Raw genomic sequence first — 57,671 nt, 5'->3', positions numbered from 1 at the left:
GAGCCCTTATTTAACAAAGCCCGCCACTTTTATGGATGGCGGGCTGTTTAGTGCTTCAGCCTTATTGAGCTGATTAATGAGGGGAGGAGAATCGGGCGTTATGTCCGAAACTTGCGTACAACCTCCTGCAGTTGTGTTGCCAACAGGTTGAGGTCGTTGCAAGCCTGAGCCATTTGTTTGGCTCCGGTCGCCACTTCTTCCGAGGCATTGCTGATGTTGACTACATTGCGATTGAGCTCCTCGCTTACCGCGCCTTGCTCTTCGGTTGCGGTGGCAATCTGAATATTCATGTGGGAGATACTGTTAACCGAGCTGCTTATTTCGGCAATAGAGGCTCCCGCTTCACGAGCTGTGTGGACCGTCTCGGACATCATATCCTGACTCTGTTGCATGGTGACGCCCGCTTCGTTAGCACGCAGCTGCAGTTCGGAGATGATGTGGTTGATCTGGGAAGTGGAGTCTTGGGTTCGTTTGGCCAGAGTGCGGACTTCATCTGCTACCACGGCGAAACCACGACCTTGTTCACCGGCTCGGGCTGCCTCGATTGCCGCATTCAGTGCCAGCAGGTTGGTTTGCTCGGCAATTCCCTGAATGACTTCAAGCACCATGCCGATATTTCGGCTGTCATCACCCAGCTGGCGGATCACCAGAGCAGTCTCTTCGATGGCGGTAGCCACCTTTTCAATCCTGCCGATTGAGTCATTGACGGTCTCGCTGCCTTGTGCGGCTGTGTCGCTGGCCGACGTTGCTGCGCTGGCGGCGTCGTTGGTGTTGCGGGCCACCTCCTGTACCGTGGCTTGCATCTCGTTCATGGCTGTGGCCAGCTGATTGAGCTCATGTTGCTGGGCGCCCATGTTGTTGGCCGATTGCTGTGCCACCGCGCTGATCTCTTCGGCGGCCGCACCCAACTGCACCACCGAGCCGGAGACCTCGTTTACCAGCATGCGCAGATTGGATTGCATCTCGTTGAACCCTTGAGCCAGCTTACCCAGTTCGTCATGGGAGAATTGCTTCATGTCGAGTTGGCTGGTGAGGTTGCCTGCCGCCACCTGGCGGGTCTGCTCCAGCAGGGTCATCACAGGATTGCGGATCTGCCGGATCAGCAGCCAGGCCACAATAACGACGAACAGCAAGGTTAGCGCACCAACTGTAGTGCTCAGCAGTTTTGCCCGTTCATAGGAAGCTTCACTCTGCTTGGTCAGCAGGTTGGCAACCCGATCGTTCTCCTTGCGAAGCTCCAGACCATCCTGTCCGGCCTGCTCAAGGGCTGCGCGAGATTCGTTTTTGATCAGCGACTGCACCTTGGCAATATCTCCCTGCCGTATGGCTGTTTCCAAGTCACCATGGGCTGAAAAATATTTGGCTGCTGCAGTTTTCAGCTCTGCAAACATGTTGCGATCTCGCTCCGACACAAAAGGCATAGAGCCATACCGTTGCTCGGCGGCCATGTACTGACTCTTTGCCGCTTCGAAAGACTGTGTGCTGCTGTTGAGGGAGTCGGGATCCTTGCCCAGTGCATCTATCACCATGTTCAGTTCGGCACGGCGAGCGTCCAGCAAGGACACATGCATCTGGCTGGATGCCCGGATGGAGGGAACGATATTGTCGCTGACCTCACTGGCGTCACGGTAAATATTGGAGAGTTGTAAAGTGGCAAACCAGGCAAAACCCAGCATCAACAAAGCGAGAGTGGTAAACGCCATGGTCAGCTTTTGCCCAATTGTCATTTTTGTCAGCATATATCCTCTTTTATCTATTTTTGTCTGCGGATCTTTGTGTGAAATTTATATCGGCGAATAGATGTGATACCTTAAAAATAAATCAAATAAAAGAGAACTTAATCACAGAGGGTATTTAAGGTCTATTTCTTTACTGCGATGAGGTTTGGCTGGCATATCAAAAAATAAATATCAAATCTCTCATTATCCTGCCTTTAAATTGATTGGATTGTCAGTTAATGCGGCCTGGCTTTTTTACGGATTACGTCAGCTTTAAGGTGTGATGTAAAAGAAAAGCGCTATATATCATAATCTTATGGTTTTTCTTAAGTTGTTTTTTTCGACAAAGTTCGAATGGTTTGCTTGGAATTAAATTATAGAACGACTAAAAAATAGGGCCGCATCTCGAAAATTCAAAAGAGATCCCTTTCGTTTGCATTATTAATGGTTCTGTATGACTACGGCTGCTAAATGTTTACAGACCGAATGATGATGGCCTGGGAAAGGTTTAATGGCGATGCATCTATGTGCTGTTTTAGCTTTCATCAGGGGGTGAAAATAGTAGAGAGTAGAGTTGTTATTTTTATTGCCTCCATTTTTTCGGATACTCAGAGTGTCGCCGTTGCTTGTGCAGGCTGGAATTTTCTTCGTATCAGCAAACCCAGTCATCTGCATCAGGGTAGCGCCAAGCTTGGGCGACAAACCTGTGGAGCTGGTTGTGGGCAGGATGCAGTCAGGGATGGACTTCAGAGCGAGATGCCTGAAGGAAGGTAGGCATAAGAGAGCAGTAGAGATACAGACGGACTTGACTGGTAGGCCATATTGCTCTGTTGGGAGGGGGAGGCATATTCCCCCTCCAACGAGAGTCGGCTCTTATGTTGATTAGCAGCGGTTGCCGGCGCGGGCGACCCGTCCTTCGGCCAGCAGTTGATAATTGCCAGTCGCTGCAGGAATAAAGGCTGATTGCCCCTTTTCCAAACGCAGTGACTGTTCGCCCTGCTTGAGGGTCACTGTGTCATCGATGGCAAAGAGGATCTCGGCGCTGGCAGTGGTGAGCTGATGCTCGCCAGCCGGGTAGACGCTGAAAGTGAAGTCAGGTACCGGCACGTCGAAGTGCTGTACCGCACCATCACAGCGGGGGGCCAGCAGGATCTGGTCGTCCGGCTTGGGCAAGCAGCGCGTGCAGTCCAAGAGCTCTGCCACGTCGATGTATTTGGGGGTGAGGCCGGCGCGCAGTACGTTGTCGGAGTTGGCCATGATCTCGAGACCCGTGCCGCGCACATAGGCGTGCGGGGTACAGGCATCGAGGAACATCGCCTGACCGGGCTCAAGCGTCACCACGTTGAGCAGCAGCGGCGAGAATAGGCCCACATCTCCCGGGTACTGGGCCGCCAGAATGGTGATGAGGGCAAACGTCTCCTCATCCTGATGGGCGGCGGCATAGGTTAGCAGCCCTTCCAGCGCCTCCTCCTTGCACGCCCCTTCCAGTACCAGCAGCTGGTGGAAGAAGTGCTGCAGGCCTGCTTCATTCTGGCTGGCGGCAAGGGCTGCGGTCAGATCGGCGATGGCCGCCAGATTGACCCGCTCGAACAGTGCCAGAATGGCGGGGATAGCGCGAAAACCGTTCATCGCCTGATAGGGGGTGAGGGCAAAAACCAGCTCCGGCTTATGGTTCGGGTCCTTGTAGTTGCGATTGCTCGCCTTGATATCGATGCCTGCGGCCTCCTCTTTGGCAAAGCCCGCTTCAGCCTGAGCCTTGCTCGGGTGCACCTGAATGGAGAGAGCCTTCTCGGCACACAACACCTTGAACAGGAACGGCAGGCTGCCAAAACGGGCGAAGGTGGCCTCACCCAGCGCGGCGGCCGGGGCCCTGTCGATCACCGAAGAGAGCTTTTGCACACTGCCCGCCAGCGTCACCTCGGAACAGCCGTTGGGGTGAGCCCCCATCCAGAGCTCGGCCTGGGGTTTGCCTTGCGGATTGGGAATGCCAAACAGGGTGGTGAGGGAGTCATGACTGCCCCAGTCATAGCCTTGAATCGGGTTTTGCATCAACAGAAAGGAGGGCAGATCGCTACTGCTCATAAGGGACGCCTCGTCTAGTTTGAAGAAAATCGGGTGCAGAAAAGGGTGGCATTACTGCTGTGGACCGGACTATAACATGGGCGGTCGCGCGCGCCGCAACCGCTTGCCTCTCTCTTGATCAGGATCACCATGTCTCTCATCTTCAGCCAACTGCTCGACGGAGCCCTGAGCGAACAGGTTCCATTTGACCAAATCTGGTTTGCCAGTGAACAGGGGGTGCCACCCAGTTTCAGCTATCAGGTCAACTTTCCCCGCCTCGAGCTGGTCTTTAGCGGCGAGTATCTCAACCAAATTTGGGACAGGGAGGAGGGGGTCAGAGAGATCAGTGTATTGCCGGGACAGGCGCTCTATATCCCTCCCAACGGCTGGAACAAGCCGCTCTGGACCACTGACTGCTCGGTACTGAGCCTGCTGTTTGGCAAACGCCAGCTGGGGTTCAGTCTGGTAAGCAAGCGCCGTGAAGATCCGGACTTTTTCGATGTGCAAAAGCACAGCATCATGGCGCGGGCGGGCCATGTGATCGAACACATTTTGGCGGCGCTGAACGTACTGACCGAGGATCCCGGTCGCTCTCCCACCGATGATCACCTGCTGCAGGCCCTGCTGGCGAGTGCCCGTCAGCTGTTGCTGGAGTCCGCCACGGATCGGCCACGGGGGGCAGAGCTCTTTCACGGGATCTGCATCTATATCCAGGAGAACTTTCACCGTCCCATCACCCGTGACTCCATTGCCCATCGTTTCAACGTCTCGGCCAGCCATCTCTCCCACCTGTTCCGCGAGCAGGGTCATATGCGCCTTGCCGATTACATCAGCTGGGTGCGGATCGATCGGGCCAAATTCATGCTGAAAAAGTACCGCTTTCGTCTTGAAGAGGTGGCCAGTCGCTGCGGTTACAGTGACGTGAACTACTTCTGCCGGGTGTTCAAACAGAAGACCGGCTTGACCCCTTCCCAGTACCGTTCCCTGAGTCAGCCGCAGGCTGCGGCCAGCGAGCTGGAGGGATAACGGGGCTGGGTCGGCAAGGCGTGGTGACGGCGCACTGGCGGGTGGCTACCTCTTTGGTCTGACATGCTTTCTTGTCGTTTTATTATGAAAATGAATGGGCTAAGATGGCCGCGCGCAACAAACAAGTTGATAACAAACGGAAGTTAGGAGATGCCGATGGAAAGCAAAGTAGTAATCCCGACCCAAGGTCAGAAAATCACAGTCGATGCCAACGGCAAGCTGCAGGTTCCCAACCATCCGATCATTCCGTTTATTGAAGGGGATGGCATCGGTGTTGACGTAACCCCGGCCATGTTGAATGTGGTGAATGCTGCGGTCGAGAAAGCCTACAAGGGCGAGCGCAAGATCGCCTGGATGGAGATCTATACCGGCGAGAAGTCGACTCATGTCTATGGCGAAGGTGCCTGGCTGCCGGCCGAAACCCTGGATTTCATTCGTGAATATTGCGTGGCCATCAAGGGCCCGCTGACTACTCCGGTCGGTGGCGGTATTCGCTCCCTCAACGTAGCCCTGCGTCAGGAGCTGGATCTCTACATCTGCCTGCGTCCGGTGCGTTACTACGACGGCACCCCGAGCCCGGTGAAACGTCCTGATCTGACCGACATGGTGATCTTCCGCGAAAACGCCGAAGACATCTACGCCGGCATCGAGTGGAAGGCCGACAGTGCCGAAGCGAACAAGGTGATCGCCTTCCTGCAAAACGAGATGGGCGTGAAGAAAATTCGCTTCCCCGAGTCCTGCGGGATCGGCATCAAGCCGATGTCCAAGGCCGGTACCGAGCGTCTGGTGCGTGCCGCCATCGAGTATGCCATCGACAATGATCGCGACTCCGTGACTCTGGTGCACAAGGGCAACATCATGAAGTTCACCGAAGGTGCCTTCAAGGATTGGGGTTATGCTCTGGCTCAGAACGAGTACGGTGCCCAGCTGATTGACGGCGGCCCCTGGTGCTCCTTCAAGAACCCGAAAACCGGCAAGACCATCGTCATCAAGGATGTCATCGCCGACGCCTTCCTGCAGCAGATCCTGCTGCGTCCGGCCGAGTATGACGTCATCGCCTGTATGAACCTCAACGGCGACTACATCTCTGACGCGCTGGCCGCTCAGGTAGGCGGTATCGGCATCGCACCGGGTGCCAACATCGGTGACGGCGTGGCCCTGTTCGAAGCGACCCACGGTACTGCGCCGAAGTATGCCGGTCAGGACAAGGTCAACCCGGGCTCCCTGATCCTCTCCGCCGAGATGATGCTGCGCCACATGGGCTGGGTCGAAGCGGCCGATCTCATCATCAAGGGGATGGAAGCGGCGATCCGCAACAAGACCGTCACCTATGACTTCGAGCGTCTGATGGAAGGGGCCACCCTGCGCTCCTGCTCCCAGTTTGCTCAGGACATGATCGACCAGATGTAATCTGCTGCTTGCCAGAAACGCAAAACCGGCGCCATGTGCGCCGGTTTTTTTATCGCGAAAGAGTGAAGGGGCTTATTGCGCCTGCTCTACGTGTTGCTGATAGCGTTGCTGCCATTTGCTGGTTTCTGCTTCATCACCCTGGGCCTTCCAGAAGGCGCAGATGGTGTTGGCAAGTTCCGAAGCCATCGCGTGATCTCCGTCACGTCGACTCATCAGATAATCTCCCAGCCAGCTTTGATATTGTTTCATTACCCGATCTCCTTATCTCATGTGCCCTTGAGGGTGCCCACCTTGACGGGAGCCTGTCGGCTCATCCTGGGGGGAACATCATCAGGCATGATGGTGCAAAGTCACGACCCGGGCAGAGAGCCCAATGGGCAATCTGGGGGCGAACGTGACGCGAGATGTCAAAAAATGAGCGCCATTTTAGCACAAACTGACCAACTTGGGGAAATTGTCGCCATGGATTGCGACAGAACTGCCCCATCCCCTTGTTCCCAAAACAGAAAACCCGCCGTGATGGCGGGTTGATTTGCAGATAAATGTGGCAAAACAGCCTAGATCTTGGCGCTGGCCAGGTACTTTGCCATCTCTTCGGCAGGCACCATGCCACCGCCGCTGGCCCACACCAGATGGGTGGCCTGTGCCATGGTTGCGGCATCGCAACCGCGCCCGGTGAGCCACTCGGGATTGGCTGCCACCCGCCACGGGCCGGCCATACCAGCCAGAGCGGAGGGCTCGAGTGTGATCTGTTCATCGCGCGCCAGCAGCCCGAGCAGGTCATACATCTCCTGATCGCTCAGGGTGTAGAAGCCATTGAGCAGCCGCTCCATGGCGCGGCCGACGAAGCCGGAGGCGCGACCTACCGCGAGGCCGTCGGCTGCAGTGAGGTTGTCTATGCCCAGATCCTGCACCGCAATGGCATCGTGCAATCCGGTGTGGACTCCCAGCAACATGCAGGGGGAGTGAGTGGGCTCGGCGAAGAAGCAGTGGACGTTGTCTCCGAACGCGAGCTTGAGACCAAAGGCCACGCCGCCCGGGCCGCCACCCACGCCGCAAGGGAGGTAGACAAACAGCGGGTGGTCGGCATCCACCTTGATACCCATCTCGTCGAACTGCTTTTTCACCCGCTCGCCCGCCACCGAGTAGCCGAGGAACAGGGTGCGGGAGTTCTCGTCGTCTATAAAGAAGCAGTTGGGATCGCGCTCGGCCTCTTTGCGCCCTTGTTCCACCGCCACCCCGTAATCTTCGGCATATTCGATCACGATGACGCCGTGTTCGCGCAGCTTGCGCTTCTTCCACTCCCGCGCATCGGCTGACATGTGGACGGTGACGGTAAAGCCGAGCTTGGCGCTCATGATGCCGATGGACATGCCAAGGTTGCCGGTGGAGCCCACTGCGATGCTGTACTGGCTGAAGAACTGGCGAAACTCGTCGCTGAACAGTTTGCGGTAGTCATCCTCTTCCCGCAGCAGACCAGCCTTGATCGCCAACTGTTCGGCGTGAGTCAGCACCTCGTAGATACCGCCTCGCGCCTTGATGGAGCCGGAGATGGGCAGGTGACTGTCTTTTTTCAGCAGCAGTCGACCGGTGACCTCAACCCCGTAGCGCTGGTTGAGCGTAGCCTGCATCGCCGGAATAGCGGCGATCTCGGACTCCAGAATGCCGTTGCTGGTGCGGGTCTCGGGGAAGGCCTCGCACATGTAGGGGGCAAAGCGGGCCAAGCGGGCGGATGCGTCTGCCACATTGCTGCTATCGAGCCCCACATAGGGCAGACCGGCAGCCAGAGTGGTGGTGTTGGGGTTGAACCAGGTGACTGGCTCAAGCGCGATCAGGGATTGCACCAGTGGAAATTGCGCTGTGAGTTGTTGGACGTCGATGTTTTTCATAGTGTTCTCGGTCTTGTTACACGATATAGGAGAGCAGGAAAGTACCGGCCAGCGCCATCAGGGAGGCGACCAAGGTGGCGGTGGTGTAGTACTTGAGCGTTTCGTTCAGGGTGGCGCCGCAATACTGCTTGACCAGCCAGAACAGAGAGTCGGTCACCATGGTGCAGCCAATGGCGCCAGAGCCGATGGCCAGGGTCATGATCTCCGGGCTGATGTTCGGGTAGTGCACCATGATGGGGGAGACGATGGCGGTGGCGCCCATCATGGCGACGGTGGCGGAGCCCACGGCGGCGTGCAGCACGATGGCCACCAGCCAGGCCAGCAGAATCGGGTGCATATCCAGCTGGGAGAGGATAGTGGCCAGACTATCGCCCAGCCCACTCGCCTTGAGCACCCCGTTGAAGGCGCCGCCTGCCCCGATGATGAGCAGGATATTGGCGATGGAGGAGAAGCACTCCTCGGTCTTGTTGAGCAGCCCTTCCATCTTCATCTGCTGGCGGATCCCCAGCACGTAGTAGGCGGTGAAGGCGGCGATAAACATGGCGGTGATGGGGTTGCCGATAAACTCCAGCAGGGTGTAGAGGTGGCTGGCATGCTCCATATTGAGCTCGGCGACCGTCTTGGCCAGCATCAGCAGGATGGGCAGCAGCACGGTAAAGAGCGAGGCGCTCAAGGTCGGGAGAGTGGCCTCATCGCGCGCCTTGATGTCGGCAAAGGCAGCGGGCACCTTCTTGAACGGGAGCCGGTTACCCAGCAGCTTGAGGAACAGCGGGCCGCCCACCAGCGAGGCAAACAGCCCGACCGCGAGGCCATAGACGATGACGGAGCCGACGTCAGCCCCCAGCTGATTGGTGACATAGAGGGCTGCAGGGTGGGGCGGCACTATGCAGTGCACGGCCATCAGGGCGGTGCAGAGCGGAATAGCCAGCTTGAGCAGCGAGGTATTGTTCTTGCGGGCGATGGAGAAGGCGAGCGGGATCAGCAGCACTACCCCCACTTCGACAAATAGGGTGATGCCGCACACCAGACCCACCAGCACCATGATGACATCCGGCGAGAGCCAGCGGCATCTCTGCAGGGCGAGACCGATGCGCTCTGCAGCCCCCGACACCTCCATCATCTTGCCGAGTATGGTGCCAAGACCGATGACGGCGGCGAGAAAGCCTAGCGTGCCGCCAATGCCCTCTTCCATGGCGCTGACCATCTTGAGGGGCTCCATCCCCATCAGGGTGCCCACATAGAAGCTGGCCAACAGCAGGGCAAGAAAGGGGTGGATCTTGCCCTTCACTATGGTGACCACGATAAGAACGATGCTACTTAGCAAGGTAGCGATGACCCATACCTCTGAACTCATACTGCGCCTCGACATCTGTTGTGTGTGATTGTTTATGCGCTTATTGAATGAAAATGAGGCGGGGCTGACAAATGATGAAATCGACCACTTGGATGAACTGAGGTGATGCAAAGGCGCTGCATTGGTCACAATTTATCGAAATCACACTCTTTGAGTCTTTTGAATTCATCCTGAAGGTGGCCTGTGGGTGTATCATCGGCGGCTCTTGCGAAGAGGGGGATGAATGTATAACGGGGATAATTACATATCGCGCAACAAGCTGCTGAGTGGCTACCAGCTGGCCAAGCTGCACACCTTCGAGGCGGCCGCCCGCCACGGATCTTTTGCCATGGCAGCTGATGAATTGTCGCTGAGTCCCAGTGCCGTGAGCCACCGGATCAGCGCGCTGGAAGAGGAGCTGGGGTTCAAGCTCTTTGAGCGTTTTCACCGCAAGGTGGTACTGACGGCGGATGGGCAGCGGGTGTTCTGGGCGCTCAAATCTTCGCTGGAGTTCATCAATCAGGAGATCCTGGAGATCAAGAATCAGGAGCTCTCCGGTACCCTGACCATCTATTCGCGTCCCTCCATCGCCCAGTGCTGGCTGGTGCCCAGGCTGGCGGATTTCTCCCGCCTGCATCCGCAGATCGAGCTCAATATCATCACCGGTAACGAGAACATCAACCTGCATGGTTATGGCATCGATTTGACCCTCTATTTCGATGAGAAGAGCCCGGAGCGGCTTGCCATCCACCCGCTGATGGATGAGTACATGCTGCCGGTCTGCAGCCCGGAATATGCCGAGCAGCACGGGCTTGTCGGCAATCCCGCCAACTTGTCCTTGTGCCGTCTGCTCCATGATCGGCAGGCATGGGGATTTGACTCGGATACCGACGAATGGAGCTGCTGGGCTCGCCATGCCGGGGTCATCCTCGAGGCATGCCAGCTGAGCATGGGTTTTGATCGCTCGGATCTCGCCATCATCGCCGCCATGAATCACGCCGGGATCGCCATGGGGCGCAAGAATCTGGTGAGCAAGCGACTGGCACGCAACGAGCTGGTGGCTCCTTTCCTCGGCTTGGAGGTCAAGTGCGAGCAGCGTTATTACATGGCGACCCTGCCCAATCGGGCGTGTCCCAAGATCCAGGCCTTTATCGACTGGGCGCAGGAAATGGCTGCCGAGATGGAATGAACAGAGGCCGGTGCGCAAGAGCAAAATGAAGATGGTAAAGCGCGAGTGAACGAAGGTAGCGGTTTAACGTAGCGGGAAAATTGGGGGAGAGGGGTTGGCTGATGGTGGTTGGTCGCGAGTGGCCTTGCTGCCAACACCGGGTGGCTGGCAGCAAGGCAACGGTCGGGATCAGGTGGTCTTTTCCAGATGGTTCTGGTAAATCTGCTGCCACTTGTCCAGTTCGTTTTCATCACCCTGCTGCTGCCAGAACTCGCAGATGGAACTCGCCATCTCGCATGCCATGGCGTGGTCACCGTCACGGCGACTCATCAGGTATTGCCCCAGCCAGCTTTGATACTGTTTCATTGCACGATCTCCTTATCTATTTAACCCTTGATACTGCAGCTGTGGGCCACCCGTCCGGCAGTGTTGCGCCACACTCCACTTTCGCCGCGCGCTGCTTGTTATTGCCTCGCTTGTTGTCAATCAGGACAAAGAGCGTATGAGAAAAAGGCGAAAGTGTTAAAAATTGGCCACCACCTTATCACAAAATGGTGTGATATGCAGGCTTTGGGGCCAATTGAGTTATAAGCGCGGGTTGTGAGTCCCGACATAGCGACAGGGATTGACGGAGAGTATCGGCACGCAACTTGTGCCGCAAGCAGGCATTTGAGCGGTTACTGGGTCACCCGACGTGCCTGCCAGTAGCGACTGTTCCAGTAGACGTTGTCGAGGCGTGAGCGGATCACTCCCTTGCTGGTGGAGGCGTGAATAAACTCGCCGGCACCTGTGTAGACCCCCACATGGTACTGTTGCCAGCCGGTTTTGAAGAAGACCAGATCCCCGTGTTGCAGCCGGTAGCGATCCACCGGTTTGCCAATGCTGGCCTGAGATTCGGTGGTTCTTGGCAGGTTGAAGCCCAGCACCTGACTGTAGGCGAGCTGGGTAAAGGCGGAGCAGTCTAGCCCGGCGCGGCTGGCGCCGCCCATGCGGTAGGGAACACCGCGCCACTGTTGGTAGAAGCCATCAAAGGCACTGCTCTGCCGGGGGGCCGGAGGCGGCTCCGGCGTGCTGGAACAGGCGGCCAGCAGCAGAGTCAGCAGGGATAGCAGCAGCTTGCGATACATCGGGCTCTCTCCACGGACGGGTCTACCAAACGAGACATTTATCGAGCGCCATATCCTGCCAAATCGTTCTGGCAGTAGGGGGCGCGACAACTTTTCCATCATAAACAGGGATCTGGCTCCAGACCTAGTCTCCGAGAGGAAAAATGTGGCGGGGAACTGAAAAACGCCAACCCGAGGGCTGGCGTTTGTTGTCACTCGTTGTGGCTGATCAGCGGTTTAAGCAGCTCGGCCAGTTTGTAGAAGGTCTGTACCCGGGTGGTGCTAGGGCGCCAGACCAGCCCAATCTCGCGATAGGAGGTCTCTCCCGGCAGCGGGATGGCCACCAGATCGGAGTTGGCAAGAATGCCGGCATCGATGGCCATCTGTGGCAGGAAGGTGGTGCCAAGACCCGCTTCCACCATCTGCACCAGGGTGTGCAGGCTGGTTGCAGCAAACGGGTTGATCTTGCTCTTGTCCCGCAGGCGGCAGGCGCTCACTGCGTGCTCGGTGAGGCAGTGCTCCCGCTCCAGCAGGAAGATGCTCTGGTTGGGCAGCTCCTTGTAGTCGAACGGGGTATGCAGGCCGGCCGCCATGCTGGCTGGCATCACCATGTGGAACGGATCCTGGCCGACGGTCTTGCAGTGAAATCCACCGATCTCGATGGGCAGGGCGAGGATCAGCAAGTCGAGCTGACCCTGTTCCAGCTGCTTGAGCAGATTGCTGGTGGTGTCTTCACGCAGCAACAATTCGAGGTCAGGATAGGTTTTGCTGCACTCTTTCAGCAGCTTGCTGAGCAGGAAGGGGGCGATGGTGGGAATGCAGCCAAGACGTACCGTCCCCTGCATCACGCCGCCCTGATGTTGCCCGAGCTCCATCAGATCCCGTGCATCGGAGAGCAAGTTGCGAGCGCGCTCTACGATTTCCATGCCGACCGGGGTCATAATGAAGCTCTTGTGGTCCCGCTCCACCAGTTGCAGGTTCATCATGTCCTCCAGCGTCTGGATCCCGGTACTCAGGGTAGACTGGCTGACATGACAGGCCTTGGCGGCGCGGTTGAAGTTCTTGTGCTCATCGAGAGCGACCAGATATTGCAGCTGTTTGAGGCTGGGCCAACGTTGCATAGAAAAACCCGATTAATGCTATCTATTTAATTTGATTTAACTAATCTACCACCGGGTCTATAGTTTGTCGCTTGAATTAGATGGACTTGGCTCTAGGTAGCCCAATCCTCACCGGATTGTTCACTTCACATAAAGAGGAATTGAATATGGTATTGGTAGGCCGTCCCGCACCCGATTTTACCGCAGCAGCTGTTCTGGGTAATGGCGAGATCGTTGATTCATTCAACCTGTCATCCCACATCAAAGGCAAAGCTGCCGTTGTCTTCTTCTACCCGCTCGATTTCACCTTCGTCTGCCCGTCCGAGCTGATTGCCTTCGATCACCGTTATGAAGAGTTCCAGAAGCGTGGCGTGGAAGTGATCGGTGTTTCCATCGATTCCCAGTTCTCCCACAACGCATGGCGTAACACCAAAGTGGAAGATGGCGGTATCGGTCAGGTCAAGTACCCGCTGATCGCCGACGTGAAACACGAAATCTGCAAAGCCTATGACGTTGAGCATCCGGAAGCCGGCGTGGCGTTCCGTGGCTCCTTCCTGATCGACAAGAACGGTGTCGTTCGTCACCAGGTTGTCAACGATCTGCCGCTGGGCCGCAACATCGACGAGATGCTGCGCATGGTCGATGCCCTGCAATTCCACGAAGAGCACGGCGAAGTGTGCCCGGCTCAGTGGGAAAAAGGCAAAAAAGGTATGCAAGCCTCTCCGGACGGCGTTGCCAAGTACCTGTCCGAGAATGCTGACTCCCTGTAATCGGGCTGCACTCTCCTTGAAGAACCGGCGTCTTGGCGCCGGTTTTTTTATACCTGAGATTTATCCATCCCCTGACATTGCGGTCACACTCTTCTCACTCCATCGCTATTCCAAGCAGCCGTTCGCTGGCGTACTCGTCGTTTCGAAATGAGGTGCTGACCCTATGGTTGGATGGGGGATATGCCGACAGACAATCGCCATAAAAAAAGCGCGCCATAGGCGCGCTTAGTTCACAAGCGAAGGAGTTATTCCTCAAAGATCCCGAAGTGATCCTTGGCGAAATTGACCCGCTGCTCCACGTTCATCCTCACCTGCCCCAGCTTCTCGATGGTCTTGAGATTGGGCACCAGGCCGCGACCGTTGGCGATCTGGATGGCAAGGCCGGGACGGGCGTTGAGCTCCAGCAGCATGGGGCCGCGGAACTTGTCCAGCACCATGTCAGTACCGATATAGCCCAGACCCGACATCTCGTAGCAGGAGGCCGCCAGGGTGAGCAGGGTATCCCAGTGTGGGACCTTGAGCTCATAGAGGTCGAGGCCGGTATCCGGATGGTGGCGCAGCGGATTGCCAAACTGCACCGCCCGCAGGGCACGACCGGTACGCAGGCACAGACCCACCCCCACGGCGCCCTGGTGCAGGTTCGCCTTGCCGTCGGAGGCGGCGGTGGAGAGGCGCATCATCGCCATCACCGGGAACCCCTTGAAGATGATGACCCGAGCATCGGGTACCCCTTCAAAAGAGTAGCCGTCGAACACATCATCAAAGTTGATGAGGCCTTCCACCAGTGCCACGTCTGGCTTGCCGCCAAGCGAATAGAGCCCCGCCAGAATGTTGGATACATGGCGCTCCAGATCCTGACCGTTGGAGGCGCTGCCGTTGGGTTTATAGAAGAGGCCATCTTCCTGACGCAGGATCACCAGGATCCCCTTACCGCCCGAGCCACGGGCCGGCTTGATGCAGAAGCCCGGCCAATCTTTTACCAGCTCGGTGATGCGACCCACATCGTGCTGGGCACGGATGGTACCGATCAGCTCAGGCACGGTAACGCCTGCATCCAGCGCAATTTGCTTGGTCTGCAGCTTGTCATCCACCAGCGGATAGAGGCTGCGCGGATTGTAGCGGCTGATGTAGGAGTGGTTGCGCTTGTTCATGCCGAGGATGCCTGATTGGGACAGGCTCCACGGGGTGGTGTATTTTTCCCAGAACCACATCGGTTACTTGTCCTTACCCGGGGTGACGCCAGATTTCATCTCGTCCACCAGCGGCTTGAAGCGCTTCAGTTCGCTCAGCTTGTAGCCGGTGTAGTTACCCATCAACAGCACGGTCGCCATCAGCACCAGCTGCAGGCCGAGGAAGTTGAAGGTGAGGTGACGAATTAGCTCGTTATCCATGGCCAGATAGGCGATGACGGCAACCAGCAGAGAGCCGCCGCCCTGGCGGAACACCTCTTTCGGGCCCTCTTCTTCCCACAGGATGGACATCCGTTCGATGGTCCAGGAGAGGATGATCATCGGGAAGAAGGTGATCTTCATGCCGTCGGTCAGCCCCAGCTTGAAGGCGAACGCGGAGAAGATACCGATCATCGAGATAACCATGATGATGATGGCCGATATTCGGGCGACCAGCAGCAGGTTAAGCCGAGACAGGTAGGAGCGGATGATGAGACCGGTGCCGACGATCAGCAGGAAGCCGATGAGGCCGGTGACCAGCGAGGTCTGGATAAAGGCGACCGCGATCAGCACCGGCATAAAGGTACCTGAGGTCTTGATCCCCACCAGCACCCGCAGGAACACCACCATCAGCACGCCGATCGGGATCAGCAGCAAGCCCTTGAACAGGGTCTGCTCTTCCAGCGGCAGGCTGTGGATGGAGAAGTTCATCATCTCTGATTTTTCGAACTTCTGCGCCAGTGCCACGCTGACCGGCTGCTCCTGCTCGATCATCGAGAAGCTGACACGGGAGTTGTGACCACCGGTCACGTCCAGCAGGGCGCCGGAGTTGTATTCCCACAGCAGCAGGTTGGCCGGACGGCCCTGTTCACCGGTTTGCGGGTTGAACAGCTTGTAGTCGGTCGGGCTGTTGAATACCTGCAGGTAATCCACCAGCTCCTGACGACGGCGGCCATCTTCCAGATTCAGGGCATGCACCACGCGGGTGGGGACGTCAGCATTGTTGAGCAGCTCGGCGATCAGGTTGGCGCGGCTCTTGTGCTTTTTCAGCAGCTCGGCGTTCTGCTCCTGTTTCTCGATCTCCTTGATGATCTCGCGAGTCAGGGTGTAGCCGTCGGCAGAGCGCTCCTGTGCCCGCTCGAGGATCTGCTTCATCGCGGTGGCATAAGGCTCACTCTCGATCTGCTTCTCGATGGCAGGCGGCTGCGGATTGGCGGCCGGTTTGGCGTGGGCATCCGCCATCATGTCGACGCGGTAATAGAGCTCCTGACGGCCAGAGGCGGTGCGGATGGACCACTCGGCGCGGGCATCGCCATCTTTCTCGACAAAGGAGAGGCCGTAGCCCGGGCTGGCGGCGTTCTCGTTCATCAGGGTGAAACCGGGCTGGGTGCCCGGAATGGCCAGAGAGGCGATCACCGGCTCACCGGTCGCCTCGAACTCCAGCTTGGCTTCGATGGACCAGATCTGGCGCTTTTCACCGGGCGTCAGCGGCACATCCAACGCGATATGGTGATAGATCGTCATCCCCAGGCCGACAATGTACAGCAGGGCTACCAGCAAATAGAACGGCTTACGGGAAACCATGGATTATTTCACATCCTTGAGCTTGGGTTTGGGTTGGATATATTCGCGGGCCACATCAACCACGGCGATGTCTTTCAAAAATTCGCGACCCAGCAGCACAGGGAAGGTCATGTCGCTACGGTCTTTCAGGGTAAATTCGGCTTTCTCGGTCATGTCGCCAATGCGCACGGCCAGACGCACTACCGGACGGCGGTCCAGATCGTCGGCAGAGGCCTGACGCACCCGTACATGGCGTACCAGCGGCGCTTCGATCTGGATCTTGTCGTCCACTTCCTGATGGCTCAGGAAGAAGCGCACCCAGTTTTTGCCGTTGCGCTCGAAAATGGTGATCTCCTGCGCACTGATGGAGGAGGTGGTCGCACCGGTATCGACCCGCGCCTGGAAGGCGTCGTTGGCCGCATCAACCCAGATCCACTCGGCTTCACCGACCATCAGCTTGCCATCGATGGTGTGACCCTGATTGGGGGCCGGGCACTTCTCGGTGGGGATGGCCATCGGCTTGGGCGGCTCGGAGGGGAGGGTGGCGAGCTTGTGGTCTACTTGCTTGACGGACTCTTTCATATTGGTGACATCTGTGTTGAGCTGAACCAGCAGGTGCTGTTGCTGCACATACTGCTTCTGTTGCTGTTCCATGGATGTTTGCAGGCGCTGCTCGCTCTGGCTCAGCTCGCTACGAAGCTCGGCCAGCGTCAGAGCAGGAACCTGAGGCGCTTTTTCCATATTGACACACCCGCCGAGACTAAGCAGGGAGAGCAGGGTCATTCCTTTTAATTTGCTTTTCATGTCATTCATTTAACTGTGCTTCCTGGAATTGGGTCAGTGTAACTTCCACAAGCGCCACCGGCTAGTCTTTGGCCTTGCGGGCAATCAGTACGGCACGTTTCGGCGCCGGGTGTCCTTCTACCGTGAGTGCCGGATTGTCTGGATCCAGATAGTCACTCAGGGATTCATTAATCATCCAGTCGGTACGACGCTGTTCGTCGGTGCTGGTCATATTCTCGTCTACTATCCGCACGTCGGTGAAGCCGCAGCGCTCGACCCATAGCTTGAGGGCGCGGCTTGAGGGAATAAACCAGACGTTGCGCATCTTGCCGTAACGATCGGTGGGCATCAGCACGTCGTTGACCCCGCCGTCAATCACCAGCGTCTCCAGCACCAGCTCGCCATCATCTTTCAATTGATTGCGCAACTGCTCGATGTGCTCGATGGGGGATTTGCGGTGATAGAGCACCCCCATGGAGAAGACGGTGTCAAAGGCACGCAGCTCCGGCAGCTCCTGAATACCGAGCGGCAACAGGTGGGCGCGCTGATCATTGCCCGCGAAGTGGCGAATGGCCTCGAACTGGCAGAGGAACAGCGGGCTCGGATCGATGCCGACTGCAAGCCGAGCCCCTTCACCCACCATGCGCCAGAGGTGGTAGCCGCTGCCGCAGCCCACATCCAGCACGTAACGGCCGTCGAGCGGGCTGATATGGGGCAGCACCCGATCCCACTTCCAGTCAGAGCGCCACTCGGTATCGATATGGATGCCGTGCACGGTGAACGGCCCCTTGCGCCAGGGCATGAAGTGGCGCAGCAGGCTCTCGACCTTCTTGCTCTCACCTTCGCCAAGGCTCTCGGCCGAGCCAATCTCGACCCGGCTTTTCAGCTCGATGTTGCCGGGAGCCACCTGCGGCAGCTTGTTGAGGGCGCGATTCCAGCGCGGCAGGTCGCCATGCTGGTTGTCATGTTGCCAGGCGTGCAGCTGGGCGGGCAGGGTATGCAGCCAGTGGCTCAGCCGGTTTTTGGCAATCAGTTGATAGAAATTGGCAAAGTCGATCATGGCTGGGCGTCGCTGGATTTGATGGCAATCATGGAGCCGAAGTTGAAGCACTGGAACCAGAGATCCTGATGGACGAAACCGGCATCCCGCAGACGGGCCTGATGCACCGGCAGGCTGTCGGTGCGCATCACGTTCTCAAGGGCAGTGCGTTTCTGGCTGATCTCCAGCTCGCTGTAGCCATTGGCCCGCTTGAAGTCGAGATGCAGCTCGATGAGCAGCTCGTTGACCGGTTCATCTTCGAAGCGGAACTTTTCGCTCAGGATCAGGATCCCGCCCGGGCGCAGCCCATCGTGAATGCGCTGGATCAGGGCGGCTCGTTTCTCTGGTTCGACAAATTGCAGGGTGAAGTTGAGCACCACCACGGAGGCGTTCTCGATCTCGATGTCGCAAATATCTGCTTCCACCAGCTCCACCGGCACCTCGGATTTGAAACCGGAGAGGTGGGCGCGGGCGCGCTCGATCATCGGGTGGGAGAGATCCACCGCGGTGATGCGGCAGCCGGGCTGGCTGACATGGCGACGCATCGCCTGGGTCGCGGCGCCCAGTGAGCAGCCGAGATCATAGAGTCGGCTCTCGGGTTGGGCGTAGCGGGCGGCCATCATGCCGATGGCAGAGATGATGTTGCTGTAACCCGGCACTGAGCGTTGGATCATATCGGGAAAAACGTCGACGACCTGTTCGTCAAAACAGAAGTCTCCCAATCGGGCGATCGGGGCGGCAAAAATTTGATCTTTGGTATGCATGCTGGCGCAACCTGACAGTCGGGACATCACCCGGCTGTATTGTTCAATTGAGTCGTTGGGTGACACCCATCAGAGTAGATTTATCACCTGTTTACGAACGGGTTGGCTGGTCGTGAAATCCTTTGGACCTGTCCTGTTCGTACGGGCCATGTTCCGGACCCTTACTTGGGGCGGTAGTGTAGAGGATTGATTGCCGTTTGTCTTGACGCCAGGGCTTGCCACGCCACAAAAAAGCACTTTTTTTGCAGCGAAACGATGGCCGCAGAATGGGTTGGCTAAAAGCGCAGCACTCCCTGCCGTGCGCGATCGTTTTCCCCTGGCCAGGGGGCCATCTCCTGCTCCAGCAAGCGGGTGATCTGACGGGCCAGCTCAGGTGCCTGGGCGTTGTCGGCAGTATGTATATAGAGGTAGAGATCTTTCCCCTCCGCGAGCCACTGGCGCCAGTGGGGCAGCCAGCTGGGCAGGAAGGGGTGATTGGCCGCCGGGTCCGGCAGGCCGATAAAGCGCACCATGGGGGCGTTGGCGGTGGCCAGTAGATGTACCGGCAGGCGTGGCTTCTTGCCTTGGGCATCGACAAGGGCTGGCGTGGTTGCTGGCACCGAGAAGAGTGGCCGGCTGTCGAGCATCACCCGGTTCACACCCTGTTCCATCAGCAGCCGGTTCAATGCCCGCTCGGCCTCCCCCTTGGCGAAGAACTCAGGGTGGCGCACTTCGAGGGCGTAGCGAAACGCCCGTGGCAGCCGATCGATGAAGGCCGCCAGTCTGGCCAGCCCCTGTGGCCCGAAACGGGCGGGCAACTGCAGGGTGAGCAGCCCCAGCTTGTCGTGCAGCGGGGCGAGCAGGCGAATAAAGTCGGCGACTTGTTTGTCTGAGCTCACCAGATCGCTCTGGTGGCTGATGGTTTGCGGAAACTTGAAGTTGAAACGAAAGTGATCGGGCACCGCATCGGCCCAGCGCTGTACCGTGTCCGGTGTCGGCAGGGCGTAGAAGGTGGTGTTACCCTCCACCGAATTGAAGACTGCCGCGTAGTGGGCGAGGTGTTCGGCAGGCTTGGCGCCAAGGCCCAGCAACTGGCCGGGCCAGCTGGGGTGGGACCACTGTGGCAGGCCCAAATAGAGGCTCATGGTGGCTATTCTCTTCGCTCTTGGTGCATTCGTGCCGATTTTTTGCCCGCTTTTTGCCATCGAGTGCAAAAAACTGGCGAAAGGAGGCTGCTGGCCATTTTACCCAAAAGGGGGTTTTCCTCTATAATGCCAGCCCTTTTGTTTTTCAATTTCTTGTGACCCATGCCTATCTACGAATATCGTTGCGACGTCTGTGGCCATGAATTGGCAAAACTGCAAAAGCTTTCCGATGCCCCCCTGACCGACTGTCCGGCCTGTAGCAAGCCGAATCTGGTCAAGCTGATATCGGCGGCAGGCTTCCGGCTCAAGGGAACCGGATGGTACGAGACTGATTTCAAACCGGGTAAGAAAAAGAATCTGGCCAGCTGTGAGACAGACGGTGCTTGCCAGTCGTGCCCGGCGGCCCAAGGTTAACCGTCTCTCTACAATTTCGAAGGAAGAAGTCCATGCGCTCTATCTATTGCGGACAGGTCAATGAGGCCCATGCAGGGCAGACCATTACATTGTGCGGTTGGGTTCATCGTCGTCGTGATCTCGGCGGTCTGATCTTTATCGATATGCGCGACCGGGAAGGGATCGTTCAGGTGTTCTTCGATCCGGACAAACCGGACGCGTTCGCCCTGGCCTCCGAGCTGCGCGGTGAGTTCTGCATCCAGGTGACCGGCGTGGTGCGCACCCGTCCCGAGTCCCAGCGCAACAGCGACATGGCCACTGGCGCCATCGAAGTGTTCGCCCACGAACTCAACATCATCAACCGTGCCGAGCCGCTGCCGCTGGACTTCAATCAGGTCAACAGCGAAGAGATCAGCCTCAAGTATCGCTACCTGGATCTGCGTCGTCCCGAGATGGCCAAGTACCTGAAGACCCGTGCCAAGGCCAGCGCCTTCGTACGCCGCTTCATGGACGAGCACGGCTTCCTCGATATCGAGACCCCGATGCTGACCAAGGCCACCCCGGAAGGTGCCCGTGACTATCTGGTGCCGAGCCGCGTGCACAAGGGCAAGTTCTACGCTCTGCCGCAATCACCCCAGCTGTTCAAGCAGTTGCTGATGATGTCCGGCTTCGATCGCTACTACCAGATCGTCAAGTGCTTCCGTGACGAAGACCTGCGTGCCGACCGCCAGCCGGAATTCACCCAGATCGACGTGGAGACCTCCTTCATGACCGCACCGCAGGTGCGTGAAGTGATGGAAGAAATGATCCGCAAACTGTGGCTGCACATCCTGAACGTGGATCTGGGCGACTTCCCGATCATGACCTTCGACGAAGCCATGCGTCGCTACGGCTCCGACAAGCCGGACCTGCGTCTGCCAATGGAGCTGGTTGATGTGGCTGATCTGCTGACTGCTGTCGAGTTCGCCGTGTTCGCTGGCCCCGCCAACGATCCGAAAGGCCGTGTGGCTGCCCTGAAAGTCCCGGGTGGTGCCGAGCTCTCTCGCAAGCAGATCGATGAGTACACCAAGTTTGTCGGCATCTACGGTGCCAAGGGCCTGGCCTGGATGAAGGTCAACGAAGCGGCCAATGGTATCGAAGGCGTGCAGTCTCCGGTTGCCAAGTTCCTCTCTGACGAGATCGTGCGCGAGATCCTGGCTCGTACCGGCGCTGCCGACGGCGACATCATCTTCTTTGGCGCCGACTCCAAGAAAGTGGTCTGCGATGCCATGGGCGCCCTGCGTCTGAAAGTGGGTCGCGATCTGGGCCTGCTGGAGAACAGCTGGAAACCGCTGTGGGTCATCGACTTCCCGATGTTCGAGGAAGATGGTGAAGGTGGTCTGGCCGCCATGCACCACCCGTTCACCGCGCCGAGCAACATGGGCCCGGCCGAGCTGAAAGCCAACCCTGTGGGTGCTTACGCCAACGCCTACGACATGGTGATCAACGGCTACGAAGTGGGTGGCGGCTCTGTCCGTATCCACAACAGCGAGATGCAGTCCACCGTGTTCGACATCCTGGGTATCACCCCGGCCGAGCAGCGCCTGAAGTTCGGCTTCCTGTTGGATGCCCTGAAGTACGGTACCCCGCCGCACGCCGGTCTGGCCTTCGGTCTGGACCGTCTCAGCATGCTGCTGACCGGCACCGAAAACATTCGGGACGTCATCGCCTTCCCGAAAACGACCGCGGCCGCCTGTCTGATGACAGACGCCCCCAGCCTTGCCAATGCCGCCCAACTGGGTGAGCTGGCGATTGCAACCACCGTCAAGGGCGACGAGTAAGCCGATACCGGCACCGGAGGCCGCCGCCGTGCGGCCTCTGTGTTTCCCTTGGGTTAGTCATGATCAGTGTTACTGACATTTAAAAAATAACGGAGAGTCTCTATGGCAGGTCACAGTAAATGGGCCAACATCAAACACCGCAAGGCCGCTCAGGACGCCAAGCGTGGCAAGATCTTCACCAAGCTGATCCGCGAAATCACTACCTCCGCGCGTCTGGGTGATGCCGATCCGGCCAACAACCCGCGTCTGCGTGCTGCGGTGACTGCCGCCCTGACCAACAACATGACCCGCGACACCATCAACCGTGCCATTCAGCGTGGCGCCGGTGGTGGCGATGGCGAGCAGCTCGAGACCATCGTATACGAAGGTTACGGCCCGGCTGGCTCTGCCGTGATGGTAGAGTGCCTGACTGATAACCGTAACCGTACCGTAGCCGAAGTGCGTCACGCCTTCAGCAAGTGCGGTGGCAACCTGGGTACCGACGGCTCCGTAGCCTATCTGTTCAGCAAGAAAGGTCTGCTGACTTTCGTGGGCGTAGACGAAGATGCCCTGATGGATGCTGCGCTGGAAGCGGGCGCCGATGATGTGGTCACTGAAGAGGATGGCACCATCGAGGTGTATACCACCCCGAACGACTTCGGTACTGTGCTGGACGGTCTGGAAGCTGCCGGCTTTAAGGCCCAGAGCGCCGAAGTGACCATGATCCCCTCCACCGAAGCTGAGCTGGATGCAGAAACTGCACCCAAGCTGATGCGTCTGATCGACATGCTGGAAGATCTGGACGATGTGCAAGAGGTTTACCACAACGGCTCCATCTCCGATGAAGTCGCTGCGACCCTCTGATCGCTGAATCGTGCTCTCCCGATGGCAGCCTGATGGCTGCCATTTTTTTATCTTTGCATCGTGGCAACTGCTGATGTGTCGGTTGAGCAATCGGCGCAACAATTCTCTTCACTGACAATCTTTCCCGCTTTCTCTGCGAATTATCATTGCTCTGTCTCTGCCAGTCGGTTGGCCCTGTACGTATGCCAGTCGCAGTTCTGCTGCATTGCGTTAGCGAGGCTCCGCTTATCCTGTTTATCACACCTTTAGCTCTTGAGATGGCGTTGACTGCTCACATCTGCCCGTCAGGGTAATTCGTTGCGGGGAGGTGATGGAGCGTGCTCTTGTTATCACAGGGGCCCATCAATACAGAGTCACAGGTTGGGATGTCGATAACGGATTGGCTGGGGCGAGTTGGTTGGTTGGTTGGTTGGTTGGTTGGTTGGTTGGTTGGTTGGTTGGTTGGGAAGTTAGGCGCTGCACTACCGCAATCGGCTGGAGTGAGGAGCTCTGTGATAAGTGGCAGATAAAAAAAGCCCGCGCAGTGCGCGGGCTTGTTATCTCAGGACTGGTTATCAGGCCTTGGATTTCTTCTTGCCTTCAACCTTGGCTTCAACCGGGGCAGCAGTTACCGGAGCGGCTTCGGTGAACGGACGACCGTAGTAGGAGTCCAGCAGAACCTGCTTCAGCTCGCTGATCAGCGGGTAGCGCGGGTTGGCGCCGGTGCACTGGTCATCGAAAGCTTCGATAGCCAGCTGGTCAACCTTGGCCAGGAAGTCAGCTTCAGTCACGCCAGCTTCGCGGATAGAGGCCGGGATACCCAGGGTAGCCTTCAGCTCGTCCAGCCAGGTCAGCAGCTTCTCGATCTTGGCAGCAGTGCGGTCACCGGCAGCAGTCAGACCCAGGTGGTCAGCGACTTCGGCGTAACGACGACGAGCCTGCGGACGGTCGTACTGGGAGAACGCAGTCTGCTTGGTCGGGTTGTCGTTCGCGTTGTAGCGGATGACGTTGCTGATCAGCAGGGCGTTAGCCAGACCGTGCGGAATGTGGAACTCGGCACCCAGTTTGTGAGCCATGGAGTGGCACACACCCAGGAAGGCGTTGGCGAACGCGATACCGGCGATGGTGGCAGCATTGTGCACCTTCTCGCGAGCGATCGGGTCGTTGGCACCGTTCTGGTAGCTGGACGGCAGGTACTCTTTCAGCATTTTCAGGGCTTGCAGCGCCTGGCCGTCGGAGTACTCGTTGGCCAGTACGGAAACATAGGCTTCCATGGCGTGAGTCACGGCATCGATACCGCCGAAGGCACACAGGGACTTCGGCATACCCATGACCAGGTTGGCATCAACGATGGCCATGTTCGGGGTCAGCTCGTAGTCAGCCAGCGGATACTTCTGACCAGACACTTCATCGGTTACTACTGCAAACGGAGTGACTTCAGAGCCGGTACCGGAAGTGGTGGTGATACAGACCAGTTCGGCCTTCACGCCCATTTTCGGGAACTTGTAGATACGCTTGCGGATGTCCATGAAGCGCATGGCCAGGTCTTCGAACGCAGTGTTCGGGTGCTCGTACATCACCCACATGATCTTGGCAGCATCCATCGGTGAACCACCGCCCAGCGCCAGGATAACGTCCGGTTTGAAGGAGTTGGCCATCTCGGCACCCTTGCGAACCACAGCCAGGGTCGGGTCAGCTTCTACTTCGTAGAACACTTCCACTTCCATATTCTGTGCTTTCAGCAGGCTGACCAGTTCATCGGCGTAGCCGTTGTTGAACAGGAAGCGGTCAGTTACGACCATGGCACGCTTTTTACCTTCCAGGTCGCTCAGAGCGATCGGCAGGGAACCACGACGGAAGTAGATGGATTTCGGAAGTTTGTGCCACAGCATGTTTTCTGCCCGTTTTGCGACTGTCTTCTTGTTGATCAGGTGCTTCGGACCCACGTTTTCGGAGATGGAGTTACCGCTCCAGGAGCCGCAACCCAGGGTCAGGGACGGTGCCATTGCGAAGTTGTACAGGTCACCGATACCGCCTTGGGTAGACGGAGTGTTGATCAGGATACGCGCGGTCTTCATCTTGTCGCCGAAGTACTTGATGCGGTCAGCGTTGCGGTCCTGGTCGGTGTACAGACCTGAGGTGTGGCCGATACCACCGATGTTGACCATGTCACAGGCCATATCAACGGCGTTTTCGAAGCTGCTTGCACGGAACATACCGAGCAGCGGGGACAATTTCTCGTGAGCAAACTCATCTTCTGCACACAGCTTGACGCCTTCACCAATCAGGATCTTGGTATCAGCCGGTACAGTCACGCCTGCCATCTCGGCAATCTTGGTGGCTGGCTGGCCAACGATGTTGGCGTTCAGGGCACCGTTGATCAGGATGACTTTACGTACCTTGTCAGCATCTTCTTTGGAGAGCACGTGGCCCTTGTGGGATGCAAAGCGCTCTTTAACCTGGTCGTAGATGGCATCAACAACGATGACTGCCTGCTCGGAAGCACAGACCACGCCGTTATCGAAAGTCTTGGACATCAGGATGGAGGCAACGGCACGCTTCACGTCGGCGGTTTCGTCGATAACGATAGGCACGTTACCGGCACCTACACCGATCGCAGGCTTACCGGAAGAGTAGGCTGCTTTCACCATGCCCGGGCCACCGGTGGCCAGGATCAGGTTGATGTCTTCGTGCTTCATCAGGGCGTTGGAGAGCTCAACGGACGGTTGGTCGATCCAGCCGATGATGTCTTTCGGTGCACCAGCGGCAACAGCTGCATCCAGTACCAGCTTGGCAGCGGTATTGGTGGAGTTCTTGGCGCGGGGGTGCGGGGAGAAGATGATGGCGTTGCGGGTCTTGAGCGCGATCATGGATTTGAAGATCGCAGTGGAGGTCGGGTTGGTGGTCGGAACGATACCACAAATGATACCTACCGGCTCGGCGATGGTGATGGTGCCCATCTGATCATCTTCGCTCAGAATGCCGCAGGTCTTCTCGTCTTTGTACTTGTTGTAGATGTATTCGGAGGCGAAGTGGTTCTTGATAACCTTGTCTTCGATGATACCCATACCGGATTCTTCCACGGCCATCTGGGCGAGGGGGATACGGGCGTTGTTGGCGGCCAGGGCGGCGGCACGGAAGATCTTGTCTACCTGCTCTTGAGAGAAGCTGGCGAATTCACGCTGGGCTTCCTTAACGCGGGCGACCAGTGCATCCAGTTCAGCCAAATTGGTTACTGCCATGTTTATCTCCTGATTATTTGAAAACTGTTTAGTAAGACGTTGGCAATGCCCGGCAATTATAGTCGCCCTGTCAAGACGGTATCGTTGCAACAGCTTTTTCACATGCCTTACTAAATCGCTTTCTGAGTCGATTATAGAGCGGGGCTGACTCAGAAAAACTTGATCTGGATCATGTGTAACAAAAGAACAAAAGAAATTTTATTTCACAATCCTTGTTTGACTGATGTTATCGGAATGTGCATCAAAGGGAAAGGTGAGAGACTTGTTAATGCAGAGCAATAAACCACATTTATCAAGTGGTTAATTGCACTAGGCCATAGTATTACAGAGCTATTTTGGCGGTATAGGTTAGCAAATATGAGTGAATTGGTTTCAAAATCACCGACAAACGCACTTTATTCCAGCGTTTGTTGCAAAAATGATTGTTGTTTTAATCCATGACTAATCCGCTTTATTCCCCAAGGGGGCTATTTCTGCCCCCTTTCCCGGTTTTTGCATTGTGGCTCTCTTGCCGAGTCAATGAAGTAATGTCTGGCCTGAAATAGTGGGAAGGCAAAGCCTGGATCCTCTCGAGTCGCTTGGTCATTCGGTCAGTCACCGTCGGACTCTCTGGTCATGATTAAGCAGGCTTGCGCTCACTTTTCTAACGCGTGTCGGGCGGTAGAAAGGGCTTTTGGCATCGGTTTATGCCAGTTAGCGCGGATGCATTAGATGAACTAACTAAAAAACCCTCAAAATGGTGAGATTATTTGATTGGTGCCCGCTCTGGCTATGATGTAAATTTACGCACGAAATTAATGGACTGGCCCGCTGGGCCCGAAACTCTATTGGAAGGCGCCTATGGCAGCAATTGACGTCTCGTTGTATCTGAAGTTTTTTGTCGGTTTGTTCGCAATTATCAACCCGCTTGGTTTGTTGCCGGTGTTTGTCAGCCTGACCAGCCACCATACCCAGGCCGAGCGGATGAAAACCAATACCACCGCCAATATCGCGGTGATGGTGATCCTGCTGGTCTCCATGTATATGGGGCAACTGATCCTCGATGGGTTTGGCATCTCGCTGGCATCGTTCCGGATCGCCGGTGGGTCGCTGATTACCCTGATTGCCTGGTCGATGCTGCAGGGCAAGCTGGGCGAGGTGAAGCACAACAAACAGGAGAAGGGTGAACTGGCGGTGCGCGAGTCTATCGCCGTGGTGCCGTTGGCGCTGCCGCTGATGGCGGGCCCCGGTGCTATCTCCTCGGTGATTGTCTATGCCAGCCAGAGCCACTGGCAGCAGCTGCTCGGCATGTCAGTGGTTGTCGTGGTCTTCTCTTTCTGCTCCTGGCTCATCTTCCGCGCCGCGCCGCTGCTGTTCAAGATCATGGGCAACACCGGCATCAACGTGGTGACCCGTATCATGGGTCTTATCATGATGTCGCTGGGTATCGAGATCATGGTGGCCGGTATCAAGGGGGTTTTCCCCAGTTTGATGTGAGCCAGCTCCGCTTTATGAAAGCCGGTCCTCGTGACCGGCTTTTTATTGGTTGCTTTTTGCCCGGTCTTTTCTAGAATCGGTCGTTTGTGTGAAAAATGAGCGCTTTACCGGTGTTTTAATACTGAAAAAGCGCACCTCAGCTGATTTTTTGACCAGAAAATGACGATTACCCTGACAATATCTGTTGCATTATCGGAATTGGCAGGGAATTATGCTGGGAGCGGGTTTTAACCCCGTCACTTTAAAAAACGCATGGAATGTTCTTGTTGGAGTAGGGAAATGACTCATAAAAAAACAATGATTAACACATTGCTGGTGGCTGCACTGTTTGGTGGCGTCAATGTGGCTCAGGCTGCCGATGTTCCGGCGGGAACCAAGCTGGCTGAAGTCCAGCAACTGGTAAAAGGCAACGGCTCCGAGCCTGCGACCCTTGACCCGCACAAGACCGAAGGAACGGTCGAATCCAATATCCTGCGCGACCTGTTCGAGGGTCTCGTTGCATCCGGCCCTAAAGGGGAAATTCTCCCGGCGGTGGCTGAATCCTGGGAAACCAAGGATAACAAGCACTACGTCTTCCACCTGCGCAAAGATGCCAAGTGGTCCAACGGTGACCCGGTCACTGCCCACGATTTCGTTTTTGCTTTCCAGCGTGCCGTTGATCCGAAAACCGCCTCTCCTTACTCCTGGTATCTGGAGATCCCGACCATTGCCAATGCCTCCGAGATCATCGCAGGTAAAAAGCCGGCTGATACGCTGGGCGTGAAGGCGACCGACGACTACACCTTCGAAGTGCAGCTCGAGAAAGCGATCCCTTACTTCGTCAGCATGCTCTCCCACACCACCACCTATCCGGTACCGAAGAAGGTGATCGAGAAGTTCGGTGACAAGTGGACCCAGCCGGAAAATATGGTATCCAACGGTGCCTATACCCTGAAGAACTGGGTGGTGAACGAGCGCGTCGAAGTGGAGCGTAACAAGCACTACTGGAACGATGGCAAGACCGTCATCAACAAGGTGGTCTATCTGCCCATCCAGTCTACCAACGCTGACCTGAGCCGCTATCTGGCGGGCGAAGTGGACATCACCTACCAGATGCCCATCGAGCGCTTCAAGCAGATGAAGAAAGAGAAGCCGGACGAGCTGAAAGTGACCGGTTATGTTGGTACTTACTACTACCAGTACAACGTCAAGAAGAAGCCGTTTGATGATGTGCGCGTCCGTACTGCGCTCTCCTATGCCATCGATCGCAACGTGATCGCCGACAAGGTGATGGGTCAGGGTCAGACGCCGGGTTACACCCTGGTGCCGGACTTCGTCGATGGCTTCAAGCCGGTAGCGCCCGAGTGGTCGAAGATGACCCAGGCCGAGCGTGATGCCAAGGCCAAGGCGCTGCTGCAAGAGGCCGGTTTCGATGCCAGCAAGCCGCTGAAGTTCGAGCTGCTCTACAACACCGATGACAACCACAAGAAAGTGGCTGTGGCCGTGGCCTCCATGTGGAAGAAGCTGGGGGTGCAGGTGAGCCTGGTCAACCAGGAGTGGAAAACTTACCTGGAAACCAAGAAACAGGGTCAGTTTGATGTAGGTCGTGCCGGCTGGATCGCCGACTACAACGAAGCCTCCTCCATGCTGGATCTGATGCAGACCACCCACGGCAACAACGACGGCAAGTACTCCAATCCGGAGTTCGACAAGCTGATGGATTCATCCCGTGATCAGGTTGATGTGGCGGCCCGCAACAAGCTCTACGTCCAGGCTGAAGAGATCCTGGCCAAGGACATGCCGATCGCCCCCATCTACCAGTACGTGACTGCCCGTATGGTCAAACCCTATGTAGGCGGCTATCCGGCCAACCCGCTGGATAACCTCTACAGCAAAGATATGTACATCATTGCTCACTGATTTAAAGCAACAAGTCGCATAACAAGCAGGGCCCGCCGGACGGCGGGCCTTTATTACAACCGCGACCATTTGGAAGCAGTACAGGACAGGAAATGTCTATGTTGAAATTCATTTTTAAACGGCTATTGGAAGCGATCCCGACTCTGCTGGTCTTGATCACCGTCTCTTTCTTCATGATGCGTTTCGCCCCGGGTAACCCCTTTACCAGCGAGCGTTCACTGCCCCCCGAAGTCATCGCCAACATCGAGGCCAAATATGGGCTCGACAAACCCATTGGCATGCAATATCTCACCTACCTGGGCAACCTGGTGCAGGGTGATTTGGGCCCCTCTTTCAAATACAAAGATTTCACCGTCAATGATCTGGTGAGTCAGGCGCTGCCTGTTTCCGCCAAGATCGGGACCACGGCCTTCTTCTTCGCCGTGCTGCTGGGGGTCACCTTCGGCACCATAGCGGCACTGAAACAGAACACCATCATCGACTATCTACTGATGTCGTCGGCCATGGCCGGGGTGGTGATCCCGGGCTTTGTGCTGGCGCCCTTGCTGGTGCTGTTTTTCAGTATTCATCTGGGTTGGTTCCCTGCCGGTGGATGGCAGGGTGGTGGCATCCAGTTTATGGTGCTGCCGGTGTTCGGCATGATGATGTACTACATCTCTGCCATCTCGCGGATCATGCGGGGCAGCATGATCGAGACCATGAACTCCAACTTCATCCGTACCGCCCGTGCCAAGGGCTTGCCGCTGCGCCACATCATCCTGAAACACGCGCTGCGTCCGGCCATGCTGCCAGTGGTCTCCTATCTGGGCCCGGCCTTTGTCGGCATCATCACAGGTTCCGTGGTGATCGAGACCATCTTCGGCCTGCCGGGGATCGGTCAGCTGTTCGTCAACGGTGCCCTTAACCGTGATTACTCCATGGTGCTCGGTCTGACCATTCTGGTCGGCGCCCTCACCATCACCTTTAACGCAGTGGTCGATATTCTCTACGCCTTTATCGATCCCAAGATCCGTTACTAATTCGGGAGTTCATCATGGTTGTTTCAACTGAAAAACGCGATGCCGTCGAGGCGTTCGCGCAAAAAGTGGAAGTGGTGGAGGGGCGCTCCCTGTGGAAGGATGCCCGTCGCCGTTTCCTGCGCAACAAGGCGGCCCTGACCAGCCTGATCATTCTGACCATCATCGGTCTGGCGGTCATCTTTGGCCCCCATTTGTCCCAATACACCTTTGACGATCCGGACTGGGGCGCCATGCAGTCGCCGCCCGATATGGAAGCGGGTCACTACTTCGGAACCGACAGTCTGGGGCGCGATCTGTTCGTGCGTACCCTGCTGGGCGGTCGCATCTCCCTGATGGTCGGCATCATGGGCGCTATGGTGGCGGTCATCATCGGTACTTTGTATGGCGCTGCCTCCGGTTTTATCGGCGGGCGGGTCGACAGCCTGATGATGCGGGTACTGGAGATCCTCAACGCCTTCCCCTTCATGTTCTTTGTCATCATGCTGGTCACTTTCTTTGGCCGCAATCTGGCGCTCATCTTTATCGCCATCGGGGCGGTGAGCTGGCTCGACATGGCACGGATCGTGCGGGGCCAGACTCTCAGCCTCAAGAGCAAGGAGTTTATCGAGGCAGCCCACGTCTGTGGCGTCTCCAAGTGGAAGATCATCACCCGTCACATCGTACCGAACGTACTCGGTATCGTGGCTGTCTACGCCACCTTGCTGGTGCCGGGGATGATCATGTTTGAATCCTTCCTGAGTTTCCTGGGCCTTGGTGTTCAGGAACCGATGACCAGCTGGGGTGCCCTGCTGGATGAAGGCTCCAAGTCGATGGAAGTGGCCATCTGGCAACTGCTGTTCCCCGCCTGCTTTATGGTGGTGACCCTGTTTTGCTTCAACTTCCTCGGGGATGGTCTGCGTGACGCCCTCGATCCGAAAGATCGTTAATCGAGCATCGGATCGACAGGAAAGCATCACGAAAGATCGATAAGGAGTTTTTATATGAAGTTACTGGATGTGAAAGATCTGCGGGTCGAGTTCAAGACCCCGGACGGCAATGTGGTGGCGGTCAACGACCTCAACTTTTCTCTCTCTGCGGGTGAAACCCTGGGGATCGTCGGTGAATCCGGCTCTGGCAAATCCCAGACGGCCTTTGCCATCATGGGGCTGCTGGCCAAGAACGGCATTATTACCGGTTCCGCCAAGTTTCAGGGCGAAGAGATCCTCAACCTGCCGGAGTCCAAGCTCAACAAGATCCGTTCCGAGAAGATCGCCATGATCTTCCAGGACCCCATGACCTCGCTCAACCCCTACATGAAGGTGCAGGATCAGCTGATGGAAGTGCTGATGTTGCATAAGGGCGTTAGCAAGGCGGAAGCGTTCGAAGAGTCGGTGCGGATGCTCGATGCGGTGAAAATTCCCGAAGCGCGCAAGCGGATGGGCATGTATCCCCACGAGTTCTCGGGTGGCATGCGCCAGCGGGTGATGATCGCCATGGCGCTGCTCTGCCGGCCGCAACTGCTGATCGCCGACGAACCGACTACCGCACTCGACGTGACCGTACAGGCCCAGATCATGACTCTGATGAACGAGCTCAAGCGCGAGTTCAACACCGCCATCATCATGATCACCCATGACCTTGGCGTGGTCGCCGGTATCTGCAACAAGGTGCTGGTGATGTATGCCGGTCGTACCATGGAGTACGGCAAGGTAGACGATATCTTCTATCGTCCGAGCCACCCCTACACCGAAGGCCTGCTGCGCGCCATTCCTCGTCTCGATACCGAAGGGGAAGTGCTGCCCACCATCCCGGGCAATCCGCCCAACCTGCTGCGTCTGCCGACTGGCTGCCCCTTCCAGGAGCGTTGCCACCGGGTCAGCGAGATTTGCGGCCAGCAGTCACCGATCCTGACCCCGTTCAACGACGGTCGGGAGCGTGCTTGCCACTGGGTTTCGGATGCCATGAACAAGGGGGCCAACTAAATGGGTGCCGACAAAAAATTGCTGTTGGAAGTGTCTGACCTCAAGGTCCACTTCAGTATCAAGAGTGGCAAGGCGTGGCCCTGGGCCAAGCCGTCTGACCTCAAGGCGGTCGATGGCGTGACCTTGCGTCTCTATGAGGGGGAAACCCTCGGCGTGGTGGGGGAGTCCGGCTGCGGCAAATCGACCTTTGCCCGCGCCATCATCGGTCTGGTACCGGCCACCGATGGCAAGGTGGTGTGGCTGGGTGACGATCTCACCAAGCTCGATCAGAATGCCCTGCGCGAGAAGCGCAAAGAGATCCAGATGATCTTCCAGGACCCGCTGGCCTCCCTGAACCCGCGCATGACCATTGGCGACATCATCGCCGAGCCGCTCATCACCTTCTATCCCAACCTGCCACGGGAAGAGGTGAAGGAGAAGGTGCGCGCCATGATGAGCAAGGTGGGGTTGTTGCCCAACCTGGTCAACCGCTATCCGCACGAGTTTTCTGGCGGCCAGTGCCAGCGGATCGGGATTGCCCGGGCGCTGATCCTCGAGCCCAAGATGATCATCTGCGACGAGCCGGTCTCGGCGCTTGATGTCTCCATTCAGGCGCAGGTGGTCAACCTGCTCAAATCCCTGCAAAAGGAGATGGGGCTGTCGCTCATCTTCATCGCCCACGACCTGTCGGTGGTCAAGCATATCTCCGATCGGGTGCTGGTGATGTATCTGGGCAACGCCGTCGAGTTGGGGACCCGCAAGGAGATCTTCGCCAACCCGTTGCACCCCTACACCAAGGCGCTGATGTCAGCGGTGCCGATCCCGGACCCTGAGCTGGAGCGCAACAAGGTGATCCAGATCCTGGAGGGGGATTTGCCCTCACCGATGAACCCGCCGTCCGGTTGCGTGTTCCGCACCCGCTGCCCGGTGGCTGGCCCCGAGTGCGCCAAGACCCGCCCCGTGCTGGAGGGGAACTTCGATCACGCGGTCTCCTGCCTCAAGGTCGATCCGCTCTGATGGGGATGTGTTGAACCTGTTTGCGGGGCTCCTTGATGGGGCCCCGATTTATTTTTGACGGCAGTGAAGATGCCTCTTGGCGTTATCTTTTACCGCTGCTACTATCCGCGCAACAAGGGGAGTAACTTCTCGCCGGTTTGTCGTCATTACGGTGCACCCATTTCCTGCAGTGCACCCGGCAGCCGGGCAGTTGATGCAAATCAGCTGTAAGTGAGACCTTGCCGAGAGGCAAGGTGTATCTGCTCCAAACGCAAACCCACGCCTCTCGGTCGTGGGTTTTGTCGTTTTTGGGAGAAGTGAACATGGGTGAATGGTGGATGTGGACCGGTTTCTTCAGCATAGTGCTGGTCCTGTTATGGATAGACATACGCTTTGTCGGTGGCGGCAAGTCACACAAGGTGTCCCTCAAAGAGGCGGGTGTCTGGTCCCTCATCTGGGTCAGCGTGGCGCTGCTCTTCAACCTGGCCATCTGGCTCTGGCTCGATCACAGCGCGGGCCGTGAAATCGCCAACCAGAAAGGGCTGGAGTTCCTCACCGGCTACCTCATCGAGAAAGCGCTGGCAGTGGACAACGTCTTCGTCTGGCTGATGCTGTTCGGCTACTTTGCCATTCCGGCCGAGCTACAGCGCCGGGTGCTGCTCTACGGGGTACTGGGTGCCATCGTGATGCGGGCCGGTATGGTGTTCGCGGGCAGCTGGCTCATCGAGCAGTTCCACTGGATCCTCTATCTGTTTGGCGCTTTCCTGCTGCTGACCGGTGCCAAGATGCTGTGGGCGGCCGACAAGGAGCCGGATCTGGCCAACAATCCGCTGCTAGGCTGGATGCGCCGTCGTTTCAAGGTGACCGAGACCCTGGAAGGGGAGAAGTTTTTCGTCTGGCGTGACGGTGTGCGCTATGCCACCCCGCTGCTGTTGATCCTGGTGCTGGTGGAGGTGAGCGACCTTATCTTCGCGGTGGACAGTATCCCGGCCATCTTCGCGGTGACCACGGATCCCTTCATCGTGCTGACCTCCAACATCTTCGCCATCATGGGTCTGCGTGCCATGTACTTCCTGCTGGCGGGTGTGGCTGATCGCTTCGCCCTGCTCAAATACGGTCTGGCGCTGATCCTGATGTTTATCGGGGTCAAGATGCTGCTGCTGGATATCTTCAAGATCCCGACCGGCATAGCACTGGGCGTAGTCGCGTTGATCCTGCTGGCATCCATGGGGCTGAGTCTGTTTGTGACCCGAAAAAAGGCCGCTTAAACGCAACATCATTTAATACCAAACAACAAGGGCTCCCGCGGGAGCCCTTTTTCATATCGCGTGATCAGCGTTTGATCTTTTTGGGGTTGGTGTAGCCCCAGATGGTGTACATGTCCGCCAGCAGGGCGCCGTTGTACTCCTCCAGATCCGCCTGTTTCACTTCGGTTTCACCCTGACGGCCAAACAGCACCACCTCGTCACCGGGTTTCACCCCTTTCAGATCCGTCACATCCACCATGATGGTGTTCATGGAAGTCTTGCCGACCACCGGCACCTTCTGACCCTGGATCAGCACATAGGCTTTGTTGCTGAGGGCGCGGCGATAGCCATCGGAGTAGCCCAGCGGCAGGTTGGCGAGCCAGGAGTCACGCTTGAGAGTAAAGGTGCGGTCATAACCGACGGTGTTGCCCGCGGCATAGTGGTTGACCGAGGCGACCTGGGTTTTGAATGCCATCACCCGCTTGTATTCGGTATGGGAGGGGATGGAGTCACCGTAGAGCAGGCCGCCCGGGCGCACCATGTCGAAGTAGGCGTCCGGCACGGCCAGGGTGGCGAAAGAGTTGGCTGCGTGGATGGTGATCTTGCTGCGATCCAGCTTGCCCGCTTCCAGCAGCCACTGGGAGTCCAGTTTGAACTGGGCCAGCCCCATCTTGACGTCCTCTTTCTCCTCCACCGGGAAGTGGGTCATGATGCCGACCGGGGTGATCCCCTTGAGCTTGAGCATGGCCAGCGCATCCTGTTTGGCATCGGCCAGACGCAGGTCGATGCCGTTGCGGCTCATGCCGGCGGAGTTGAGCGCGATATGCACCGGAATGGTGGTGTGGTGGCGCTGGGCGATATCGGCGATACCCTGGGCACTCACCAGACTGCCGATCAGCTCCTCCATCTTGTAGGGCAGGGCCTGCTCTACTTCATCCGGGGTGGCAGCACGCACCCGCATCAGACGGCCGGTAAAGCCCTTCTCGCGGGCTACGCGGGCCTCTTCGTTGCTGGCGATGCCGATGCAGGGGATATTGGCCTTGACCACGGAGGGGACCAGCAGGTCGATGCCATGACCGTAAGCGTCGGCCTTCATGATGGCGCAGATCTGCGGGCCCTTGTCACCGAGACGATCCTTGAGGGTCTGGATATTGTGCTCAAAGGCGCCCAGATCCACTTCCAACCAAGCGTTGCTGGCGGTTTGCTCCTGGCCGTTGCGATGATCCGTCGCAAGGGGCAGATAGGGAGCCGCAACGGCTTGGCCCGCGAGCAGGCCGAAGATCAGGGTAGCCAGCAGAGTTTTCTTGTGCATGGTGATTCCTTTTTGTTGTTCGCGTTGGATAGTTTGGACGGGGTCGGCCACATTGGTGGTGGTTTAACCACAACTTGTTGTTATTATTATGATCTTTGTCACTCTCAACAGGCGCTGACTGGGTGGGAGTCTACCGCAACACGGGTTCGGCCGACACTCGTCAGGGGAAGAAAATGGTCAATCTTGAGTTACGTTTGCCACCACCGCTGATCTTCCTGCTCTGTGCCGGGGCCATGTGGTGGCTAAGAGGGGAGAGTCAGCCCGGCATCTGGGCAATGGCGCTGATGGCTGTGCTGGTCGTGGCGGGGGCCATCATGGGATTTGGTGCCCTGCAACGGTTTCGTCACCACCAGACCACGGTCAGCCCCACCAAACCTCAGCACACCAGTCGTCTGGTGACCTGTGGCGTCTATCGTGTCAGTCGCAATCCCATGTATCTGGGGCTGCTCTGCTGGCTGGCCGCCTGGGGCTGTTATCTCGGTGGAAGTTGGGTCTGGGTTGGGCCAATCGTGCTGGTGGCCTGGCTGACCCGCTTCCAGATCATGCCGGAGGAGCGGCTGTTGCATGCCCGTTTCGGCGACGAGTATGTGGCGTATTGCCAGCGCGTTCGCCGTTGGTGCTGACTGGCTGTGATCTGCGTGAGCTGAGGGATAAGTCGGGCCAGCCGTGCTGGATAAAGAGAACCCCGGGCAGGCCCGGGGTTCTCGAGGGACAGGTTAGAAAAAATCGCCCTTCTCGTCCTTGGTGGGTTCGAGGCTCCAGCCGGTGGCATCGCTGCTGCTGGCAATCTGCCCCTTCTCCTTCCACAGCTTGATCTTGAGGCGCAGGTTGTTGGCCGAGTCGGCGTTTTTCACCGCCTCTTCTTCCTCAATCACCCCTTCCACCACCAGATCGAACAGGGCACTGTCGAAGGTGACCATGCCAAGGGCCTTGGATTTTTCCATCACCTCCTTGAGGCCGCCAAATTCACCGCGCTTGATCATGTCGCGGATGGTGTGGGTGCCGAGCATGATCTCCACTGCGGCTCGGCGGCCGCCATCGGTGGTTTTCACCAGCCGCTGGGAGACAAAGGCCTTGAGGTTGTTGCCCAGATCGTTGAGCAGTTGCGGGCGGCGCTCCTCGGGGAAGAAGTTGATGATGCGATCCAGCGCCTGGTTGGCGTTGTTGGCGTGCAGGGTGGAGATGGCAAGGTGGCCGGTTTCGGAGAAGGCCAGCGCATGCTCCATGGTCTCGCGATCGCGGATCTCGCCGATAAGAATGACGTCCGGCGCCTGACGCAGGGTGTTTTTCAGGGCGGCGTGGAAGCTGCGGGTATCCACGCCAACCTCCCGCTGGTTGATGATGCTCTTGCGGTGGCGATGAACGAACTCCACCGGATCTTCGATGGTGATGATGTGGCCACCGCTGTTGCGGTTGCGATGGTCGATAAGCGCCGCCAGCGAGGTAGATTTACCCGAGCCGGTACCGCCGACAAACAGTACCAGACCGCGTTTCTCCATGATGGTGTCGAGCAACACAGGCGGGAGTTTGAGATCTTCAAAGCGGGGGATGTCGGTCTTGATGTTGCGGGCCACCAGAGAGACTTCGTTACGCTGTTTGAAGATGTTGACCCGAAAGCGGCCGATCTGGGGCAGGGAGATGGCAAGGTTCATCTCCAGATCCTTCTCGAACTGCTGCTTCTGCTCGCCATCCATGATCTCGGCGGCGATCCGCGCCACTTCACCCGGCTCCAGCGGCGTTTCGTTGAGGGGGCGCAGGCCGCCGTTAAACTTGGCGCAGGGGGGCGCGCCGGTCGACAGATAGAGGTCTGAGCCATCCTGCTTGGCCAGGATCTGTAACATGTCTCGCAATTCCATTTTTTTGCCTCGTCGATCAATGAGATGCCATGAGCGGGATGATATTGAGTGTACAGCCTCAGGCGCCGGTCAGTTTCTCGCGAAAGACAAAAAAGACCGCACCGAGAATGCAGAGCCCTGCCCAGAGATAGTCCCATTTCAGATCTTCCTTGAGATAGAAGATAGAGAAGGGGACGAATACGGTGAGTGTGATCACTTCTTGCAGGATTTTAAGTTGGCCCACGCTCATCACCGTATGGCCGATGCGGTTGGCAGGCACTTGCAGCAGGTATTCGAACAGGGCGATACCCCAGCTCACCAGGGCGGCAATGATCCAGGGTTTATGGTTCATGCTCTTGAGGTGAGCGTACCAGGCGAAGGTCATAAAGACGTTGCTGCAGAGCAGCAGACCGATACTGGCGAAAATCGGGTTCATAGGGTTCTCCTTGAAAATCCGGCGCATTTTATCCCTGAACCACGGGTTTTCATACGTGGTGCGGGAGGGTATTTTTAACCAACAGGATAAGCCGTGCGAGGTATGCGACGGGATGGGCAAGTTATGCGGGATTGTGTTGTTACTGTTATTTGCCATGCCGGTGCGAGCGACCCCGACGCTGACGGTGGCCACCGATCTGTGGCCGCCATTTCGCATCCTGCAAGCGGATGGCCGGTTGCAGGGGCTCGACATGGACATCCTGCGCCGGTTGCAACAGGCGAGCGGCATTGAGTTGCAGGTACGGCGGATGCCGTGGGGCAGGGCGCTCAAGCAGATGCAGACCGGTCAGGTCGATCTGATGATTGGCCTCGCCTATACCGCCGAGCGGGCGCAGTTTATCGACTATCTGCAGCCTGCCTACTATCAGTGCTGGCCCGCGTTTTATGGTCAGCCGGTCAATGTGGCCCGGATCCACCAATACCGCGATCTGCAGGGGGAGAAGGTGGGCTATGTGCTCAACTCTGCCTACTTTGAGCCCTTCAACAGTGACAGCCGCCTCGACAAGCACGGAGTACCCACCGAAGATCAGCTGCTGCGCATGGTGCAGCGCGGTCACCTGCCGCTGATGATTGGCACCGACTGCCAGGTGGACTATGCCCTGAGTCAGGGAAATGCAAGCCGGATAGGCAAGGCGGACTACCGCCCCGCCACGCCGGTGACCCTCTATCTGGGGATGAGCAAGCACTCACCTCACCAGTCACTGCGCCAGCCTTTGCTGGTGGCGCTGCAAAATCTGGTGGCCAGCGGCGAGATAAGCGTGATGGCAAAGCGTTACCAGCCTTGACCTTGGGTGGCAAGCCACTGTTATCATGCCCTTTTCCTGCTTCCCCCCGACGCTGCGACTGTGCCGGGGGGAAGCCTTGTTATTCGGGGATCATCCTTGTACCTCTCCCTTATCGCCCGCCAACAGCGCTGGCAGCGGCGCTGGCTCTGTGGCCTGACGCTGCTGACCCTGCTGCTGTTTCTCTTCTCCCTCGTCTGGGGCGAGTTTGTGCTGCTGCCCTGGCGGCCTCTTGGCGAGCTCGAACAGCGCATCCTGCTGGAGCTGCGCCTGCCGCGCGCCTTGCTGGCCCTCTTGGCTGGCGCAGCCCTTGCCTGTGGCGGCGCCGTATTGCAGGTGATGCTGCACAACCCGGTGGCCGAACCCGGGCTGCTTGGTGTCTCGAGCGGCGCTGGCCTTGCCGCCATGGTGGCGATGGCGGTGGCCAAGTCCCTCGGCCTCTATCTGCCCGGCTGGGGGCTGTCGCTGGCGGCCTTTGGTGGCGCCTTGCTGGTGACCATGCTGCTCATTCGGCTGGCTCGCCGGGCGCGTCTCGGCCATGCCCGCTTGCTATTGTTTGGGGTGGCCATCGGCATTCTCACCAATGCCGCCATGACCTGGTTGATGTACTTTGCCGATGATGGCTCCTTGCGTGAATTCATGTTCTGGATGATGGGCAGCCTCTCTTACGGCAGCCAGCAGTTCGGCTGGTGGTGGCTGGTGCTGCCGCTCACCCTGGGCTGGCTCTGCTGGCAGGGCAAGGCACTGCAACAGTTGTTGTTGGGAGAGACTCAGGCCCGCTTGATGGGGATGGATGTCGACAAGATGCGGGTGCGGCTGGTGCTGGCGGTCTGTCTGCTGACCGGTGTGGCGGTGTCGTTGTGTGGTGTCATCGGTTTTGTCGGGTTGGTGGTGCCCCATCTGCTGCGGCTCTGCGGTGGCAGCGATCAGCGCTTTCTGCTGCCTGCTTCGGCGCTTGGCGGCGGGGCCCTGCTGCTGGCGGCCGATCTGGTTGCTCGATCCACCCTGAGCGCGGGGGAGTTGCCTATCGGCGTCATCACTGCCTCGGTGGGGGCGCCGCTCTTTATCTACCTGCTATTGAGGCAAACTGCCGATGGTGCTGCATGATTTGGTCGGGGCGCGCAGTCTCCTTATTTACCCGTTGTTGAGGCAAGATGCCGATGTCGCCCGCTGATCCCATGCCGGTTTCTTCTCGTGCTGCTGCGCCGCTGCTGGAGGCGCGCGCACTCGCCATTGCTGGACGGCTCTCTCCCCTGGATATCTGCTGGCATGGCGGCCAGTTGGTGGCGCTGCTTGGCCCCAATGGCAGTGGCAAGTCGACCCTGCTCGGGGCGCTGGCGGGGATTTTACCCGCCGATGGCACAGTGCTGCTGGGGGGGGAAGTGCTTACTGACCTGAGTTGGCCCGAGCTTGCCAAACGGCGTGCCATGCTGCCCCAGCGTCAGCCCCAGCTGTTTCATATTCCGGTGTTTCAGGTGTTGAGCCTCGGGCTCAATGAGGCGGTTGCGCCCGCCAGACAGAACGAGGCGATAAATGCATTGTGCGAGGTATTGGAGCTGGAAGCTTTGCTGGCTCGTGACTTCAGCCGGTTGTCGGGGGGCGAGCAGCAGCGGGTGCTGATTGCCCGCACCCTGCTGCAGGTGTGGCCGGTCCTCAATCCGACCGGCAAGGTGCTGCTGCTGGACGAGCCGCTGGCGGGGCTCGATCTGCATCATCAGCTGGCGCTGTTGCGCTTGCTGAAAACCCTGGCCGCTCAGGGTTTGCTGGTGGTGCTCGCCATCCACGATATCAATCTGGCCATCGACTGGGCCGACCGCATTCTCTGCCTGCAAAGGGGCGCGGTGGTGCGAGAAGGGGGTGTCGAGCTGGTGGATGAGGCGCTGCTGGCGCAGGTATTCCAGATCCGCACCGACCGCATCGAAGCGGCAGGGCGCGTGTGGTTTATGCCCAGTTTGTAAGTAGGGTGTACAGGAAAGAGGGCGCATGTAGGGCCGATTAGCGAAGCGTAATCGGCTGACAGCAAGAAGAAGGGGCCGGTATCAAAAATACCGGCCCCATTGGTTTTATTCGCAGTTCAAGCCTGTTTGCTCAGGCGCACCTGTGCGGCTTCGGCCAGCATCGCCAGCAGGGTTTCGGTGTCGCTCCATGACAGGCAGGCATCTGTGATGCTCTGGCCAAAGGTGGCGGCGCAGCCGTTCTCCACATCCTGACGCCCTTCCACCAGGAAGCTTTCTGCCATGATGCCGGCGATGCCGGTACGGCCGCGGCGCAGCTGATCGCAGATATCTTGCGCCACCAGCAGCTGACGGCGGTGATCCTTCATGCTGTTGCCGTGGCTGAAATCGACCACCAGACGCTCCGGCAGGCCCACATCGGCCAACGCTTCACAGGCTTCATCGACACTGGCGGTGTCGTAGTTGGGTCGGTGGCCGCCACGCAGGATCACATGACCAAAGGGGTTACCGGCGGTGCGGTAGATGGTCATCTTGCCGTCTTTGTCCGGCGAATAGAAGATGTGGCTGTGGCGGGCGGCGCGTACCGCATCGATGGCGATGCGGGTATTGCCGTCGGTGCCGTTCTTGAAGCCGACCGGGCAGGAGAGGGCCGAAGCCATCTCGCGGTGTACCTGGGATTCGGTGGTACGAGCGCCGATGGCGCCCCAGGTGATGAGGTCGGCAATATACTGGCCGGTCACCATATCGAGGAATTCGGTGGCGGTGGGCATGCCGATCTCGTTGATGTCGACCAGCAGTTTGCGCGCCAGTTTCAGCCCTTCGTTGACATCGAAACTGCCATCAAGGCGCGGGTCATTGATCAGCCCTTTCCAGCCGACGATGGTGCGCGGCTTCTCGAAGTAGGTGCGCATCACGATGCAGAGACTCTCTTTATACTGCTCGCGCAGGGCGTTGAGGCGCAGGGCATACTCGCGAGCAGCAGCGGGATCATGGATAGAGCAGGGGCCGACAATGACCAGCAGGCGCTGATCGTCTCCGGCCAGAATGGCTTCCACTTCGCGACGGGCATCCAGCAGATTCTGGGCAATGGTATCGGTGATCGGAAACGCGTGTGCAAGCTCGCTCGGAGTGATCAGTGACTCCAGGCGACGGGTGCGCAATTCATCTGTGTGAATGGACATACAACTCAAGTCTCGAGTGGGTGGTGTCAGCCGCAAGGGGCGAAAAAGCAAAGAGATAAAATAAAGCAAAAGTCCCCTGATTGAAACCTTGGGGGGCTCTGATAGGATGTGAGGCCAAAATCGATTCCAAATGAGGTAGATAGCGTGGCAAAGCCAGGGGCAACCGGGGTCACCCGCATCATCAACGCAACCGGTTACAGCATGAAGGGGCTCAAGTCAGCCTGGATTAACGAGGCGGCGTTTCGGCAGGAGCTGATGCTGATCCTGTTGCTGATGCCGCTGGCCTTCTGGCTGGGGGATTCCCTCAACCAGATCCTGCTGCTTATCGTCATCAGCTGGCTGGTGGTGATCGTCGAGATCCTCAACTCAGCCATCGAAGCTGTGGTAGACCGGGTTGGCTCCGAGCATCATGAGCTCTCCGGTCGCGCCAAGGATTTGGGCTCTGCCGCCGTCTTTATCGCGCTAGCCCTGAACGCCCTGGTATGGGGGGCGCTGGTGGGCCGCAACCTGTTGGGATGGTGGTAAGCCATCACGCAGCTATCAGGCTCCACAACGTAAAAAAGCCCGTCATCATGACGGGCTTTTTGCTGCTTGGATACACGGATCTATCAGTGGAGGATGCGGGCACGGATGGTGCCGTTGATCTCCTTGAGCTTGGCGAGCGCCTTCTCGCTGTGCTCGGTCTCCACGTCGATCACCACGTAACCGATATGGCTGCTGGTCTGCAGGTATTGACCGGCGATGTTGATCCCCTCTTCGGCGAAGATCTGGTTGATCTGGTTCATCACACCCGGCTGGTTGCGGTGAATGTGCAGCAGGCGGCTGGAGCCCTTGTGGCCCGGCAGCGACACTTCCGGGAAGTTGACGGCGGAGAGGGTAGAGCCGTTGTCGGAGTATTTGACCAGCTTGTTGGCCACTTCCAGCCCGATGTTCTCCTGCGCTTCATGGGTGGTGCCACCGATGTGCGGGGTCAGGATCACGTTCTCCAGCCCACGCAGCGGGCTTTGGAACTCCTCGTCGTTGGACTTGGGCTCGACCGGGAAGACGTCGATGGCTGCGCCGGCAATATGGCCGCTCTTGATGACGTCAGCCAGCGCATCGATATCCACCACGGTACCGCGGGCGGCGTTGATGAAGATGGCGCCCGGTTTCATCATCCGCAGCTGCTCGGCACCGATCATGTTCTTGGTGGAGGCGGTCTCCGGCACGTGCAGGCTGATGACGTCAGACATATTGAGCAGCTCGACCATGCTTGGCACCTGGATGGCGTTGCCCAGCGAGAGCTTGTTCTCGATATCGTAGTAATAAACTTTCATGCCGATGCTCTCGGCGATGATGCCAAGCTGGGTACCTATGTGGCCGTAGCCGATGATGCCAAGCTTCTTGCCGCGCGCTTCCACCGAGCGGTTGGCCAGTTTTTCCCACACGCCGCGATGGCACTTGGCGTTCTTCTCGGGGATGCCGCGCAGCAGCAGCAGGATCTCGCCCAGTACCAGCTCGGCGACCGAACGGGTGTTGGAGAAGGGGGCGTTGAAGACCGGAATACCGCGGATCTGGGCCGCTTCCAGCTCGACCTGGTTGGTACCGATGCAGAAGCAGCCGATGGCGACCAGCTTGTTGGCGGCGTCGAGGACTTTCTCGGTGATCTGGGTGCGGGAGCGCAGCCCGATGAAATGGACGTCGCGGATCTGCTCAATCAGCTCCTCTTCGGAGAGCGAGGTCTTGAGATACTCCACACTGGTGTAACCTGCGGCACGAAAGGTCTCTACGGTGTTGGGATGAACCCCCTCCAGCAGCAGAACCTTGATTTTATCCTTGTCCAACGAAAACTTGGCAGTCATGACGATCCCTCTGTATGTGCAAACGTAAGTGCAGATTTGGTGTGCGAAGAAAACCGTAAAGTAGCAAAAACGTTTGGGAGAGGGAATATTTGTGACGAAAGTCAAATTCTTTGAAGTTATCAACGAATGTTGTAAACATCCGTATGCAACTTGTTGAGGGATAAATAAAAACGGCGCCATCAGGCGCCGTCATTTATTCACAGTGCAATGTTTGGGTCATATCCCATCCCGGGGCTCAATCAACGCCGCTGTTGCGTCAGAGGTTACAGAGTGGCGCTGGCGAGCGAGGGAGGATGCCGCTGCACTGTGTTACCGGTGTCGGGATTACTGAGTAATCACGCCGTCCGGCGTACCGATCAGGACCACATCGGCGCCGCGCGCGGCGAACAGGCCGTTGGTGACCACACCAACAATGGCGTTCAGTCGTACTTCCAGCGCCTTGGGGTCGGTAATGGCCATCCCTTTCACATCCAGAATGTGGTTGCCGTTGTCGGTGACTACCCCTTCACGCCACACCGGGTTGCCACCCAGTTTGCGGATTTCGCGGGCCACGTATTCGCGGGCCATCGGGATCACTTCCACCGGCAGCGGGAACTGGCCCAGCACGTCGACGGTCTTGGTGTTGTCGATGATGCAGATGAACTTGTCAGCGACGGCGGCAACGATCTTCTCGCGGGTCAGGGCTGCGCCACCGCCCTTGATCATGTCGCGGGTTGCGTTGATCTCGTCGGCGCCATCCACATAGACGGAGAGGGCGTCGATCTCGTTGAGATCATATACGGTGATGCCGAAGCCCTTGAGGCGCTCGGTAGAAGCCACGGAGCTGGATACCGCCCCCTTGATCTCGTCCTTCATGGTCGCCAGCGCGTCGATAAAGTGGTTGACGGTAGAGCCGGTGCCCACCCCGACGATGGTGCCGGGAACCACATACTTGAGCGCAGCCCAACCGGCCGCCTTCTTCATTTCATCTTGAGTCATGATCGTTCCTTAAGAAAAAAGCGGGCGCATTATATCCAACCCGGTACCCCGTCGCGACCTTGTTGCTCACGTTCCGGGGCAAAAAGAGGGAGTTTGTAAATCGTTTGCCTGTTTATTCTGCGTTTGCGCGCACAAAGCAGGGGCTGCCTGCCAAAAACAGCCTATTCAAAGCGCCAGCAGTGGCTCGGGGTGATGATCTGGGGCAGCGGCACATCCCACTCCTCTTGCGGGACGGCATCTACCTGCTGGCAGTCGTGGGCAATGCCGAGTGGCTTGGGGCCCAGCTTGTGCTCATGCCAGATGGCGAGAGTGCGATCGTAGTAGCCGCCCCCCATGCCAAGGCGATTGCCCTGGGCATCGAAGGCGACCAGCGGGGTGCAGATAAGATCGAGCGTGCTGTGGGGCACCACCTGCAGGATATCCAGCTCCGGCTCTTCGATGCCGTAGCGGTTGCGTACCATGGGGCTGGTGGCGGTATAGCGCAAAAAGAGCAGGTGACCCGGGGTAAAGGGGTGGAGCACCGGCAGGTAGACCTCTTTGTGCTGGGCCCACAGCCAGTGGATGGTGGGCAGGGGGTTGATCTCCCCGTCATTGGCCAGATAGAGGGCAATGCGTTTGGCGGCGAGGATCTCGGGGTGTTGCTTGAACTGGGCCAGCAGCTGTTGGGCCGCCAATTGCTGCTCGGCCGGACTCAGATTTTTGCGGCGTTGACGAACCAGTTGGCGCAGGGATTGACGTTCGGGTTGGGACTCATGCATGGGGAACCTCTGGTATAGCTGCGCATCGATGGCTTGAACGCGCTCTACCTTAGCACATTCACTCTTGACGTTAAGGGGCAGGGGAACTCCCGCCCCGGACGGCTGATGCCCGGAACGGTGGGATAAATGCTGGCGGATCCGTTAGTGAGTCAACAAGGGACAGGGTGTAGCCCCTGTTGACAGCATGTCGGCGCGCCAGCCTCTGGTTTGTTACTTGTCAGCCTTGCCACGCATCTGGTGCTTCACAAACACTGCAATGAGTGCCGCTACCGCGAGTGCCATCGGGTAGAAACTCATGCTCACCACCGCCAACGGCGACAGGGCGAAGATGGACCCCAGCAGCAGCGCCTGTGCGCCCCAAGGGATCAGACCCTGTACCACGCAGGAGAAGATATCGAGCATGGAGGCGGCTCGGCGCGGGGTGACACCGTGGTGTTCGGCCAGATCCCGGGCTACCTTGCTGGCGACGATAATAGCCACCGTGTTGTTGGCGGTGCACAGGTTGGTGAGACTCACCACCCCGGCGATGCCGAGCTCGGCCGCTTTCTCGTTCTGTTCACCATTGTGCTCGCGAGTGAAACGGGCAATCAGGGCGCTGATGCGCTCGCTGATCCAGGCCAGACCACCCTGACGCTCCATCAGGGCGCCGAGACCGCCGATCAGCATGGAGAGCAGGAAGATCTCCTGCATGCCGGTAAAGCCCTGATAGATATCCTTGCTGAACTGACCGATGGCGTAGCCGTTGATTATGCCCACCACTCCGGCGGCCAGAATACCGATCCCCAGCACCACAAACACATTCACTCCGGCGAGCGCCAGCCCCAGGATCAGCAGATAAGGCATCACCTTGAACAGCTCGATGGCGCTGCCGTTGGCAGGGGATTCACCCACTGAGCCCAGGGTCAGATAGAGCAGGATCACCGCGATGGCGGCAGGGGCCGCAATCTTGAAGTTCTCGCGGAACTTGTCCTTCATCTCGCACCCCTGACTGCGGGTTGCTGCTATGGTGGTGTCGGAGATGATGGAGAGGTTATCGCCAAACATGGCGCCGGAGAGAATGGTGCCTGCCATCAGCACAGGATCGATACCGGCCGCCTGCGCCACGCCCAGCGCGACCGGCGCCACTGCACCTATGGTGCCCATGGAGGTGCCCATAGCGGTAGCAATAAAGGCAGAGATGAGGAACAGCCCGGGCAACAGCGCCCAGCCAGGGATGAGCGACAGGCCCAGCGCCACAGTAGCATCAACCCCGCCGGTGGCCTTGGCCACGCTGGCAAAGGCGCCCGCCAGCAGATAGATAAGGCACATCGCCATGATATTGCTGTGGCCGACCCCCTTGAAGAAGGTCTCCAGATTGCTGTTGAAGCTCTCTTTGCCAAGCAGCAGGGCGAGCATCACCGCAGGCAGGGCTGCAACCGGAGCGGGCAGCTGATAGAAGGCGAATTCGACCCCCTGCAGGGTCAGCCAGGTACCGGTACCGATAAAGAGTGCGAGAAAAACCAGAAGTGGCAGCAAGGCCCTGGCACTGGGTTGAGTCTGGATCATGTGTTCCTCTGAAATTGAACAATGACCTCCTGTCATAAACTGCTTTGTACCTGTATCGGATAGGGATAGGGGGAAAACAGGGCGGGCATCCTGCCGCATTGGGGTGCCCACAGTAGTGAGTCAACCTCGCTTGGTCAAGATAGACGTCCAGATGGATAGGTGTTTTTGTTTGATGATTCTGGCGTTGTTGAGATATCCAAAGAATATTCGGAAAAAGAAGTTGGCGCTGTTTATTGTTCATTGCTGTTCTGACGCAGTCCGCGGGTATCGCGTGCCTTTAATAAGGAAAGAGGTAAACGATAAGATCTCTGCATGCCATCTTGGGGATTTCTCCCGCTGCCAAACGTCAGCCGCACCTCTCTCTATCTCTACGTGAGCATGGTGCGGATATTTCCAGAACGCGTGGACACAAGACCTGGGCTGTGTGGTTACTGTGTCAGTTTCTCCACCGCCTGAACGGCTGTCGCGAGAGCATCCTGTTCCAGCGTCAGCGGAATGTGGCCAATTCCGGGCAGCAGGGTGACAGGCCAGGAGATGCCGAGACGTCTTAACTCAGGTTCAAGTTGATCTGTTTGGAAGGCTTCGTCATTTGCACCCGCGATCACGGCGCAGGGGCGTTGCACATTGCGTAAATTCTGCTGATAGTCGCGCTCTGGTTGAAAGTTAGAGGCAAGGTTGAAGGAGTAAGAGGGGGTCAGCAGGGATTTCGCCTCATCATTAAGGGCAAAGTTCAGCACGGTCAGATGGTTGAGTGCGGAAATATGGAAACCGTTAAGGATGCTCAGGGCGATGAGGCGAGGCAAGCCGACACGCACCCAGCCACCGCTGTTGGGCTGGTAGTTGGCGGCGGTGGGGCCGAGATAGGGGGAGAGCAGCAGATAGCTCTCGAACAGGGTTTGTCGCGCACTGCCAGCAACACGCAGGACAAAGCCACCCCCTGACGAGAAGCCGACGAGTGTTGCAGGCTTGTCGGGGGCCACCGACTTGATGAAATCTTCCAGATCGTCTTCAAGCTGGCCGATGTAGGCAATGGTGCCTTTGTTGCCCGATGCGCCATGGCCGCGAATATCGAGGGCGTAGGCGTCGTATCCCGCTTGCGAAAAGGCGTTCGCCATCTTGTGCATGCTCTGACTGCTGGCAGAAGAGCCGTGAACCAGTACCACGCTGCCCTTGACCTTGTTGTTCTTCGTATTGCCCTCTGCGCCATAGTGCCGATAGGCCAGCTGCGTGCCGTCACGCGCCGGGTATCTTGAGAGGGGTGGCATGTTGCTCCAGTCACTCCCCTTGAAAGGGTCGTTGATGCTGGCCATCGCCGGTGCCGGACTCGGCCCGCCAAACAGCAGAGCCGCGGCCAGCATGACCAGGGTCAGTGATATCAACCCCACAGCAAACAGCAATCCTGCGCTCATCCTTGCACCTCATTTGATATCGACACGGGCGTTGCCCTGATTTTGCTTATGCTGGCATTTCACTCGTTCGAACCTATCAGATGGCACCCGGTCTGCCAAATGATGGAGTGAGACGATGAAAAACGGCCTGTGACCAAAAGGAAGTTATTGGCCAGCCAGCGGGCACTGCCGTTGGCGAGTGCAGCAAGGAGTGGTGGCATCATGGCTTTTCAAACCCCGCGCGGGCTGGTAAAACGGTCTCTTTCCATAATTAAAAGAGATGAGAGGGTGGAGATGGACAATCCGATCCGTGTGGCCGTGATGGGCTGTAATGGTCGTATGGGCAAAGTGCTGCTGGAGGCCATCACCAACACCGATGGCGTAGTGGTCGGGGCGGCGCTGGAGCGGCCGGGTTCGGCGGTGATCGGTCTTGATGCCGGTGAGCTCAATGGGCTGGGCCATCTGGGTGTGGCCATCAGCGACAGTCTTGACAAGGTGCGTGACGAGTTTGATCTCATCATCGACTTCACCCGTCCCGAGGTGACCCTGGCCAATCTGGCCTTTGCGCTGGCCCACCACAAGCAGATGGTGATCGGCACCACCGGTTTTGACGATGCAGGCAAGGCAGCCCTGAAAGAGGCTGGCAAGCAGATCGGCATAGTATTCGCCTCCAACTACTCGGTCGGGGTCAACCTGGTGTTCAAGCTGCTGGAGCAGGCCGCCAAGGTGATGGGGGATTACACCGACATCGAGATCATCGAGGGCCACCATCGCCACAAGGTGGATGCGCCATCCGGTACCGCGCTCTCCATGGGGGAAGTGGTCGCCAAAACGCTGGGCCGTGATCTCAAGGAGTGCGCCGTCTATGGCCGCGAGGGGATCACTGGCGAGCGGGATCGCAACACTATCGGCTTTGCCACTATTCGCGCCGGCGATCTGGTGGGGGAGCATACCGTCATGTTTGCCGATATCGGCGAGCGGGTGGAGATCAGCCACAAGGCCTCCAGTCGCCTGACCTTCGCCAACGGTGCTGTGCGAGCGGGCAAGTGGCTTGGTCAGCAGGGTGCCGGTCTTTATGACATGCAGGATGTGCTCAATCTCAAGTGATGCCTCTGTGCGGCACTTTCGTACTACTGCTACCCAGTGAAAAACCCCGGCTTGCCGGGGTTTTTGCTGTCAGCCAGTCAGAGTTTGTGTAAAAAGGCACTCTGTCGGTAATTTTAATCTGAATGCCTTATAAATCACACTATTGCGTTATCTGCCAGATTTTCCCTTCCTGAATGTCATCACCAGGTAACAGATTTGAGCATCTTTATGGCGGATAAAGCCATTTTTTTACATGGACTGGAAAAGACTAAAAATTCAAACGAAGAAAAACGTTTTCCATTTTTCATGTTCACTCTTGTCATCATAAAAGCGTTAAATTTGTCATTAATGTTTTTTGCGTAAAAATAAATGTCATTGTTTTAATTGGTTTTTTTGTTTGTTTTTGTCGCTATTGCTGGCTTGGTGGCATCTTTTGATGGTGGTTTTTCCTTTTCTTTCGCGGGAGGGGGTTGCAAAGCGATTGAGTGCATAGATAATGGGTAATGTTGCTTTTTTATTGAATTTAGATGCATTTCATTCGAGAAAAGACGTTGAAATGCCACTTTTTTTAAGTAGAATGCGCCCAATTTGCCAGAAATCTGCCGGGTTCGAGTCCTGTCCAAGACCGGAACCGAGCCCGCAACACCCAGGTAAATTGCTGAATTTAAAGCTAAATAACTGGAGGTTGTCTTGAATCACACTGCATTGCTAGTGCTGGAAGATGGAACTGTGTTCAAAGGCGTGTCGATAGGCGCCGAGGGATGTTCCGTTGGTGAAGTGGTTTTCAATACGTCGATGACGGGCTATCAGGAAATCCTCACCGATCCCTCTTATTCCCGTCAGATAGTCACCCTCACTTACCCCCATATAGGCAACACCGGCACCAACAGCGAAGATGAAGAGTCCAGTCAGATCCATGCTCAGGGATTGATCATCCGGGACCTTCCGATACTTGCCTCCAATTTCCGCAATCAGCAATCCCTCTCCGAATACCTCAAGTCTCACAACATCGTTGGCATCGCCGACATCGACACCCGTAAACTGACCCGCATCCTGCGCGAGAAAGGCGCTCAGGCTGGCTGCATTCTGGCCGGGAAACAGGTCGATGAAGCCTATGCCCTCGAACAGGCCCGTGCCTTCCCCGGTCTGAAGGGGATGGACTTGGCCAAAGAGGTGACGGTTGGTGAGGCGTACAACTGGACGACCGGGAGCTGGCAGCTTGGCAAGGGACATGTCACCCCGGATGCCGACCAGCTGAAATACCACGTGGTGGCCTATGACTTCGGCGTCAAGCGCAACATCCTGCGGATGCTGGTTGACCGTGGCTGCCGCCTGACCGTGGTGCCTGCCAAGACCCCGGCCGCCGAGGTACTGGCGATGAACCCGGATGGCATCTTCCTCTCCAACGGCCCCGGCGACCCCGAGCCGTGCGACTACGCCATCGAGGCCATCAAGGCTTTCCTTAATACCAACACGCCGGTATTCGGCATCTGTCTGGGTCACCAGCTGCTGGGTCTGGCCTCCGGTGCCAAGACCGTCAAGATGAAGTTTGGCCACCACGGTGCCAACCATCCGGTGAAGAGTCTCGATGACAACACTGTGATGATCACCGCCCAGAACCACGGCTTTGCGGTAGACGAGAACAGCCTGCCGGATTGCCTGCGCGCCACCCACGTCTCCCTGTTCGATGGTTCCCTGCAAGGTATCCATCGCACCGACCGTCCGGCCTTCAGCTTCCAGGGGCACCCCGAAGCGAGCCCGGGCCCGCACGACTGTGCCGGTCTTTTTGACCACTTTATTGAATTGATTAAGCAGTATCGCGCCTAAGAAATAGAGGAAAGAGTTTCATGCCAAAACGTAACGACCTTCAGAGCATCCTGATCCTCGGCGCCGGCCCCATCGTCATCGGCCAAGCCTGCGAATTTGACTACTCCGGCGCCCAGGCGTGCAAAGCCCTGCGCGAGGAGGGCTACCGCGTCATTCTGGTCAACTCCAACCCGGCCACCATCATGACCGACCCGGAGATGGCAGACGCCACCTACATCGAGCCCATCACCTGGGAAGTGGTGCGCGAAATCATCAAGAAAGAGCGCCCGGACGCCATCCTGCCCACCATGGGTGGCCAGACTGCGCTCAACTGCGCACTGGCACTGGAGAAGCATGGTGTGCTGGCCGAGTTCGGTGTCGAGATGATCGGTGCCACCGCCGACGCCATCGACAAGGCCGAAGACCGCTCCCGTTTTGACAAGGCGATGCGCAGCATTGGCCTGGAGTGCCCGCGCGCCGGTATCGCCCACAACATGGAAGAGGCGTGGGGCGTGCAGCAGATGGTCGGCTTCCCCTGCATCATCCGTCCCTCCTTTACCATGGGCGGCTCGGGTGGCGGCATCGCCTACAACACCGAAGAGTTCGTCGAGATCTGCGAGCGCGGTCTGGACTTGTCGCCGACCAAAGAGCTGCTCATCGACGAGTCGCTGATCGGCTGGAAAGAGTACGAGATGGAAGTGGTGCGGGATCGCAACGACAACTGCATCATCGTCTGCGCCATCGAAAACTTCGACCCCATGGGTATCCACACCGGTGACTCCATCACGGTCGCGCCAGCCCAGACGCTGACCGACAAGGAGTACCAGCTGATGCGCAACGCCTCCATGGCGGTGCTGCGCGAGATCGGCGTCGAGACCGGCGGCTCCAACGTCCAGTTCGGTATCAACCCGAAAGATGGCCGCATGGTCATCATCGAGATGAACCCGCGGGTGTCGCGCTCCTCTGCGCTGGCCTCCAAGGCGACCGGTTTCCCCATTGCCAAGATCGCTGCCAAGCTCGCCATCGGTTACACCCTCGACGAGCTGATGAACGACATCACCGGCGGTCGCACTCCGGCCTCCTTCGAGCCGGCCATCGACTACGTGGTCACCAAGGTACCGCGCTTCAACTTCGAAAAGTTCGCCGGTGCCAACGACCGTCTGACGACCCAGATGAAGTCGGTCGGCGAAGTGATGGCCATCGGCCGCAACTTCCAGGAGTCCCTGCACAAGGCGCTGCGCAGCCTCGAAACTGGCAAAACCGGCTTCGACCCCATGGTTGACCTCAATGCCCCGGACTCCCTGACCCGCATCCGTCACGAGCTGCAGGACGCTGGTAGTGACCGTATCTTCTACATCGCCGATGCGTTCCGCGCCGGTCTCTCCATGGATGGCATCTTCAAGCTGACCAAGATTGACCCCTGGTTCCTGGTACAGATTGAAGACCTGGTGAAACTGGAAGAAGAGGTGAAAGAGCGCGGCATGGCCGGTCTCGATGCCGACTTCCTGCGTGCCCTGAAGCGCAAAGGCTTTGCCGATGCCCGTCTGGCCAAGATCCTCGGCGTGGCCGAAGGGGAAGTGCGCAAACTGCGTGCCCGCCACAACATCTTCCCGGTCTACAAGCGGGTCGATACCTGCGCCGCCGAGTTCGCCACCAACACCGCCTACATGTACTCCAGCTATGACGAGGAGTGCGAAGCGGCCCCGAGCAACCGCGACAAGATCATGATCATCGGCGGCGGCCCGAACCGTATCGGTCAGGGTATCGAGTTTGACTACTGCTGCGTGCACGCGGCGCTGGCCCTGCGCGAAGATGGTTACGAGACCATCATGGTCAACTGCAACCCGGAGACCGTCTCCACCGATTACGACACCTCGGATCGTCTCTACTTCGAGCCGGTGACCCTGGAAGATGTGCTGGAAATCGTGCGCATCGAAAAACCCAAGGGCGTCATCGTTCAGTACGGTGGCCAGACCCCGCTGAAACTGGCCCGTGCACTGGAAGCCAACGGCGTGCCGATCATCGGTACCAGCCCGGATGCCATCGACCGCGCCGAAGACCGCGAGCGCTTCCAGTCTGCCGTCGAGCGCCTCGGCCTCAAGCAGCCGGAAAACGGCACCGTCACCGCGCTGGAGCAGGCTGTGCTGCTGGCCGAGCGGATCACCTACCCGCTGGTGGTTCGCCCCTCCTACGTGCTGGGTGGCCGCGCCATGGAAATCGTCTATGACGAGCAGGATCTGCGTCGCTACTTCGCCGAGGCGGTGAGCGTCTCCAACGAATCGCCGGTACTGCTGGACCGCTTCCTGGACGATGCGACCGAGCTGGACGTGGATGCCATCTGCGACGGCACCGACGTGGTCATCGGCGGCATCATGGAGCACATCGAGCAGGCCGGTATCCACTCCGGTGACTCCGGTTGCTCCCTGCCTCCCTATACCTTGTCCAAGAAAATTCAGGACGAGATCCGCGAGCAGGTGCGCAAGCTGGCGCTGGAGCTCGGCGTTATCGGCCTGATGAACGTGCAGTTCGCGGTCAAGGGCGATGACATCTACCTCATCGAGGTGAACCCGCGTGCCGCCCGTACCGTGCCGTTCGTCTCCAAGGCGACCGGTGCCCCGCTGGCCAAGATTGCCGCCCGTGTGATGGCCGGTCAGTCGCTGCAAGAACAGGGCTTCACTAAAGAGATCATCCCACCCTACTACTCGGTGAAAGAGGTGGTACTGCCGTTCGCCAAGTTCCCGGGGGTTGACCCGCTGCTGGGGCCAGAGATGCGCTCTACCGGTGAGGTTATGGGGGTGGGCAGCAGCTTTGCCGAGGCCTATGCCAAGGCGCAGCTGGGTGCCAACCACGCCGTACCGAAAGAGGGGCGCGCCCTGTTGTCGGTGCGCCACAGCGACAAGGCGCAGGTGGTCGACTTGGCCGCCAAGCTGCTGGAGCTGGGCTACGAGCTGGATGCCACTCACGGCACCGCGGTCGCGCTGGGTGAAGCAAGCATCAACCCGCGCCTGGTCAACAAGGTGCACGAAGGTCGCCCGCACATTCTCGACCGCATCAAGAATGGCGAGTACACCTACATCGTCAACACCGCCGAAGGGCGAGTGGCGATCCAGGACTCCAAGCAGCTGCGTCGCGCCGCCTTGCAGAACAAGGTGGCGTATACCACCACCATGAATGAGGCGTTTGCCACCTGCATGGCCATCAGCGTGGATGCCACCGCCAACGTCAACTCGGTGCAGGAGCTGCACCAGAAGGTGAAAAACCGCTAAGAGTTTGCAGCGGGCATCAGCCCGACTTGCCAGACGACCAACCCCCGCCAGCGATGGCGGGGGTTTCTTTTTATCAGGCGCTCACCGTTCGGTTCGGGCCGGGTGAATCCTTGAAGAAGGTCATGTCTTCCTCATCGCAGACAACGGATGGCGCGTGGGGTGGCAAAAGCTGGCAAGGGGAGGGGATGCTGCGAGCGCGGGTTTCAACTGCAGCAGGCAATCCTCTACAATGGCCCCACTTTGCTTGTCAGTGCAGTGCCAGCGGCGCTGCCTGTAGGGCCTACAAAAAATGGACATGCTTATGACCGCTTTGCCTTCCTGTCGTCTTCTTGCCTTCTGCGCTGCCTTGTTGCTGGCCGGTTGTGCCAGTGATCCCGCCTCCGCGCCTGCCAAAGAGGCGAGCGTGAGCAACCCCAAAACGCCGCCTGCCATGCAGCCGCGCAAACCGGCGGATATGAAGAGCCGCATCGTGCGCTTCTTGCCCCGTCAGGTGCCTGACAAACAGGGGTGGGCCAACGACGTGGTGACGGCGCTCACCACCCAGGGGGTGACGGTCAATGATCACAATGTCTGCAGCGTGCTGGCGGTGGCGGAGCAGGAAGCCACTTATCAGGCCGACCCCGTGGTGCCGGGCCTTGGCAAGATCGCCTGGAAAGAGATCAACTCACGGGCAGCCAAGCTGCTGATCCCCGAATTTATGGTGCGGGCCGCGCTCTCCATCAACTCGCCCACCGGCAAGAGCTATGCCGAGCGCATCGACAAGTTGCGTACCGAACGGGAGATGAGTGAAATCTTCGAAGATATGATCAGCATGCTGCCGATGGGCAAGACGCTGTTTGGCAACCTCAACCCGGTGCATACCGGTGGCCCGATGCAGGTGAGCATCGCCTTTGCCGAGGCCAACGCCCGTGGCTACCCCTATCCAATCAAGGATTCCATTCGCCACGAAGTCTTTACCCGTCGCGGCGGCATCTGGTTTGGCACCAAGCATATCTTCGGTTATCCCGTCGACTACCCGGATACCCTCTACCGCTTTGCCGACTTCAACGCCGGCTGGTATGCCAGTCGCAATGCCGCTTTTCAGGCCGCCGTCAGCCGCTTGAGTGGCAAAACTCTGGCGCTGGACGGGGATCTGATCCGCTATGACTCGGATCTGCCGGGCAACACCGAGCTGGCCGTCTACACCCTCGCCAACCGGGTCAATATGAGCAAACAGGCGATCCACCAGAGCCTGCGTAAAGGGGATACCGCCGAATTTGCCGAGACCGATCTCTACCATCGCATCTTTACCCTGGCCGACAAGCAAGCGGGCAAGCGACTGCCCCGCGCCATCCTGCCCGGCATTCAGCTAAAGAGCCCGAAAATCACCCGCAACCTCACCACCGCCTGGTTTGCCAAGCGGGTAGATGACAGGGAGCAACGCTGCGTGCGGCAGATGGCGACGATTAGGTAAGAAGCTCAGAGATCCCCTCATTTTTAGAGACTCAAATAATTCCAAGTGTGCGGGTATATAAGCGGTGTTGCTTCAGGTAGTAGATAAATTTATCCATCAACAAGACCGCATTGGCTTCTTTCATTTTAGGTAGCAACTGGTAATAGATGACCCCTTGCCGAAAGAACGAATAGGTTCGGCTCTTGCTGGTATTGACCTTGATCGTTCTCTCTAGACCGACACTGTCTCCAGCCTTACCCAGCAGCGTCAGCAAGACGATGGCCAGGGCACTGAATAAAAACAGTCGGTCGCGCCGGACCGGATTACTGATGTGCACATCTCCCATACCCATGCCGAATTTGTAATCTTTGATATCACGAAAACTGGTCTCGATACCCCAGCGCTGGCCGTATAGTTGCAACGCCTTGGCGGCGCTCAGGTCGGTCCGGTTACTGGCCAGAAACCACGCGTCTTTCATGCCACTCTTATGACAACAATAGACCCGTTCGACAGGCTGTCGCTGCCCAGTTAGCTCCACCGCTTTGAGGGTTCGGGTGCGCCCGGTCGGCGTTAGCCAGTGCCGAGCTGGAACCTGCTCTACACCAGGGTAACCAACCAAAACATTTCCTTTAAATCTAATGAGATAAGCAAAGCCTAGCTCTTGCTCCAGGCGTTCGAACAGCTCCATGTAACCAAAGCCGCGGTCAGCTACTACCGTCACGAAGATACCCTCTGGCAACGTCTGCTTGAGCTTGGTGAGCAGCTCTTTCTCATGGGCATTGCGTTGCCCTTTGAGCAACGATTTCCGATGGGTTTTCCACAGCAGCGGAGTACTGCGACCGTGGTTGGTTTGCAGGCTGATAACCAAGGTACTGTGATCATCGGCATCGAATTCGGTCCAGTCCATGGAGACTACGATCTCGGTACGTTCACCGACCACATAGGGCACCCAATCGTCAAAGAGGCTCCAGACATTGAGCTTGGTGTTAGTGAGCAGGCGATCCACCTGTTTAACCGCATGTTTACGTTCGAGACCGTTGGCCAAGGAGAGGCCACTACCGATGGCGTGGATGGCCAGTGAACCTGACTCGATAACCCCGAGGGTAGCATTGGCGAGGGAAAGAACACGCTTAG

Annotated in this window: 49 protein-coding genes; 23 read left to right on the top strand and 26 right to left on the bottom strand. The window is 57.9% G+C overall.

Going from position 1 to position 57,671, the window contains the following annotated elements; translation table 11 throughout:
* Positions 1–98: 98 nt before the first annotated feature.
* Positions 99–1,739, bottom strand: a complete 1,641-nt coding sequence (locus tag AB5Z09_RS12990) for a methyl-accepting chemotaxis protein (protein ID WP_216955590.1) — start codon at positions 1,737–1,739, stop codon at positions 99–101.
* 861 nt (positions 1,740–2,600) lie between these two features.
* Positions 2,601–3,800, bottom strand: a complete 1,200-nt coding sequence (gene manA, locus AB5Z09_RS12985; protein WP_368195450.1) for a mannose-6-phosphate isomerase, class I — start codon at positions 3,798–3,800, stop codon at positions 2,601–2,603.
* Positions 3,801–3,929: 129 nt separating this feature from the next.
* On the opposite strand from manA, the gene AB5Z09_RS12980 reads away from it, so the two are divergent.
* Positions 3,930–4,805: an AraC family transcriptional regulator gene (locus tag AB5Z09_RS12980; RefSeq protein ID WP_005361632.1), complete on the top strand. Its 876-nt coding sequence runs from the start codon at positions 3,930–3,932 to the stop codon at positions 4,803–4,805.
* A gap of 156 nt (positions 4,806–4,961) precedes the next feature.
* A complete protein-coding gene (gene icd / locus AB5Z09_RS12975; RefSeq protein ID WP_005347179.1) occupies positions 4,962–6,215 on the top strand; it encodes an NADP-dependent isocitrate dehydrogenase in 1,254 nt (417 codons plus the stop codon).
* 72 nt (positions 6,216–6,287) lie between these two features.
* Here icd and AB5Z09_RS12970 read toward each other — a convergent pair whose 3' ends face one another.
* The 3 genes from AB5Z09_RS12970 to dsdX all read right to left on the bottom strand — a co-directional run bounded on the left by AB5Z09_RS12970 (position 6,288) and on the right by dsdX (position 9,458).
* On the bottom strand, positions 6,288–6,464 hold the full coding sequence (locus tag AB5Z09_RS12970; RefSeq protein ID WP_005337712.1) for a hypothetical protein: 177 nt from the start codon (positions 6,462–6,464) through the stop codon (positions 6,288–6,290).
* Between the two features lie 308 nt (positions 6,465–6,772).
* Positions 6,773–8,104: a D-serine ammonia-lyase gene (locus AB5Z09_RS12965; protein ID WP_368195449.1), complete on the bottom strand. Its 1,332-nt coding sequence runs from the start codon at positions 8,102–8,104 to the stop codon at positions 6,773–6,775.
* Positions 8,105–8,120: 16 nt separating this feature from the next.
* Positions 8,121–9,458, bottom strand: a complete 1,338-nt coding sequence (dsdX, locus tag AB5Z09_RS12960; RefSeq protein ID WP_368195448.1) for a D-serine transporter DsdX — start codon at positions 9,456–9,458, stop codon at positions 8,121–8,123.
* Positions 9,459–9,681: 223 nt separating this feature from the next.
* Between dsdX and dsdC the strand changes: the two genes are divergently transcribed.
* Positions 9,682–10,626, top strand: coding sequence for a DNA-binding transcriptional regulator DsdC (gene dsdC / locus AB5Z09_RS12955; protein WP_368195447.1), 945 nt, complete (start codon positions 9,682–9,684; stop codon positions 10,624–10,626).
* 168 nt (positions 10,627–10,794) lie between these two features.
* Here the strand turns inward: dsdC and AB5Z09_RS12950 are convergent, their stop codons facing one another.
* The 3 genes from AB5Z09_RS12950 to AB5Z09_RS12940 form a co-directional block, all read right to left on the bottom strand.
* On the bottom strand, positions 10,795–10,971 hold the full coding sequence (locus AB5Z09_RS12950; protein ID WP_005337704.1) for a hypothetical protein: 177 nt from the start codon (positions 10,969–10,971) through the stop codon (positions 10,795–10,797).
* 311 nt (positions 10,972–11,282) lie between these two features.
* Positions 11,283–11,732: a C40 family peptidase gene (locus tag AB5Z09_RS12945; RefSeq protein WP_005337703.1), complete on the bottom strand. Its 450-nt coding sequence runs from the start codon at positions 11,730–11,732 to the stop codon at positions 11,283–11,285.
* 191 nt (positions 11,733–11,923) lie between these two features.
* Complete coding sequence (locus tag AB5Z09_RS12940; protein WP_005337702.1) at positions 11,924–12,832, bottom strand: hydrogen peroxide-inducible genes activator; 909 nt, start codon at positions 12,830–12,832, stop codon at positions 11,924–11,926.
* Between the two features lie 146 nt (positions 12,833–12,978).
* On the opposite strand from AB5Z09_RS12940, the gene AB5Z09_RS12935 reads away from it, so the two are divergent.
* The gene (locus AB5Z09_RS12935; protein WP_005337701.1) at positions 12,979–13,581 is read left to right on the top strand and encodes a peroxiredoxin C; all 603 of its coding nucleotides are present in this window, start codon (positions 12,979–12,981) and stop codon (positions 13,579–13,581) included.
* Positions 13,582–13,826: 245 nt separating this feature from the next.
* Here the strand turns inward: AB5Z09_RS12935 and AB5Z09_RS12930 are convergent, their stop codons facing one another.
* From AB5Z09_RS12930 to AB5Z09_RS12905, 6 genes are all read right to left on the bottom strand, one after another.
* Positions 13,827–14,792, bottom strand: coding sequence for an alpha-L-glutamate ligase-like protein (locus AB5Z09_RS12930; protein WP_368195446.1), 966 nt, complete (start codon positions 14,790–14,792; stop codon positions 13,827–13,829).
* Between the two features lie 3 nt (positions 14,793–14,795).
* Positions 14,796–16,334 (bottom strand): inactive transglutaminase family protein, encoded by a 1,539-nt coding sequence (locus AB5Z09_RS12925; RefSeq protein ID WP_005337699.1) that lies wholly within the window; start codon positions 16,332–16,334, stop codon positions 14,796–14,798.
* Between the two features lie 3 nt (positions 16,335–16,337).
* On the bottom strand, positions 16,338–17,126 hold the full coding sequence (locus tag AB5Z09_RS12920) for an ATP-dependent zinc protease (protein WP_005337698.1): 789 nt from the start codon (positions 17,124–17,126) through the stop codon (positions 16,338–16,340).
* A gap of 52 nt (positions 17,127–17,178) precedes the next feature.
* On the bottom strand, positions 17,179–18,156 hold the full coding sequence (gene cmoB, locus AB5Z09_RS12915) for a tRNA 5-methoxyuridine(34)/uridine 5-oxyacetic acid(34) synthase CmoB (RefSeq protein ID WP_368195445.1): 978 nt from the start codon (positions 18,154–18,156) through the stop codon (positions 17,179–17,181).
* Positions 18,153–18,899: a carboxy-S-adenosyl-L-methionine synthase CmoA gene (gene cmoA / locus AB5Z09_RS12910; RefSeq protein WP_368195444.1), complete on the bottom strand. Its 747-nt coding sequence runs from the start codon at positions 18,897–18,899 to the stop codon at positions 18,153–18,155. Before cmoA ends, cmoB begins: the two co-directional genes overlap by 4 nt.
* Before the next feature lie 275 nt (positions 18,900–19,174).
* On the bottom strand, positions 19,175–20,023 hold the full coding sequence (locus AB5Z09_RS12905) for a DUF72 domain-containing protein (protein ID WP_244774083.1): 849 nt from the start codon (positions 20,021–20,023) through the stop codon (positions 19,175–19,177).
* Positions 20,024–20,185: 162 nt separating this feature from the next.
* Between AB5Z09_RS12905 and AB5Z09_RS12900 the strand changes: the two genes are divergently transcribed.
* The 3 genes from AB5Z09_RS12900 to AB5Z09_RS12890 all read left to right on the top strand — a co-directional run bounded on the left by AB5Z09_RS12900 (position 20,186) and on the right by AB5Z09_RS12890 (position 23,079).
* Entirely contained in the window at positions 20,186–20,437 is a 252-nt protein-coding gene (locus tag AB5Z09_RS12900) for an FmdB family zinc ribbon protein (protein ID WP_005337686.1), read from the top strand.
* Positions 20,438–20,469: 32 nt separating this feature from the next.
* Positions 20,470–22,236 carry an aspartate--tRNA ligase gene (gene aspS / locus AB5Z09_RS12895; RefSeq protein WP_335818841.1) on the top strand — a complete coding sequence of 589 codons (1,767 nt, stop codon included), beginning with the start codon at positions 20,470–20,472 and terminating at the stop codon, positions 22,234–22,236.
* Positions 22,237–22,338: 102 nt separating this feature from the next.
* The gene (locus tag AB5Z09_RS12890) at positions 22,339–23,079 is read left to right on the top strand and encodes a YebC/PmpR family DNA-binding transcriptional regulator (RefSeq protein WP_005337681.1); all 741 of its coding nucleotides are present in this window, start codon (positions 22,339–22,341) and stop codon (positions 23,077–23,079) included.
* Positions 23,080–23,350: 271 nt separating this feature from the next.
* Here the strand turns inward: AB5Z09_RS12890 and AB5Z09_RS12885 are convergent, their stop codons facing one another.
* The gene (locus tag AB5Z09_RS12885) at positions 23,351–23,575 is read right to left on the bottom strand and encodes a PT domain-containing protein (RefSeq protein ID WP_368195456.1); all 225 of its coding nucleotides are present in this window, start codon (positions 23,573–23,575) and stop codon (positions 23,351–23,353) included.
* Between the two features lie 58 nt (positions 23,576–23,633).
* Positions 23,634–26,300, bottom strand: coding sequence for a bifunctional acetaldehyde-CoA/alcohol dehydrogenase (adhE, locus tag AB5Z09_RS12880; RefSeq protein ID WP_019446648.1), 2,667 nt, complete (start codon positions 26,298–26,300; stop codon positions 23,634–23,636).
* 840 nt (positions 26,301–27,140) lie between these two features.
* Here adhE and AB5Z09_RS12875 point away from each other — a divergent pair.
* The 7 genes from AB5Z09_RS12875 to AB5Z09_RS12845 all read left to right on the top strand — a co-directional run bounded on the left by AB5Z09_RS12875 (position 27,141) and on the right by AB5Z09_RS12845 (position 34,898).
* Positions 27,141–27,776, top strand: a complete 636-nt coding sequence (locus AB5Z09_RS12875) for a YchE family NAAT transporter (protein ID WP_005337678.1) — start codon at positions 27,141–27,143, stop codon at positions 27,774–27,776.
* 279 nt (positions 27,777–28,055) lie between these two features.
* Positions 28,056–29,675, top strand: coding sequence for an ABC transporter substrate-binding protein (locus tag AB5Z09_RS12870; RefSeq protein WP_042083894.1), 1,620 nt, complete (start codon positions 28,056–28,058; stop codon positions 29,673–29,675).
* Positions 29,676–29,773: 98 nt separating this feature from the next.
* Positions 29,774–30,694, top strand: coding sequence for an oligopeptide ABC transporter permease OppB (oppB, locus tag AB5Z09_RS12865; RefSeq protein WP_005337672.1), 921 nt, complete (start codon positions 29,774–29,776; stop codon positions 30,692–30,694).
* Positions 30,695–30,708: 14 nt separating this feature from the next.
* Entirely contained in the window at positions 30,709–31,620 is a 912-nt protein-coding gene (gene oppC / locus AB5Z09_RS12860; RefSeq protein WP_005337670.1) for an oligopeptide ABC transporter permease OppC, read from the top strand.
* Positions 31,621–31,674: 54 nt separating this feature from the next.
* Positions 31,675–32,655 (top strand): ABC transporter ATP-binding protein, encoded by a 981-nt coding sequence (locus AB5Z09_RS12855; RefSeq protein ID WP_005337668.1) that lies wholly within the window; start codon positions 31,675–31,677, stop codon positions 32,653–32,655.
* Positions 32,656–33,651: a murein tripeptide/oligopeptide ABC transporter ATP binding protein OppF gene (gene oppF, locus AB5Z09_RS12850; protein ID WP_005337666.1), complete on the top strand. Its 996-nt coding sequence runs from the start codon at positions 32,656–32,658 to the stop codon at positions 33,649–33,651. It abuts the gene before it with no gap.
* 302 nt (positions 33,652–33,953) lie between these two features.
* Positions 33,954–34,898, top strand: a complete 945-nt coding sequence (locus tag AB5Z09_RS12845; RefSeq protein ID WP_005337664.1) for a TerC family protein — start codon at positions 33,954–33,956, stop codon at positions 34,896–34,898.
* 64 nt (positions 34,899–34,962) lie between these two features.
* Here the strand turns inward: AB5Z09_RS12845 and alr are convergent, their stop codons facing one another.
* On the bottom strand, positions 34,963–36,189 hold the full coding sequence (gene alr / locus AB5Z09_RS12840; protein WP_139460685.1) for an alanine racemase: 1,227 nt from the start codon (positions 36,187–36,189) through the stop codon (positions 34,963–34,965).
* A 173-nt stretch (positions 36,190–36,362) separates the two neighbouring features.
* Here alr and AB5Z09_RS12835 point away from each other — a divergent pair, with 173 nt between their 5' ends.
* The gene (locus AB5Z09_RS12835; RefSeq protein ID WP_019446653.1) at positions 36,363–36,812 is read left to right on the top strand and encodes an isoprenylcysteine carboxylmethyltransferase family protein; all 450 of its coding nucleotides are present in this window, start codon (positions 36,363–36,365) and stop codon (positions 36,810–36,812) included.
* Between the two features lie 93 nt (positions 36,813–36,905).
* On the opposite strand, the gene tapW is transcribed toward AB5Z09_RS12835, so the two are convergent.
* Positions 36,906–38,045 (bottom strand): type IVa pilus ATPase TapW, encoded by a 1,140-nt coding sequence (gene tapW, locus AB5Z09_RS12830; RefSeq protein ID WP_005361600.1) that lies wholly within the window; start codon positions 38,043–38,045, stop codon positions 36,906–36,908.
* A gap of 58 nt (positions 38,046–38,103) precedes the next feature.
* Positions 38,104–38,460 (bottom strand): DMT family protein, encoded by a 357-nt coding sequence (locus AB5Z09_RS12825; RefSeq protein WP_005353120.1) that lies wholly within the window; start codon positions 38,458–38,460, stop codon positions 38,104–38,106.
* Between the two features lie 112 nt (positions 38,461–38,572).
* Here AB5Z09_RS12825 and AB5Z09_RS12820 point away from each other — a divergent pair, with 112 nt between their 5' ends.
* The 3 genes from AB5Z09_RS12820 (at position 38,573) to AB5Z09_RS12810 (ending at position 41,259) form a co-directional block, all read left to right on the top strand.
* On the top strand, positions 38,573–39,304 hold the full coding sequence (locus tag AB5Z09_RS12820; protein WP_368195443.1) for a substrate-binding periplasmic protein: 732 nt from the start codon (positions 38,573–38,575) through the stop codon (positions 39,302–39,304).
* Positions 39,305–39,400: 96 nt separating this feature from the next.
* Positions 39,401–40,408, top strand: a complete 1,008-nt coding sequence (btuC, locus tag AB5Z09_RS12815) for a vitamin B12 ABC transporter permease BtuC (protein WP_216948889.1) — start codon at positions 39,401–39,403, stop codon at positions 40,406–40,408.
* Between the two features lie 53 nt (positions 40,409–40,461).
* Entirely contained in the window at positions 40,462–41,259 is a 798-nt protein-coding gene (locus AB5Z09_RS12810; protein WP_201298863.1) for an ATP-binding cassette domain-containing protein, read from the top strand.
* A gap of 116 nt (positions 41,260–41,375) precedes the next feature.
* Here AB5Z09_RS12810 and AB5Z09_RS12805 read toward each other — a convergent pair whose 3' ends face one another.
* A complete protein-coding gene (locus AB5Z09_RS12805; protein WP_103252338.1) occupies positions 41,376–42,437 on the bottom strand; it encodes a 3-deoxy-7-phosphoheptulonate synthase in 1,062 nt (353 codons plus the stop codon).
* Between the two features lie 144 nt (positions 42,438–42,581).
* Between AB5Z09_RS12805 and AB5Z09_RS12800 the strand changes: the two genes are divergently transcribed.
* Positions 42,582–42,962 carry a diacylglycerol kinase gene (locus AB5Z09_RS12800; protein ID WP_005337641.1) on the top strand — a complete coding sequence of 127 codons (381 nt, stop codon included), beginning with the start codon at positions 42,582–42,584 and terminating at the stop codon, positions 42,960–42,962.
* A gap of 83 nt (positions 42,963–43,045) precedes the next feature.
* Here AB5Z09_RS12800 and serA read toward each other — a convergent pair whose 3' ends face one another.
* The 5 genes from serA to AB5Z09_RS12775 all read right to left on the bottom strand — a co-directional run bounded on the left by serA (position 43,046) and on the right by AB5Z09_RS12775 (position 48,968).
* Entirely contained in the window at positions 43,046–44,278 is a 1,233-nt protein-coding gene (gene serA, locus AB5Z09_RS12795; RefSeq protein WP_005337639.1) for a phosphoglycerate dehydrogenase, read from the bottom strand.
* Between the two features lie 324 nt (positions 44,279–44,602).
* Positions 44,603–45,256 (bottom strand): ribose-5-phosphate isomerase RpiA, encoded by a 654-nt coding sequence (rpiA, locus tag AB5Z09_RS12790; protein ID WP_368195442.1) that lies wholly within the window; start codon positions 45,254–45,256, stop codon positions 44,603–44,605.
* Positions 45,257–45,417: 161 nt separating this feature from the next.
* Positions 45,418–46,014 carry a 5-formyltetrahydrofolate cyclo-ligase gene (locus AB5Z09_RS12785; RefSeq protein WP_058059524.1) on the bottom strand — a complete coding sequence of 199 codons (597 nt, stop codon included), beginning with the start codon at positions 46,012–46,014 and terminating at the stop codon, positions 45,418–45,420.
* 210 nt (positions 46,015–46,224) lie between these two features.
* Positions 46,225–47,559, bottom strand: a complete 1,335-nt coding sequence (locus AB5Z09_RS12780; RefSeq protein WP_368195441.1) for a Na+/H+ antiporter NhaC family protein — start codon at positions 47,557–47,559, stop codon at positions 46,225–46,227.
* A gap of 428 nt (positions 47,560–47,987) precedes the next feature.
* On the bottom strand, positions 47,988–48,968 hold the full coding sequence (locus AB5Z09_RS12775) for an alpha/beta hydrolase (RefSeq protein ID WP_368195440.1): 981 nt from the start codon (positions 48,966–48,968) through the stop codon (positions 47,988–47,990).
* Positions 48,969–49,241: 273 nt separating this feature from the next.
* Here AB5Z09_RS12775 and dapB point away from each other — a divergent pair, with 273 nt between their 5' ends.
* The 4 genes from dapB to AB5Z09_RS12755 all read left to right on the top strand — a co-directional run bounded on the left by dapB (position 49,242) and on the right by AB5Z09_RS12755 (position 56,558).
* Positions 49,242–50,054, top strand: coding sequence for a 4-hydroxy-tetrahydrodipicolinate reductase (gene dapB, locus AB5Z09_RS12770; RefSeq protein WP_005347132.1), 813 nt, complete (start codon positions 49,242–49,244; stop codon positions 50,052–50,054).
* Between the two features lie 669 nt (positions 50,055–50,723).
* Positions 50,724–51,860 carry a glutamine-hydrolyzing carbamoyl-phosphate synthase small subunit gene (gene carA, locus AB5Z09_RS12765; RefSeq protein ID WP_005361585.1) on the top strand — a complete coding sequence of 379 codons (1,137 nt, stop codon included), beginning with the start codon at positions 50,724–50,726 and terminating at the stop codon, positions 51,858–51,860.
* Between the two features lie 20 nt (positions 51,861–51,880).
* Positions 51,881–55,105, top strand: coding sequence for a carbamoyl-phosphate synthase large subunit (gene carB, locus AB5Z09_RS12760; RefSeq protein ID WP_005337626.1), 3,225 nt, complete (start codon positions 51,881–51,883; stop codon positions 55,103–55,105).
* A gap of 301 nt (positions 55,106–55,406) precedes the next feature.
* Positions 55,407–56,558 carry a DUF1615 domain-containing protein gene (locus AB5Z09_RS12755; protein WP_100646200.1) on the top strand — a complete coding sequence of 384 codons (1,152 nt, stop codon included), beginning with the start codon at positions 55,407–55,409 and terminating at the stop codon, positions 56,556–56,558.
* A 31-nt stretch (positions 56,559–56,589) separates the two neighbouring features.
* On the opposite strand, the gene AB5Z09_RS12750 is transcribed toward AB5Z09_RS12755, so the two are convergent.
* A partial coding sequence (locus AB5Z09_RS12750) for an IS4-like element ISAs18 family transposase (RefSeq protein WP_368195402.1) occupies positions 56,590–57,671 on the bottom strand: 1,082 nt, incomplete at its 5' end.

This window comes from Aeromonas sp. R2-2, from assembly GCF_040908355.1.
Classification (GTDB): Bacteria; Pseudomonadota; Gammaproteobacteria; order Enterobacterales; family Aeromonadaceae; genus Aeromonas; species Aeromonas veronii.
Note: the sequence above shows the minus strand (reverse complement) of the source record. Positions and strands in the feature narration are given on the sequence as shown.

Excerpts from the sequence above, each read along its gene's own strand:
- AB5Z09_RS12990 (WP_216955590.1), bottom strand. The coding sequence starts at position 1,739 with ATGCTGACAAAAATGACAATTGGGCAAAAGCTGACCATGGCGTTTACC.
- manA (WP_368195450.1), bottom strand. The coding sequence starts at position 3,800 with ATGAGCAGTAGCGATCTGCCCTCCTTTCTGTTGATGCAAAACCCGATT.
- AB5Z09_RS12980 (WP_005361632.1), top strand. The coding sequence starts at position 3,930 with ATGTCTCTCATCTTCAGCCAACTGCTCGACGGAGCCCTGAGCGAACAG.
- icd (WP_005347179.1), top strand. The coding sequence starts at position 4,962 with ATGGAAAGCAAAGTAGTAATCCCGACCCAAGGTCAGAAAATCACAGTC.
- AB5Z09_RS12970 (WP_005337712.1), bottom strand. The coding sequence starts at position 6,464 with ATGAAACAATATCAAAGCTGGCTGGGAGATTATCTGATGAGTCGACGT.
- AB5Z09_RS12965 (WP_368195449.1), bottom strand. The coding sequence starts at position 8,104 with ATGAAAAACATCGACGTCCAACAACTCACAGCGCAATTTCCACTGGTG.
- dsdX (WP_368195448.1), bottom strand. The coding sequence starts at position 9,458 with ATGAGTTCAGAGGTATGGGTCATCGCTACCTTGCTAAGTAGCATCGTT.
- dsdC (WP_368195447.1), top strand. The coding sequence starts at position 9,682 with ATGTATAACGGGGATAATTACATATCGCGCAACAAGCTGCTGAGTGGC.
- AB5Z09_RS12950 (WP_005337704.1), bottom strand. The coding sequence starts at position 10,971 with ATGAAACAGTATCAAAGCTGGCTGGGGCAATACCTGATGAGTCGCCGT.
- AB5Z09_RS12945 (WP_005337703.1), bottom strand. The coding sequence starts at position 11,732 with ATGTATCGCAAGCTGCTGCTATCCCTGCTGACTCTGCTGCTGGCCGCC.
- AB5Z09_RS12940 (WP_005337702.1), bottom strand. The coding sequence starts at position 12,832 with ATGCAACGTTGGCCCAGCCTCAAACAGCTGCAATATCTGGTCGCTCTC.
- AB5Z09_RS12935 (WP_005337701.1), top strand. The coding sequence starts at position 12,979 with ATGGTATTGGTAGGCCGTCCCGCACCCGATTTTACCGCAGCAGCTGTT.
- AB5Z09_RS12930 (WP_368195446.1), bottom strand. The coding sequence starts at position 14,792 with ATGTGGTTCTGGGAAAAATACACCACCCCGTGGAGCCTGTCCCAATCA.
- AB5Z09_RS12925 (WP_005337699.1), bottom strand. The coding sequence starts at position 16,334 with ATGGTTTCCCGTAAGCCGTTCTATTTGCTGGTAGCCCTGCTGTACATT.
- AB5Z09_RS12920 (WP_005337698.1), bottom strand. The coding sequence starts at position 17,126 with ATGAATGACATGAAAAGCAAATTAAAAGGAATGACCCTGCTCTCCCTG.
- cmoB (WP_368195445.1), bottom strand. The coding sequence starts at position 18,156 with ATGATCGACTTTGCCAATTTCTATCAACTGATTGCCAAAAACCGGCTG.
- cmoA (WP_368195444.1), bottom strand. The coding sequence starts at position 18,899 with ATGCATACCAAAGATCAAATTTTTGCCGCCCCGATCGCCCGATTGGGA.
- AB5Z09_RS12905 (WP_244774083.1), bottom strand. The coding sequence starts at position 20,023 with ATGAGCCTCTATTTGGGCCTGCCACAGTGGTCCCACCCCAGCTGGCCC.
- AB5Z09_RS12900 (WP_005337686.1), top strand. The coding sequence starts at position 20,186 with ATGCCTATCTACGAATATCGTTGCGACGTCTGTGGCCATGAATTGGCA.
- aspS (WP_335818841.1), top strand. The coding sequence starts at position 20,470 with ATGCGCTCTATCTATTGCGGACAGGTCAATGAGGCCCATGCAGGGCAG.
- AB5Z09_RS12890 (WP_005337681.1), top strand. The coding sequence starts at position 22,339 with ATGGCAGGTCACAGTAAATGGGCCAACATCAAACACCGCAAGGCCGCT.
- adhE (WP_019446648.1), bottom strand. The coding sequence starts at position 26,300 with ATGGCAGTAACCAATTTGGCTGAACTGGATGCACTGGTCGCCCGCGTT.
- AB5Z09_RS12875 (WP_005337678.1), top strand. The coding sequence starts at position 27,141 with ATGGCAGCAATTGACGTCTCGTTGTATCTGAAGTTTTTTGTCGGTTTG.
- AB5Z09_RS12870 (WP_042083894.1), top strand. The coding sequence starts at position 28,056 with ATGACTCATAAAAAAACAATGATTAACACATTGCTGGTGGCTGCACTG.
- oppB (WP_005337672.1), top strand. The coding sequence starts at position 29,774 with ATGTTGAAATTCATTTTTAAACGGCTATTGGAAGCGATCCCGACTCTG.
- oppC (WP_005337670.1), top strand. The coding sequence starts at position 30,709 with ATGGTTGTTTCAACTGAAAAACGCGATGCCGTCGAGGCGTTCGCGCAA.
- AB5Z09_RS12855 (WP_005337668.1), top strand. The coding sequence starts at position 31,675 with ATGAAGTTACTGGATGTGAAAGATCTGCGGGTCGAGTTCAAGACCCCG.
- oppF (WP_005337666.1), top strand. The coding sequence starts at position 32,656 with ATGGGTGCCGACAAAAAATTGCTGTTGGAAGTGTCTGACCTCAAGGTC.
- AB5Z09_RS12845 (WP_005337664.1), top strand. The coding sequence starts at position 33,954 with ATGGGTGAATGGTGGATGTGGACCGGTTTCTTCAGCATAGTGCTGGTC.
- alr (WP_139460685.1), bottom strand. The coding sequence starts at position 36,189 with ATGCACAAGAAAACTCTGCTGGCTACCCTGATCTTCGGCCTGCTCGCG.
- AB5Z09_RS12835 (WP_019446653.1), top strand. The coding sequence starts at position 36,363 with ATGGTCAATCTTGAGTTACGTTTGCCACCACCGCTGATCTTCCTGCTC.
- tapW (WP_005361600.1), bottom strand. The coding sequence starts at position 38,045 with ATGGAATTGCGAGACATGTTACAGATCCTGGCCAAGCAGGATGGCTCA.
- AB5Z09_RS12825 (WP_005353120.1), bottom strand. The coding sequence starts at position 38,460 with ATGAACCCGATTTTCGCCAGTATCGGTCTGCTGCTCTGCAGCAACGTC.
- AB5Z09_RS12820 (WP_368195443.1), top strand. The coding sequence starts at position 38,573 with ATGGGCAAGTTATGCGGGATTGTGTTGTTACTGTTATTTGCCATGCCG.
- AB5Z09_RS12810 (WP_201298863.1), top strand. The coding sequence starts at position 40,462 with ATGTCGCCCGCTGATCCCATGCCGGTTTCTTCTCGTGCTGCTGCGCCG.
- AB5Z09_RS12805 (WP_103252338.1), bottom strand. The coding sequence starts at position 42,437 with ATGTCCATTCACACAGATGAATTGCGCACCCGTCGCCTGGAGTCACTG.
- serA (WP_005337639.1), bottom strand. The coding sequence starts at position 44,278 with ATGACTGCCAAGTTTTCGTTGGACAAGGATAAAATCAAGGTTCTGCTG.
- rpiA (WP_368195442.1), bottom strand. The coding sequence starts at position 45,256 with ATGACTCAAGATGAAATGAAGAAGGCGGCCGGTTGGGCTGCGCTCAAG.
- AB5Z09_RS12785 (WP_058059524.1), bottom strand. The coding sequence starts at position 46,014 with ATGCATGAGTCCCAACCCGAACGTCAATCCCTGCGCCAACTGGTTCGT.
- AB5Z09_RS12780 (WP_368195441.1), bottom strand. The coding sequence starts at position 47,559 with ATGATCCAGACTCAACCCAGTGCCAGGGCCTTGCTGCCACTTCTGGTT.
- AB5Z09_RS12775 (WP_368195440.1), bottom strand. The coding sequence starts at position 48,968 with ATGAGCGCAGGATTGCTGTTTGCTGTGGGGTTGATATCACTGACCCTG.
- dapB (WP_005347132.1), top strand. The coding sequence starts at position 49,242 with ATGGACAATCCGATCCGTGTGGCCGTGATGGGCTGTAATGGTCGTATG.
- carB (WP_005337626.1), top strand. The coding sequence starts at position 51,881 with ATGCCAAAACGTAACGACCTTCAGAGCATCCTGATCCTCGGCGCCGGC.
- AB5Z09_RS12755 (WP_100646200.1), top strand. The coding sequence starts at position 55,407 with ATGACCGCTTTGCCTTCCTGTCGTCTTCTTGCCTTCTGCGCTGCCTTG.